The organism is Kitasatospora sp. NPDC058063 (genome assembly GCF_042885395.1).
GTDB classification, from domain to species: domain Bacteria; phylum Actinomycetota; class Actinomycetes; order Streptomycetales; family Streptomycetaceae; genus Kitasatospora; species Kitasatospora lactacystinica.
The window spans coordinates 1-57,671 of record NZ_JBHVSD010000017.1; the positions used below are offsets into that span (position 1 = coordinate 1).

A 57,671-nucleotide genomic window follows, 5' to 3' on the forward strand; every position below is an offset into this window, starting at 1 on the left:
CCGGTGCCGCGGCACCCGCCGCGCCCGCCGACCGGCCGACCGCCGGCGCTCCGGCCCCGGCGGCCCCGGCCACCGCGGCGCCCGCCGCAGGCGGCTCCGCCCACCCGAAGATCCCCGTGGTCCCCGCCACGGGCGGCGGGGCCGCGACCGGCGGCGACGAGGCGTACGCCTACACCCACCCCTGCAAGGCCGACAAGCTGACGGTCAAGGTGTCCGCCCGGGCCGGGTCGCCCGACCAGCGGGTGATCGAGGTGCACAACCAGGGCACCGCCTACTGCAGCCTGAGCTACTACCCGCTCATCGGTCTCGGCAGCTCGAAGGCCCCCCAGCACGGCGCCGACCTCACCCCGCTGGTTCCGGGCGGGCTGGGCGGCCCGCCGGCCTACGCGCTGGCTCCCGGCCGGAGCACCTACGCGGTGGTGGACCTCAACCCCGGCAGCGGCGGGGTGGCCGACGTGGACCAGCTGAACGTCCTGCCCGACGACCAGATGCCCAACGCCGACACCCGGAACTTCCCGCTCGGCGCCGGCGCGAAGGCGGGCAAGCAGCCGAAGCTCGGCCTGTACCGGGAGAGCGTCGCCGACGCGGTGGCCTCCACGGAGACGGCCGGCAGGGGCTGACCTGCCGCTTCGCCCTCCCCTGCCCCGGTCCCCGCCCCGGCCTGCCGGTACCGTGATCCGCGGATCGACGGCATCCCGGACCGGGATGGGGGAAGGGCAGCGGATGAGTGTGGAGACTGAGGAGTTCGCGGCGATGCTGCGCGAACTCAAGGAGCGTTCGGGCCGCAGCTACGGGGCCCTGGCCACCCGGCTGCACGTCAGCACCTCCACCCTGCACCGCTACTGCAACGGCGCCGCCGTACCGACCGAGTACGCGCCGGTGGAGCGGCTGGCCCGGGTCTGCGGGGCCGGCGGCGAGGAACTGGTCGAACTGCACCGCCGCTGGATCCTGGCCGACGCGGCCCGCCGCCGGGAGGCCTCCTCCGCGGGCACCCCGGCCGCCGCCGCACCGGCGCCGACGCCCACGCCGACGCCGCAGCCGCAGCCGCAGCCGGAAGCGGAGCCGCAGCTCCGGCCGGAAGCCGCCCCCGAACCGCAGTCCGCCGCCGCGCCGGAGGAGGAGGAACAGGAGGTGACGACCACCCACCCCGCGCCCCCGCCCGCCGGGCCGCGCCGCCGCATCCGCACCCGGGTGCTGCTGAGCGCGACCGCCGTGGTCGCGCTGGCCGCCGTGGTCTCCGGCCTCCTCCTGCGCGACACCGGTGGCACCGGTAGCACCGCCGGCACCCCGAACGCCGCCGCCTCCCCGCCCGCCGCACCGTCCGTCGCCGCCACCGCGGCGGCCGGTACCGCGCCCACCGGTGCCCCGGCGCCGCCGGCCCCCGCGGGCTCGGACGCCGCAGGCTCGGACGCCGCGGACACCCCGTCCGCCACCGCCTCGGCGCCCCCCGAGGACCTCCCCGCGCCCTTCCACGTCAGTGTCCTCAGCAACAACTGGGGCAGGCTCTGCGACCAGTGGTTCCTCTCCGCCCGCGCCCCCGCCCAGGTGACCCCGCCCCCGTCGTCCACCGGCCGGATCGACAGCTGGGCGGCCTCCCAGCGCCTGGTCCCGGCCGGGCACCTGCGCATCGAGCTGACCGCCCTGGGCTCGAGCTCGGACGCCGTCGTGCTGAACTCCATGTCCGTGCAGGTGGTCAGCACCCGGCCCGCCCCCAAGTGGAACGCCTACACGCCCGGGTCCGGCTGCGGCGGCGGGCTCGAACCGGCGGCCTTCGCGGTCGACCTCGACGCGGCCACGCCGCGCGTCGTCCCCGTCCCGGGCCGGGAGGGCGAACGGAAGACCGGCACGACGGACTTCCCGTACCGGATCTCGGCCACCGACCCGCAGGTGATCGACGTGGACGCCGCCACCCGTTCCCAGGACGTCAGCTGGTTCCTCGAACTGGTGTGGACCGGCAAGGACGGCCGCAAGGGCACGATGCGGGTGGACCTCGGCGACCAGCAGCCGTTCCGCACCGTGGGCATGCACGGCGCGCCGAACTACTTCCACAACGGCACCTCCTGGGCCCCGGACCACAACGAGGGCTGAGTCCGGCCGACGGCCGGGGCCGGGAGCGCCCGACCCCTGGCCTACGTCAACGGTGCGGGCATAACCTCGGGGGATGACCGACCGCGTAGTCCCCGAACCGCTGCGCCGTCGGCGCCGCCCCACCAAGCAGGGCGTGGTGCTGTCCGCCGAGCTGATCGTCGGGACCGCGATCCGGCTGATCGGCAGCCACGGCTCCGAGGCACTCACGGTGCGGCGGCTCGGCGCGGCGCTCGGCGCCGACCCGAGCGCGGTCTACCGCTACTTCCACAGCACCGACGACCTGCTGCTCGCCGTCGCCGACGAGCTGATCGGCCGCGCCCAGCACGGCTGGCGGCCCACCGGCGACTGGCGCGCCGACCTGCGCGCCATCGGCCTGCGCATCCACGCCAGCTACCTGGCCCACCCGCAGGCCGCCATCCTCGCCGCCCACCGCACCACCGGCCGCACCCACGAGATCGCCGCCGTCGAGACGATCCTCGGCGTCCTGCGCACGGCGGGCTTCCCGGACCCGGAGGCCGTCCGGATCTACCACGCCTTCGTCGACCAGAGCCTCGGCTTCGCCGCCCTGGACGCCGCGACGCTCGCCCTCCCGGCCCCCGCCCAGAACGCCGACCTCCAGGTCTGGCAGGCCTCCTACGCCCGGCTCGACGCCGCCGGCCACCCCCACATCGCGGCCACCGCCCACCTGCTCACCACCGACATGCGCCGCAGCGGCTACCCGTACGCCCTGGACCTGCTCCTGGAGGCCGCCGAGGCCCGGCTGCGCGCGGCGGGCGGCTGAGGCGGGCGGGCCGGACGGCGCGGCACCGCCCGGGCCCGGGCACGCCGCCGGCCGCCGGCGGTGAGCCCCCGTACGCCCACCGCCGACGGCCGGTCCGGCCCCTGCCCGGCTCAGTCCGCCGCGTGCACCAGCTCCCCGCCGACGTACGTCCGCAGGACCCGCGCCCGCGCGATCTCCTCCGGCGGCCCGGTGAGGATGTCCCGGTCGAGCACGACCAGGTCCGCGAGCCGCCCGGCCGCCAGCACGCCGGCGTCGTCGTGCCCGTTGAGGTACGCGCTGCCGGCCGTGTACGCGGCGATGGCCGAGCCCAGGTCGAGCCGCTGCTCGGGCAGGAAGACCCGCCCGTCGGTGGCCTCCGGCTCCATCCGGTTGACCGCCACGTGCAGCCCCGCCAGCGGGTCCGGGCTGCTCACCGGCCAGTCGCTGCCCGCCGCCAGGGTGGCGCCGGCCCGCTGGAGGGCGCCGAACGGGTACTGCCAGGCGGCCCGTTCGGGCCCGAGGAAGGGGATGGTCAGCTCGTCCATCTGCGGCTCGTGCGCGGCCCAGAGCGGCTGGATGTTGGCGACGGCGCCGAGCCGGGCGAAGCGCGGGAGGTCGTCCGGGTGGACCACCTGGAGGTGGGCGAGGTGGTGCCGGGCGCCGCGCCGGCCGTTGGCGGTGCGGGCGGCCTCGACGGCGTCCAGCGCCTCGCGCACGGCCCGGTCGCCGAGCGCGTGGAAGTGGACCTGGAAGTCGAGCGCGTCCAGTGCGGTGACGTGGCCGCGCAGCGCCGCCGGATCGACGAAGCTGAGGCCGGAGTTGGCGGTGGCGCAGCCGCAGCCGTCCAGGTAGGGGCTGGTCATCGCGGCGGTGAAGTTCTCCGCGATGCCGTCCTGCATGATCTTCACCGAGCCGGCCCGGAACCGTCCGTGGCTCAACTCCGCGCGTCGCCGCACGAGTTCGGGGATCTGTTCGGCGCCCCGGTCCCGCTCCCACCACAGCGCGCCGGTCACCCGGGCGGTCAGCGCGCCGGAGCGGGCGGCGGCCAGGTAGGCGTCCGACGGGTCCGGCTGGCCGTTGAACGCGCCGAGCAGCGCGTCCTGCCAGCCGGTGATGCCGAGCGAGTGCAGCAGCCGCTGGGCGCGCAGCAGTCCGTCGAGCCGGTCGGCGGCGGTCGAGGGCGGCACCAGCCGGGCGACCAGGGCGGTGGCGCCCTCCTGGAGGGTGCCGCCGGGGGTGCCATCGGCCTCGCGCTCGATCCGTCCGTCGGCCGGGTCGGGGGTGTCGGCGGTGATCCCGGCGAGTTCCAGCGCCCTCGTGTTGGCCCAGGCGCCGTGGTGGTCCCGGTTGGTCAGGTACACGGGCCGGTCGGGGACGACGGAGTCGAGCAGCTGCCGGGTGGGCAGGCCGCCCTCGAAGCTCTCCATCGACCACCCACTGCCGGTGATCCACTCCTGCTCCGGGTTGGCGTCGGCGTAGGCCCGGACGCGCTCCAGGTAGTCGGCGACGCCGACCGTCCCGGTGAGGTCGCAGGAGGCCAGCTCGGCGCCGCCGAACACCGCGTGGATGTGCGCGTCCTGGAAGCCGGGCAGCAGCAGCTTGCCGGTGAGGTCGACGACCTCCGTCCTCGGCCCGATCAGCTCCCGGACCTCGTCGTGCCCGACGGCGGTGATCCGTTCGCCGACGACCGCCAGGCCGCTCGCCCGGGTGCGGGCCGCGTCGCCGGTGTGGACGGGGCCGTGGGTGAAGACCAGATCGGCCTCGGTCATGGGTGGTGCTCCGTTCTCGCGTCCTCGTGATTCGTCCTGCCGTACCGCTGGGTCACTCGGCCACGGCGCCCTCCCGCAGGAAGTACGGCGAGCGCCGCCGCCAGCGGGCCCAGGCCGCCGCCGGCAGCCCGCTGACCACCATCATGATCACCACGGACAGCTCGAACCACCCGTTGTCCGCGGCGAGTTCGAAGTGGTCCGTGGAGTCGTAGAAGCTCCAGGCCAGGTACCCGCCGACGGCCAGCAGCGCCGCCGCGCCCAGCAGCGGCCCGACGACCGCGCGCAGCCCCTCCGGCAGATCGGTGCGCAGCAGCCCGCGGAACCGGACGGCGGCGGCGACGGCGGTCAGCGCGTAGTAGAGCGCGACGACGATGCCGATCGCGTTGACCGCGGCCGAGATCAGGTCATTGACGGTCGGGATGGCGATCGAGGCCAGCGCCAGCACGACCGCGACGCCGGTGATCAGCAGGGTGCCGACGGCGGGCGTGGCGTGCCGGGGGTGCAGCCGGGTCCAGACCGGGCCGAGCACCCGGTCGCGTCCCATCGCGTACATCCCGCGGGCGGTCGGGATCACCGAGGACTGCAGCGAGGCCACGGCGGAGAACATCAGCGCGATCAACGGCAGTGCCGCCAGCGGCTGTTCGGCGAGCTTGGTGCCGAAGTAGGTCAGCCCGTGGGCGCCGTTGTCGGCCAACTCGTCGATCGGCAGCACCCGTTGGAAGGCCGTTCCGGCGAGCAGGAACAGCGCCAGCATCACCACCAGGGCCAGCAGACCGCCCCGGGAGGCGTCCCGCGGGTCGCGCACCTCCTCGCCGACGCTGAACACCGACTCGAAGCCCCAGTAGCAGAACACCGCGAGCACCATGCCCTGGGCGACCGCGTCGAAGGACGGGATGTCGAAGGGGTTGTACCACTGGAGCGAGAACGGCTGGTCGCCGGCGAACAGCCCGTAGCCGCAGAAGCCGAGCAGCACGGCGTACTCGAAGACCAGCAGCGCCTTCTGCAGCCTGGCCGCCAGGTCCAGCCCGCGCACCGCGACCAGTGCGGCGCCCACCAGCACCACCAGGCCGATCAGGGTGCACTGGACGGTCGAGTCGGCGTCGAGCCGCAGCCCGGCGACGCTGCGGACGTGGGCCTGGTCCAGCAGCTGGACGATCGAGGAGCCGGTGACGGTCGTGGTGTACGCCATGAAGACCACGGTCCCCACGGTGTTCACCCACCCGGTCAGGAAGCCCAGCCAGGGGCTGAGGATGCGCCCGACCCACCGGTAGCTGCTGCCCGCGTCCGGCTCGACGGCGTTCAGCCGCCCGTATCCTCCGGCGATGGCGAGCACCGGCAGGAAGGCCAGCAGCATGATCGCCGGAAGGTGCAGGCCGACCACCCCGGCCATCAGGCCCAGGCCGATCCCGATGCTGCTGGTGGCGGCCGTGCTGGAGGCGGCGATCACCGCTCCGTCCACCAGGCCGAGCGACTTGCGCATCGTGACGTGGGAGCCTCGCACGTCCGCTCTCGGGCCGCCGCCCGTGTCCTTCACCGTCGATGCCAACGGATCACCGCCTTGGTCGTGGGGTGCGCGTGTGGGGGAATCCCGGCACCGGTCGCAGAGGGTGACGCGGGCGGGAAGTGCGAGCCATGAAACCGGCGGCCCCGTCACACGTCAATGGCGTTGTCATAAGCCTCCGCGCCGCCGCCCCCCTGTCTGCCCCGTCCCCGCCCGTCCCCGCCCGGACCGGACCGGACCGAGGGGCCCGCCGGTCGTCCGGCGCGCCCCTCGGTGTCCCCTGCTCCTACCGGTGCTTCCTGCCGGGGTCCTAACCCTCCAGACCAAGAGGTCGAGACCGAAGCGCTCGCCGACCCGCAGGACGGCGTCGGTCCAGTCGACCTCCTCGATCCCGGGCTCGTCCACGCCCTGGTCCACGGTGACCGACGGGTAGGCGTCGAGCACGACCAGCGCGCCGACCTCCTCGCCGACGGCCTGCAGCTGCACCGCCATCTCGTGCGCGACGACACCTCCCAGCGACCAGCCCAGCAGGTGGTACGGGCCGCTCGGCTGCACCGCCCGGACCTGCTCGACGTAGTCCGCCGCCATCTCCTTGACCGAACCCGGCAGCGCGCCCGGCTCGCTCAGGCCGCGTGCCTGGAGGCCGTACAGCGGCCATTCCTCGGGCGTGATCCCGGTCAGCGAGGCGTAGCACCAGCTGAGACCACCGGCCGGGTGCACCGCGAAGAACGGCGGCCGCTCGCCACCCGCGCGCAGCGGGAGCAGGACCTTGAGCCCCTCCGCGCCCACCGGCCGGCGCAGCCCCCGGACCAGGGACTCGACCGTGGGGCCCTCGAAGAGGTTCCGGACCCCCACCGTGACCCCGAGCGTCGACCGCAGCCGGTCGACCAGCGTCACCGCCAGCAGCGAATGCCCGCCCAGCTCGAAGAAGTTGTCGTCGATGCCCACCTGGGGCAGGCCCAGGACCTCGGCGAACACCTCGCAGACCAGCCGCTCGTCCGCCGTGCGCGGCGCCCGGTAGGACGACTCCAGCAGCTCCGCCCGGTCCGGCACCGGCAGCGCACGGCGATCCAGCTTGCCGTTGACCGTCAGCGGCAGCGCGTCCAGCACCGTGATCGCGGACGGGACCATGTACTCGGGCAGGACGGCGCCCAGCCCGGCCCGGATCTCGGTGGTGTCGATCCCCGCACCGGCCGCGTCCACGGCCGGGACGACGTAGGCGGCGATGCGCCGGTCACCGGGGACGTCCTCGCGGACGATCACGGTGGCCTGCGCGATCCCGGGCCGGCCGAGCAGGGCGGCCTCGATCTCGCCCAGCTCGATCCGGTAACCGCGCACCTTCACCTGGTCGTCCGTACGACCCAGGTAGTCCAGCGTGCCGTCCTCGCGCCAGCGGGCGAGGCCACCCGGCCAAGGGTCCTCCCCCGGCAATCGCCGAGCGGGCCCGGCGGAGATTCCGCCGGGCCCGCTCTGTCGTTTGCTCGTCAGTTCTCCTCGGCGCCCTCAGAGTTCGTCGAGCGGCTCGTCGAGGACGCCCTGGCGGGCGATGATGTAGCCGAGGTGGCCGCGGCTGCGGCTGCCGAGGAGTTCGCTGGCCTTCTGGATGTGGCTGGAGACCGTCCGGGTGCTCATGCCGAGGCGGGAGGCGATGGCCTCGTCGGTGTAGCCGTTGACCATCAGGCGCAGGACGTTCTGCCGGGTGCGGGCGGTCAGCAGCCGGGGGCGGTGGTGGCCCTGCTGGTAGGTGACGGGTTCGGCGCGCTCCCACATCAGCTCGAAGATCTTGAGCAGGTACTCGACCAGCGGCGGGAGCTGGATGAGCATCGCCGCGGCGGCGCGGTCGGCGCCGGCCGGGATGAAGGCGGTGGAGCGGTCGCAGATGATCACCCGGTCGAAGACCTCGTTCAGGGTGCGCACTTGGGCACCCTGGGCGGTGACCTGCTCGATGTAGGCCAGCGTCGGGCCGTGCGAGCGCACGGTGTGCTGGTAGAGGGTGCGCTGGCGTACGCCGCGGCCGGCCAGGGCGAGGTCGCGCGGGAGCGCGTCGGCCAGTTGCTCGGTGGCACGGCCGCCGCCCGGCTGGGCGGTGAGCAGTTCCTCGGAGCAGCCGGCGACGGCCTTCTCCAGCGCGGGGCTGATCTCGTCGCCCGCCAGCAGCCGGATCGGCAACTTGGCCCGCCGCATGACGTCCTTGTAGGCGTGCTCGGCGGCGTGGAAGGAGGTGTGCAGTTCGGCGAGCCGTTCCTGGTGGGCCAGTACGGCGAGTTCGAGCGGCCGGGTCAACCCGGTGACGGCGATGTCGGGCGGGACGGGGGCCAGCCGCTGGCCGGAGCCGGGCAGCGGGCGCAGCAGACCCATCGCGAGCAGGCACTCGGGGGCCTCGCCGGTGGCCTCACCCTCGACCAGTGCCGTGCGGTAGAACTCGATGCCCCGGTCGCAGAGCTGGGGTGTTCCCCTTTCCATGCTCTTGTCCTGGGTTGGGCACATCTGGGCATCCTTCCGGCTTCGGCATTGCGGTTTCACGAATGCCCGAACCGGCTTCCACCAGGCATCAGAACCGGCAAGATGAGAAGTGACTGCCGTTCGGAAGCCGCCCCCCGGGCTCCGACAGCCGTGAGTGTACGCCCAAAGGGCGCGGAAATCATCAGCTGACGGTAGTCGGGCGTGCACGCAAGCGGGGGAGCCGTCGGGCACGAGCACGACCGCACCCGGCAGCGGTGACCGGGGGATTGCCGGCCCATCGCACCTGACGTCCCGTCGGGGCGTCCGGGGCGGGCGGTCGGTGAATGGAACGGCCTACAGACGGAAGGCACCCCCAGTTGCGAGCTGATTCCGATCCGGCGACACCGCCTGCCGCCCTCTCCGGCCTGGTGGACCAGCGCCTGGTGCGACAGTTGGCGGAGGCCGCCGCCGCACAGGTCGGTTCCGGCGCCGTCCGGCTGCTGGGCGACGGCGGGATTCTCCAGGCCTTCGCCAAGCAGTTGATCGAGGGCGCCCTGGAGCTCGAACTCCAGGAGCATCTGCGCGGGTCCGGCACCGGCGCGGGCACCAACGGCCGCAACGGCGCCCGGGCCAGACGGCTGCTCACCGAGATCGGTCCGGTCGAGGTGCGGGTGCCCCGGGACCGCGAGGGCAGTTTCGCCCCCAAGTCCGTCCTCCCCCGGGCCCGGCGGCTGCCCGGGCTCGACCGGCTGGTGATCTCGCTGACCGCGCGCGGCCTCAGTTCGGGCGAACTGGTGGCGCACCTGGCCGAGGTGTACGGCGTGGAGCTCAGCCGGGAGACCGTCTCGGCCATCACCGACCAGGTGCTCGACGAGCTCGCCGAGCGGCGCGGGCGGCGGCTCGACCCGGTCTACCCGGTGGTCTTCGTGGACTCGGTGCGCAGCGGACGCTCGGGCGGTCCGCTGGTGCACCTGGCGCTCGGGATCTCGGTCGAGGGCCGGCGCGAGGTGCTGGGCCTGTGGCCGGCCGCGGACGGGGAGCAGTGGCCCCAGGTGCTGGCCGGGCTGGCCGGGCGCGGGGTGCGGGAGGTCTGGGTGCTGGTCGGCGGCACCGGCGCGGTGCTGGCCGAGGCGGCGGCCGAGCAGTGGCCCCGCACCGTGGTGCACGGTTCGGTGGCCCATCTGCTGCACGGGGCGCTGCGGCACGCGCCAGGCGAGGACTGGAGTGCGCTCTCCCGGGCGCTGCGCGAGACCTGTACGGCGCCGACCGAGGCGGCCGCGCTGGAGCGGCTGTCGCTGGCCGAGCGGGAGTGGGGGCCGAGCCACCGCGAGGTGTTCCGGGCGTGGCGGGCGGCCTGGCCGCTGCTGGCGCCCGGGTTCCGTTTCGGGCCCGAGGCGCGGCGGCTGCTGACGGGCGGGGGCGCGCTGGAGCGGTTGCACGCCCGGCTGCGCCGGATCGAGCAGTCCGCGGGCCGCGTGCAGGACGAACGGGCCGCGCTCAAGCGCGCGTACCTGGCGACGCTCGCCCTGGAGTCGCCGGCCGGGACGGGCCGGCCGTGGGTCGAGGACTGGCCGGCCGTCCGGGAGGAACTGCGCCGGGGCTCGCTGCGGCGCGCCGGGGTGCCCGCCTCCGCGCTGCGATGTCCCCCGCGCCATCGGAGTTCCCACCACTGATCTGACAGTACCGGGTGTGATTTGGATCATGTCTGTCTGTTTTTGACACGATCTGCCCGGGCTTCCGGTTCCCGCATTGCGTGTTCACGATCACAGTCAGAGCTTCCACGCACGTTTGGGCCTTCGGCAGGATGCGGTTCAGAGCGAAGAGGGCAGACCGCCCTCCTCAGGAAGAGGAATTCGCGATGCCAAGCCTTGCCGTCCGCGTCCACAAGATGCTCGGGACACTCGCCGTTCTGCTGGCCGCCGTGGTGGGCCTCCAGCTCCACGCCCAGCCGCACCTGCCCGCCGTCTCCATCGCCGTCGCCGGCCCCAGCGAGGACTCCGGCTGGGGTGCGTGAGCCGCGGCTCCGTTCGACCGCCCCGCTCCTCACGCTCCCGCACTACCGCGCACAGCTCCGCACCGTTCCGCACAGTTCCGAACAGCTCCAGACAGCTCCGAACAGAGAGGAACCGACGATGGCGAACCCGTTCGAGGATGCCGAGGCCAGCTACCTCGTCCTGGTGAACGACGAGGGCCAGCACTCGCTGTGGCCGGCCTTCAGCCCGGTGCCCGCCGGCTGGCAGCAGGCGTTCGGTGCCGCCGGACGGCAGGACTGCCTCGACTACGTCGAGCAGAACTGGCAGGATCTGCGGCCGAAGAGCCTGATCGCGCACCTGTCCGAGAACTGATCGCGCCCTCCGCGCACCGACCGTCGGACGGCTGAACGACCACACGGCCTCCGCACGGGGATCCACGCCGAGCAGCCGCTCCCCGGCCGCACCGCCCCGGCGACGAGCGCAGAGCACAGAGCACTGAGCACAGCGCGCACCGCCCGCTCACCCGGCGCGGTACCGCGCCCGAGCCGCCGCCCGTCCGGCCGCTCCCCGGGCCGTCGGCCCACCGCCTCGCCGGAACCCGCCGACACCGCCCCGCCACACCACCGCAGCACCCCACCGCCGCGCGGCGCACCCTCACGCCGCCGGCGCTGTCCCGTGTCCGACGTCTACGCGCGTGCACCGAAACGGCCCCGGCACACTCCCACCCTCCGCACCGCCGCGCCGCACGGCCGTCGCACCAAGCACACCGCAGCACCGCGAGACGACCGCAACATCGCTCCGCCGACCCCCGGGCCGACCGCCCCGGGGTCAACCCAGCTCGCCGCTCCCGCCACCGCGGGGGCCAGCCGCACAAGGGAGAGAGTCACATGTCCGGGGTCCAGCAGACGCACAGATCCGAGCAGCGGCCGGAAGCGGCCGAGGTCCTGTGCCGACTGTTCGCGGAGGTGCTCGGCCAGGAGTCGGTCGACCCCGCGGCGGGCTTCTACGACCTGGGCGGCGACCGGCCCGCCGCCGAGCGGCTGCTGGCCCGGGTGCACGCCGAGTTCGGCGTCCGCCTGGCGCTGCCCGTCCTGGCGGAGGCCCCCACCCCCACCGCGCTGGCCGCCCGGCTGGCCGCAGGGGCACCCGCCCGCCCGACCCTCACCGAGCTGGTCGACGCCCAGGTCGCCCGCACCCCGGACGCCCCCGCCCTGTACGCCGAGGGCACCACCCTCACCTACGCCGAACTGGACGCCCGCGCCAACCGGCTGGCCCGGGTGCTGGCCGCCCGCGGCCTGGGCACCGAGGACGTCGTCGCGCTGGCCCTGCCGAAGTCCCCCGAGGCGGTCGCCGCGATCCTCGCCGTCGCCAAGACCGGCGCCGCCTGGCTGCCCGCCGACCCGGCCTACCCGGCCGAGCGGCTGCGCCACATGCTGACCGACTCCCGCGCCGCCCTGGTGCTCACCACCGCCGGGGCCGCCGGGCAGCTGCCCGCGACCGACGCCCCCCGGCTGCTGCTCGACTCCGCCGAGCACCGGGCCGACCTCGACGCCCGGCCCGGCACGCCGTTCACCGCCGCCGAGCGGGTCCGGCCGGTGAGCGCCCTGAACACCGCGTACGTCATCTACACCTCCGGCTCCACCGGCGTGCCCAAGGGCGTGGCCGTCACCCACACCGGGCTGCCCAGCATGATCGGCACCCAGGTCGCCGCCACCGGGGTCGGCCCCGGCAGCCGGGTGCTCCAGGCCTCCTCGCTCAGCTTCGACGTCTCGGTCTCCGACCTGTCCGTGGCGCTCACCACCGGCGCCGCCCTGGTGCTGCCGCGCGAGCAGAGCCAGCTGGTCGGCGAGCCGCTGGCCGCCCTGATCGACCAGTACGGCGTCACCCACGCCGACATCGCCACCGCGATGATCTCCACCCTGCCCGACCTCCCGATGCCCTCGCTGCGCACCCTGATCGGCGGCGGCGAGGCGGTCTCCCGCGAGCTGGCCGCCCGCTGCGGCCGCGGCCGGCTGATGCTCAACAGCTACGGACCGACCGAGGCCACCGTCATCGTCAGCATGAGCGAGCCGCTGACCGGCGACGAGCTGCCCCCGATCGGCCGGCCCTGCCAGGACGTGCGCATCCACGTGCTGGACGAGCAGCTGCGCCGGGTCGAGCCGGGCACCGTGGGCGAGCTGTACCTCGCCGGCCCGCACCTGGCCCGCGGCTACCTGAACCGCCCCGGCCTGACCGCCGAGCGCTTCGTGGCCGACCCGTACGGCGGGCCCGGCGAGCGGATGTACCGCACCGGCGACCTCGGCAGCTACCGCCCGGACGGCCAGCTGGACTTCCTCGGCCGGGCCGACGACCAGGTGAAGATCCGCGGCTTCCGGGTGGAGCTCGGCGAGATCGAGCAGACCCTCTCGGCCCACCCCGAGGTCCGCCAGGCCGTGGTGCTGGTCCGCGAGGACCGCCCGGGCGAGCGCCGCCTGGTCGGCTACACCGTCGGCGCCGCCGACCCGGCCGAGCTGCGCGCGTACTGCGCCGAGCGGCTGCCCGACCACATGGTGCCCACCGTCGTGGTGCTCGACCGGCTGCCGCTCACGCCCAACGGCAAGGTCGACAAGCGCGCCCTGCCCGCGCCGGTGTTCGGCGCCGGCGAGGAGGAGGGCCGCGCCCCCGCCGGGGAGCTGGAGCACACCCTGGTCCGGCTGTTCGGCGAGGTGCTGGGACTGCCCCGGGTGGGCGTCACCGACTCCTTCTTCGAGCTCGGCGGCGACTCCATCGTGGCCATCCAGCTGGTCTCCCGGGCCCGGCACGCGGGCCTCCAGCTCACCCCGCGCGAGGTGTTCCTCGCCCCGACCGTCGAGGCGCTGGCGCGGATCGCCCGTCCGCTGGAGGGCCCGGTCGTCGTCGAGCCCGCCGGCGCCGGCCTCGGCGAGGTGCCGCCGACGCCCATCGTGCACTGGCTGGCCGCCCAGCACGGCGCGGTCGAGAGCTTCTACCAGTCCACCGTGCTCACCCTGCCCGCCGGCACCCCGCAGGAGCACCTGACCGCCGCCGTCCAGGCCCTGCTCGACCACCACGACCTGTTCCGTGCCCGCACCTCCCCGCTCGCCGAGCGCCCCTGGACGCTGCACGTGCCCGAGGCCGGCGCCGTCCCCGCCGACGCCGTGCTGCGCCGGGTCGAGGGCCCGGCCACCGCCGAGGCGCTGCGCGCCGAGACCGGGGCCGCCCGCGAGCGCCTGTCCCCCGAGGACGGGCGGATGGTCCAGGCCGTGCGCTTCGACGCGGGTCCGCAGGCGCCCTCGCAGCTGCTGCTGGTGATCCACCACCTGGTGGTGGACGGCGTCACCTGGCGCATCGTCGAGGAGGACCTGCTCGGCGCGCTCGCCGCGCTCCGCGAGGGCCGCGCCGTCGAGCTCGCGCCGGTGCCCACCTCCTTCCGCCGCTGGGCCCAGCGGCTCACCGCCGAGGCGAACACCGACCGCCGGGCCGCCGAACTCCCGCTCTGGCAGGCCGCGTTGGCCACCCCGGACCCGCTGCTCGGCGACCGCCCGCTGGACCCTGCCACGGACACCTACGCCACCGAGGGCCTGCTGCGGCTCGTGCTGCCCGCCGAGACCACCCGGGCGCTGCTCACCAAGGTCACCGCCGCCTACCACGCCCAGGTCAACGACGTGCTGCTGACCGGGCTGGCGCTGGCCCTCGGCCACTGGCGCGGCCGGGAGACCACCGGGCCCGACGGCGCCGTGCTGGTCACCGTGGAGGGCCACGGCCGCGAGGAGATCGTCGACGGCGTCGACCTGCACCGCACCGCCGGCTGGTTCACCTCCGTCTACCCCGTCCGGCTCGCCCCCGGGGCGCTGGACTGGTCCGAGGTCACCGCGGCCGGCCCCGGGCTCGGCCGGGCCCTCGGCCGGGTGAAGGAGCAGCTGCGCGCCGTGCCGGACAACGGCATCGGCTTCGGCCTGCTGCGCCACCTCAACCCGGACACCGCCGCCGTCCTGGCCGGCTGCGCCGACCCGCAGATCGAGTTCAACTACCTGGGCCGCTTCGCGCCCGAGGGCGTCACCGCCGAGGACGTGCTCGCCGGCACCGAGGCGATGTCCGAGGGCGCCGCGACCGGCCTCGCGCTCGGCCGGGTGCTCGGCCTGGACGCCACCACCGTGGACACCCCGCAGGGCCCGCTGCTGGTCGCCCAGTGGTCCTACGCCACCGGGCTGCTCTCCGAGGAGCGGGTGCGCGCCTTCGCCGAGGCCTGGTTCGCCGCGCTGGGCGCGCTCGCCGAGCACGCCGATCGGCCGGACGCGGGCGGGCACACCCCCTCCGACTTCCCGCTGGTCGCCGTCACCCAGAGCGAGGTCGACGAGCTCGCCGCCCACCACGCCCCCGCCCGCCTGGTCGACGTCTGGCCCACCTCGCCGCTCCAGCAGGGCATGGCCTTCCACTCGGCGTACGACGCCGACGGCGCGGACGTCTACACCTCGGTCGTGACCTTCGAGCTCACCGGCCCGGTGGACGCCGACCGCCTGCGCACCGCCGCCGAGGCGCTGCTGACCCGCCAGCCGAACCTCAAGGCCGCGTTCCACCAGCGGCACGACGGCCCGCCCGTGCAGGTCGTCCCGGACGGCGTCGAGCTGCCCTTCACCGTCGTCGACCTGAGCGCCCACGCCGACCCGGCGGCGGAGGCCGCCCGGATCGCCGCCGCCGAGTACGGCCGCCGCTTCGACCTCGACCGCCCCCCGCTGCTGCGCTACACCCTGATCCGGCTCGCGCCCGGGCGCCATCAGCTGATCGCCTCCGCCCACCACATCCTGCTGGACGGCTGGTCCACCCCGCTGTTCGCCGAGGAGCTGTGGGCCCTGTACTTCGAGCAGCCGCTCGCCCCGGCCGCCCCGTACCGCGAGTACCTGCGCTGGATCACCCGGCGCGACGGCGCGGCCGCCCGCGCCGCCTGGGCGCAGGCCCTGGCGGGCGCCGACGAGCCCACCCTGCTCGCCCCCGACCGCTCCGCCGCCACCCCGCAGCTGCCGCTGCGCCTGCACACCGGGCTCACCCCGGAGACCACCGAGGCCCTCGCCCGCACCGCCCGCCGTTACGGCGTCACCCTCAACACCCTGGTCCAGGCGGCCTGGGGCGTGCTGCTGGCCCGGCTCACCGGGCGCGAGGACGTGCTGTTCGGCACCACCGTCTCCGGCCGGCCGCACGACCTGCCGGGCGTGGAGCGGATGATGGGCCTGCTCATCAACACCGTGCCGGTGCGGGTGCGCCTGGACCAGGCGGAGAGCTGGGGCCAGCTGCTGCTGCGTCTCCAGCACGAGCAGTCCGCCCTGCTGGACCACCAGCACCTCAGCCTCACCGAGATCCAGCAACTCGCGGGCATGGGAAGCCTGTTCGACACCGTCACGGTGTACGGCAACTACCCGGACCCGTCCGCCCTGGACGACGCCGACCCGAGCGGCGCCACCCGCGTCCACCTGGTCGAGGACGTCGACAGTGCCCACTACCCGCTGGCGCTCGCCCTCACCCCCGGCGACGGCCTGCAGCTGCGGCTGGACCACCAGCCGGACGCCTTCACCTCCGACGAGGCCCGCGCCCTGCTGGACCGCTTCCTCGCCCTGCTCGACCGGATCGTCGCCGACCCGGCCGAACTCGTCGGCACCGTCGAGGTGTTGACCGCGGCCGAGCGCGCCGAGCTGATCACCGAGTGGAGCGGCACCAGCACCCCGCTGCCGGAGGGCTCGCTGCCCGAGCTGTTCGAGGCGCGGGTCGCCGCGACCCCGGACGCGATCGCGCTCACCGCCGAGGACGCCGAGCTGACCTACGCCCAGCTCAACGCCCGGGCCAACGGCCTGGCGCTGCGGCTGGTCGAGGCCGGGGTCGTCCGGGAGACGCCGGTCGCGCTGATGATCGACCGCTCGGCCGCCCAGGTGGTGGCGATCCTGGCGGTGCTCAAGGCCGGCGGCCTCTACGTACCGCTGGACGACGCCCAGCCGACGGACCGGCTGCGGACCGTCCTCGCGGACGCCGGGGCCGGGCTGGTGCTGGCCGACGCCGCGCACCGCGAGCACCCCGCGCTGGCCGGGCTGACGGTGCTCGACCCGCACGCCGGGGAGCACCCCGAGAACCTCGGACTGCCGCAGCACGCCGACCAGTTGGTGTACGTGATGCACACCTCCGGCTCGACCGGCGTGCCCAAGGGCATCGCCATCACCCACCGCGCGGTGGTGGACCTCGCGCTCGGCGGGCAGTTCACCGGTGGCGGCCACGAGCGGCTGCCGGTGCACGCCCCCTCCGCCTTCGACGCCTCCACCTACGAGATCTGGACCCCGCTGCTCTCCGGCGGCCAGCTGGTGATCGCCCCGGCCGGCCGGCTCGGCATCGCCGAGCTGGCGGCGGTGATCGGCCACGAGCGGACCACCTCCGCCTGGATCAGCGTCGGCCTGTTCAACGTGCTGGCCGCCGAGGCCCCGGAGACCTTCACCGGGCTGCACGAGGTGTGGACGGGCGGGGACATCGCCTCGCCGGTCGCCATGCGGCGGGTCCTGGACACCTGCCCCGGGCTGCGGCTGGTCAACGTCTACGGGCCGACCGAGACGACCACCTTCGCGACGCACTTCCCGATGACCTCGGCCGCCGAGGTGCCCGCCGTCGTGCCGATCGGCCGGCCGCTGCCCAACAACCGGCTGTACGTGCTGGACGCCGGGCTGCGCCCGGTGCCGGTCGGCGTGCCCGGCGAGCTGTACATCGGCGGCACCGGTATGGCCCGCGGCTACGTCGGGCGCCCCGGCCTGACCTCCGAGCGCTTCACGGCCTGCCCGTTCGGCGAGCCCGGCAGCCGGATGTACCGCACCGGCGACGTGGTGCGCTGGACCCCCGCCGGCGAACTGGAGTTCGTCGGTCGAGCGGACGACCAGGTCAAGCTGCGCGGCTTCCGGATCGAACTCGGCGAGGTGGAGGCCGCGTTCACCGCCCACCCGGCCGTCGGCCAGGTCTGCGTGGCGGTCCGCCAGGACCAGCCGGGCGACAAGCGCCTGGTCGCCTACGTCACCGGCGAGGTGCGGGCCGACGAGCTGCGCGACTTCGTCACCGAGCGGCTGCCCGGCTACATGCTGCCCGCCGCGATCGTCGTCCTCGACGAGCTGCCGGTGAACCCCAACGGCAAGGTGGACCGCAAGGCCCTGCCCGCGCCCGACTACAACGGCGCCGACGGCGGGCGCGAGCCGCGCAACGCCACCGAGCAGGCCCTGTGCGGGCTGTTCGCCGAGGTCCTCGGGCTGGCCCGGATCAGCATCGACGACAACTTCTTCGACCGCGGCGGCCACTCGCTGCTCGCCACCAAGCTGGTCAGCCGCATCCGCGCCGGCCTCGGCGCCGAACTGCCGATCCGCACGCTCTTCGACAACCCGACGGTGGCCCTGCTGGCCGCCGCGCTGCCCGACTCCGCGACGGCCCGTCCGGCCCTGCGGCCGGCCGAGCGCCCCGAGCGCGTGCCGCTCTCCTCGGCCCAGCAACGCCTGTGGTTCATCGAGCAGTTCGAGGGCCCGAGCGCGCTCTACAACACCCCCGTCGCGGTCCGGCTCACCGGCGCCGTCGACCTGCCCGCCCTGGAGCGGGCGGTCCGGGACGTGGTGCGGCGGCACGAGGTCATGCGCACCGTCCTCCCGACCGTCGACGGCCACCCGCACCAGCTCGTCACCGAGGCCGCCGAACTCGCCCTGCGGCACGTCACGGTGGCCGACGAGGCGGAGCTGCGGGCCGCGCTGTCCGCGGCCGGCGAGGAGGTCTTCGACCTCGCCCGCGACCTGCCGGTGCGCGCCACCCTGCTGTCACTGCCGCACGACGAGCACGTCCTGCTGGTGCTGATGCACCACATCGCCAGTGACGGCTGGTCGGTCGGCCCGCTCTTCCGCGACCTCGCCGAGGCGTACGAGGCCCGGCTGGCCGGCACCGAGCCGCAGTGGGAGCCGCTGCCGGTGCAGTACGCCGACTACACCCTCTGGCAGCGCGAACTGCTCGGCACCGACGAGCGGCCCAGCGCCCTGCTGACCGAGCAACTCGCCTACTGGCAGCGGGCCCTGGCCGACGCCCCGGAGGAGCTGGCGCTCCCCTACGACCGTCCGCGCCCGGCCGTGCCGGGGCACCGCGGAGGCCTGGTGGAGGTCGCCGTCGACGCCGAACTGCACGGCGCGCTCGGCGAGTTGGCGGCGTCCCAGCACGCCAGCCTGTTCATGGCGCTGCAGGCCGTGGTCGCCGTCCTCTACACCCGTCTCGGCGCGGGCACCGACCTGCCGATCGGCACCGTGGTGGCCGGGCGCACCGACGAGGCGCTCGACGACCTGGTCGGGTTCTTCGTCAACACCCTGCTGCTGCGCACCGACACCTCCGGCGACCCGAGCTTCCGGGAACTGCTGGACCGGGTCCGCCGCACCGACCTGGACGCCTACGACCACCAGGACATCCCCTTCGAGCGGCTGGTCGAACAGCTCAACCCCACCCGCACCCCCGCCCGCCACCCGCTCTTCCAGACCCTGGTGGCACTGGAGGGCCGGGTCCCGGTGCCGGACGCCTTCGGCGACCTGGGCTGCGCGGAGCACCCCTTCGAGCTGGACGTGGCCAAGTTCGACCTGTCCTTCCGCTTCACCGAGCAGGGCCCGCAGGCGGGCCTGACGGTGGCGGTCGAGTACGCCGTCGACCTCTTCGACCACGCCACCGTGGCCGCCCTCGGCGAGCGGCTGCTGCGCGTCCTGCGCGCCGCCGTGGCCGCCCCGGACGCGCCGATCGGCGGCATCGAGATCCTCGACCCGGCCGAGCGCGAGCAGCTGCTCACCGGCTGGAACGACACCGCCGCGCCCGTCCCGGACGCGACCCTGCCGGAACTGTTCGAGGCCCGGGCCGCCGCCACCCCCGACGCGCCGGCCGTGGTCTCGCAGGACGGCACCCTCAGCTACGCCGAGCTGGACTCCCGGGCCGAGCACCTGGCGGCCCACCTGGCCGACGCCGGGGTCGGCGCCGAGACGCCGGTGGTCCTGCTGATGGACCGCTCCGCCGACCTGCTGACGGCGATCCTCGCGGTGGCCAAGGCGGGCGGCACCTACGTCCCGCTGGACGACCGCCACCCGGCCGAGCGGCTGCGCGGGATCACCGCCGAGACGGCCGCGGCCCTCGTCCTGGTCGACCCGGCCCACCGCGACCACCCGCTGGCCGCCGACGCCCCCTGCCCCGTCCTGCCGCTCACCGCGGGCTGGTTCGACGGTCCGCGCGAGCGGCGCGCCCACCGGGCCGCGCCCCACCCGGAGCAGCTCGCGTACGTGATGTTCACCTCGGGCTCCACCGGGGAGCCCAAGGGCATCGCGATCAGCCACCGGGACGTGGTGCAGCTCGCCACCGACCCGTGCTGGCGGCACGACGAGGGCCTGCGGGTGCTGTTCCACGCGCCGCACGCCTTCGACGCCTCGACCTACGAGATCTGGGTACCGCTGCTCTCCGGCGGCCAGGTGGTCGTCGCGCCGCAGGGCGACCTGGACGCGGCCGCCATCCGGGAGCTGGTCCGGGTCCACGCGCTCACCCACGTGCACGTCACCGCCGGTCTCTTCCGGGTCATCGCGGAGGAGGACCCGGACATCTTCGCCGGCGTGCGCGAGGTGCTGACCGGCGGGGACGTGGTCTCCGCCCCGGCCGTGCGCCGGGTGCTGGAGGCCGTCCCCGGCATCGCGGTGCGGGCCCTGTACGGACCGACCGAGACCACCCTGTGCGCCACCCAGTACCCGATGCCCGACGCCGCCGCGGTGCCGAGCACGGTGCCGATCGGGCGTCCGCTGGCCAACACCCGGCTGTACGTGCTGGACGCCGGCCTGCAACCGGTGCCGGCCGGCGTGGCGGGCGAGCTGTACATCGCCGGGGCCGGCCTGGCCCGCGGCTACGTCGGCCGTCCGGCGCTCAGCGCCGAGCGCTTCGTCGCCTGTCCCTTCGACGGGCCGGGCAGCCGCATGTACCGCACGGGCGACCTCGCCCGGTGGACCGCGGAAGGCGTCCTGGAGTTCCTCGGCCGGGCCGACGACCAGGTCAAGATCCGCGGCTTCCGGATCGAACTCGGCGAGGTGGAGGCCGCGTTCACCGCCCACGAGGGCGTCGGCCAGGCGCTCGCGGTGGTCCGCGAGGACCAGCCGGGCGACAAGCGCCTGGTGGTGTACGCCACCGGCAAGGCCACCGACGGCGAACTGCGCGCCTTCGTCGCGGACCGCCTCGCCGGCTACATGCTCCCGGCCGCCGTGGTCGTCCTGGACAGCCTGCCGGTGACGGCCAACGGCAAGGTCGACCGCCGGGCCCTGCCCGCGCCCGAGTACGCCGGGGCGGCCGAGGGCCGCGCCCCGCGCACCGAGCGCGAGCGGGAGCTCTGCGCCCTGTTCGCCGAGGTGCTGGGCGTGCCGGCGGTCAGCATCGACGACCGGTTCTTCGACCTCGGCGGCCACTCCCTGCTCGCCACCCGGCTGGTCAGCCGCATCCGCGCCACCCTCGGCGCGGAGCTGCCGATCCGCACGCTGTTCGACGCACCCACGGTGGCCGCCCTCGCCGCCGTCCTGCCCGGCGGCGAAGCGGCGCCGGCACCGAAGAAGGCCCGCCCGGCCCTGCGGCCGATGCGCCGCCCCGGAAGCCAGGCCTGACCGGCGGCGGGACGCGGGTCCGCCCACCGGTCCCACCGGTGGCGCGGCCCGCCCCCGCCGCACGACCGCTCCGCCCTACCGGACGGAGCAGCCCCACCAGCCACAACCGCCGTACGTCGCCAGTCGGAGGCAGACCTTGATCCCGTTGTCGTTCGCCCAGCAGCGGCTCTGGTTCATCGAACAGTTCGAGGGACCGAGCGCCCTCTACAACACTCCGTTCGCCCTCCGGCTGACCGGCGGGCTCGACGCCGCCGCCCTCGAAGGGGCGCTCGGCGACGTGGTGGACCGGCACGAGGTGCTGCGCACCGTCTTCCCCACCACCGACGGCCAGCCCCACCAGCACATCCTCGCCGAGGGGCGCCCGCCGCTGCACCGGGTGCCGGTCGCCGACGAGGCCGAGCTGCACGCGCTGATGCACGAGGCCGCCGGGCAGGTCTTCGACCTCGCGGCCGACCTGCCCGTCCGGGCCTGGCTGTACGCCCTGCCCGCGCCGGACGAGCACGTCCTGCTGCTGCTGACGCACCACATCGCCAGCGACGGCTGGTCGGTCGGTCCGCTCTTCCGCGACCTCGCCGAGGCGTACCGGGCCCGGCTGGCCGGCACCGGGCCGCAGTGGGAGCCGCTGCCGGTGCAGTACGCCGACTACACCCTCTGGCAGCGCGAGCTGCTCGGCGAGGAGGACGACCCGGAGAGCGTCGTCTCCCTGCAACTCGCCCACTGGCAGAAGGAGTTGTCCGGCCTGCCGGAGGAGCTGGCACTCCCGTACGACCGTCCGCGCCCGGGCCGGCCGAGCCGCCGCGGCGGCGCCGCCGACTTCGAGCTCGACGCCGAACTGCACGGCGCGCTCACCGAGTTGGCCTCGGGCCGGCACGCCAGCCTGTTCATGGCACTGCAGGCCGCGGTCGCCACCCTCTACACCCGTCTCGGCGCCGGCACCGACCTGCCGCTCGGCACCCCCGTCGCCGGCCGCACCGACGAGGCCCTCGACGACCTGGTCGGCTTCTTCGTCAACACCCTGCTGCTGCGCACCGACACCAGCGGCGACCCGAGCTTCCACGAGCTGCTCGACCGGGTCCGGCGCGCCAACCTCGACGCCTACGACCACCAGGACATCCCCTTCGAGCGCCTGGTCGAACACCTCAACCCCACCCGCACCCCCGCCCGCCACCCGCTCTTCCAGACCGTCGTCACCCTGAACGCGGAGCGGGCCGGCGACCTCGCCTTCGGCGCCGCGACGGGCACCCCGGTCGAGGTCGGCGAGGCGCAGGCCCAGTTCGACCTCAACTTCAACTTCGTCGAGCGGCTCGCCCCCGACGGCACCTGCCTGGGCGTGCGCGCCGCCGTCGACTACGCCGCCGACCTCTTCGACCACGCCACCGCCGTCGCCCTCGCCGAACGGCTGGTGCGCGTGCTGCGCGCCGCCGCGGCCGCCCCGGACGCGCCGATCGGCGGCATCGAGATCCTCGACCCGGCCGAGCGCGAGCAGCTGCTCACCGGCTGGAACGGGCCGGCCGTACCGGTCGACGAGCGGAGCCTGCCCCGGCTGTTCGAGGCCCGGGCCGCCGCCACCCCCGACGCCCTCGCCCTGGTCTGCGGCACCGAACGGCTCGACTACGCCGAGCTGAACGACCGCGCCAACCGGCTCGCCGCCCTGCTGCTGGAGCGCGGCCTGACCACCGAACAGCCGGTCGCGGTCCTGATGGAGCGCTCCGCCGGACTGCTCACCGCCGTCCTCGCCATCGCCAAGGCCGGCGGCACCTACGTCCCGCTGGACGACCGCTACCCGCTGGACCGCCTCCAGCACATCCTCGCCGACACCCGTACCGGCCTGCTGCTCGTCGACCCCGCCCACCAGGGCCACCCGGTGCTCGCCACCGAGGGCTTCGCCACCGTCGAGGTCACCGCGGCGCTGCTCGCCGAGGCCCCCGCGGCGGGCAACCCGGACGTGCCGGTCCTGCCCGGCCAGCTGGTCTACGTGATGTACACCTCGGGCTCGACCGGGGTGCCCAAGGGCGTCGCCGTCACCCACCGCAACGTGGTGGACCTGCTGGGCAACCCGCACTTCCGGGCCGGGCACCACGAGCGCGTACTGCTGCACTCGCCCACCGCCTTCGACGCCTCCACCACCGAGATCTGGGCGCCGCTGGTCACCGGCGGGGCGATCGTCCTCGCCGACCCCGGCGAGCTGGACATCCGCCGCCTCGCCGAGACCATCACCACCCACGAGGTGACCCTGGTCCAGGCCCCGTCCGGCCTGCTGCGGCTGATGGCCGACGAGAACCCGGCCGCCTTCCGCAACGTCCGGCAGGTGTGGACCGGCGGCGACGTCGTCCCGCCGGAGTCCGTGCGCCGGCTCCACCGGGTCTGCCCGGACACCGACGTGGTCGCGGTGTACGCGCCCACCGAGACCACCGCCATCAAGACCACCTTCACCATGAGCCCGGGCGGGCCCGTCCCCGCCGTGGTCCCGATCGGCCGCCCGCTGAACAACACCCGGCCGTACGTGCTGGACACCGCGCTGCGGCCGGTGCCGGCCGGCGTGGCGGGCGAGCTGTACCTCGCCGGGGCCGGCCTGGCCCGCGGCTACGTCGGGCGCCCCGGCCTGACCTCCGAACGCTTCACGGCCTGCCCGTTCGGCGAGCCCGGCAGCCGGATGTACCGCACCGGCGACCTGGTCCGCTGGACCGCCGACGGCGTGCTGGAGTTCCTCGGCCGGGCCGACGACCAGGTCAAGATCCGCGGCTTCCGGATCGAACTCGGCGAGGTGGAGGGCGCGTTCACCGCCCTCCCGGCCGTCGGCCAGGCCTTCGCCGTGGTCCGCGAGGACCAGCCGGGCGACAAGCGCCTGGTGGTGTACGCCACCGGCGAGGGCGATCCCGCCGAGCTGCGCGCCGCCGTCGCCGACAGCCTGCCCAGCTACATGCTCCCGGCCGCCGTGGTCGTCCTCGACGCGCTCCCGGTGACCGCCAACGGCAAGGTCGACCGCCGCGCCCTGCCCGCCCCCGACTGGACCGGGACCGGCGAGGGCCGCGCCCCGCGCACCGACACCGAGCGGGCGCTGTGCGAACTGTTCACCGACGTCCTCGGGCTGGACCGGATCGGGATCGACGACAGCTTCTTCGACCTGGGCGGCCACTCGCTGCTCGCCACCAAGCTGGTCAGCCGGGTCCGCACCGCGCTCGGCGCCGAACTGCCCGTCCGGGCCCTGTTCGACGCCCCCAGCGTGGCCGCGCTGGCCGCCGTCCTGCCCGCCCCGGGCGCCGCCCGTCCGGCCCTGCGGCCGGTCGAGCGGCCCGAGCGCGTCCCGCTCTCCCCCGCGCAGCGACGCCTCTGGTTCATCGACCAGTTCGAGGGCCCGAGCGCGCTCTACAACACCCCGTGCGCGGTCCGGCTGACCGGCCCGGTCGACGCCGACGCGCTCCGCACGGCCCTGGCGGACGTGCTCGACCGCCACGAGGTGCTGCGCACCGTCTACCCGACCACCGGCGGGCAGCCGCACCAGCTGCTCCTGGAGGCCCCCGAACTCCCCCTGCACACCGTGTCGGTGGGCAGCGAGGAGGAGCTCGCGCGGGCGCTGGCCGAGGCCGGGTCGCAGGTCTTCGACCTCGCCCGCGACCTGCCGGTGCGCGCCACCCTGCTCTCGCTGCCCGGCGAGGAGCACGTCCTGCTGGTGCTGATGCACCACATCGCCACCGACGGCTGGTCCGTGGTCCCGCTGCTGCGCGACCTCGCCGAGGCGTACGGGGCCCGCCTCGCCGGCGCCGCCCCCGACTGGCGCCCGCTCGCGGTCCAGTACGCCGACTACACCCTGTGGCAGCACGAGCTGCTCGGCACCGACGAGCGGCCCAGCGCCCTGCTGAGCGAGCAACTCGCCTACTGGCAGCGCACCTTGGCCGACCTCCCGGAGGAGCTGACGCTCCCCTTCGACCGCCACCGCCCCGCCGCCCCCAGCCGCCGGGGCGCCGCGGTGGAACTCCGGACGGACGCCGCACTGCACGCCTCGCTGGCCGCGTTGGCGCAGCGGAGCCGGGCCAGCGTGTTCATGGTGATGCAGGCCGCGCTGGCCACCACCCTGAGCCGGATCGGCGCGGGCACCGACCTGCCGATCGGCACCGTGGTGGCCGGGCGCACCGACGAGGCGCTGGAGGACCTGGTCGGGTTCTTCGTCAACACCCTGGTGCTGCGCACCGACACCTCCGGCGACCCGAGCTTCCGGGAGCTGGTGGAACGCGTCCGGGTCGCCACCCTGGACGCCTTCGAGCACCAGGACGTGCCCTTCGAGCGGCTGGTCGAGCTGCTCAACCCGGTGCGCTCGACCGCCCGCCACCCGCTGTGCCAGGTGATGCTGACCTCCGGCGGCGAGGCCGGGGGGATCAGCCTCGGCGGCCTGCCCGGCCGGGTCGAGCAACTGGACTCCGACCTCGCCAAGTTCGACCTGACCTTCGCGTTCAGCGAGAGCTTCGACGCGGACGGCGCGCCCGCCGGGCTGGGCCTGACGGTGGAGTACGCCGTCGACCTGTTCGACCGGTCCACCGCCGAGGCGACGGCCGCCCGCTTCGAACGCGTCCTGCGCGCGGTGCTGGCCGACCCGGACCAGTCCGTGGGCCGGGTCGACGTGCTGGCGCCCGAGGAGCGCGAGCAGCTGCTCACCGGCTGGAACGACACCCGGGAGGACCTCCCGCCCGGCACCTTCCCGGCGCTCTTCGAGGCGCAGGCCGCCGCCCGCCCGGACGCCGTCGCGCTCTCCTTCGGCACCGAGCAGGTCACGTACGGCGAACTCAACGAGCGCGCCAACCGCTTCGCCCGGCTGCTGATCGAGCACGGCGCGGGCCCCGAGCGGTTCGTCGCGATCGCCCTGGAACGCTCGATCGAGCTGATCGTCGCCCAGCTCGCCGTGCTCAAGGCCGGCGCGGTCTTCCAGCCGCTGGACCCGCGCTACCCGGCCGACCGGATCGCCTACATGCTGGACGACGCCCGGCCCGCGCTGGTCCTCACCAGCAAGGCGCTGGCCGACGGCCTGCTCGCCGACAGCACCGTCCCGCGGCTGCTGATCGAGGACCTGGACGCCTCCGGCCACCCGGCGCACGACCTCACCGGTACCGCGATCACCCCGCACTCGGCCGCGTACGTCATCTACACCTCGGGCTCCACCGGCCGCCCCAAGGGCGTGGTGGTCACCCACACCGGCCTCGCCGCCATGGTGGAGGGCCAGCGCCGGGGCCTGGCCGTCACCCCCGACAGCCGGGTGCTGCTGTTCGCCTCGCCGTCCTTCGACGCGGCCGTCTGGGAGCTGGGCATGGCCCTGCTCACCGGCGCCCGGGCCGTCCTCGGCGACGCCGACCAACTGCTGCCCGGCCCCTCGCTGACCGACCTGATCGCCGAACAGGGCGTCACCCACCTGACCCTGCCGCCGACCGCGCTCGCCGTGCTGGCCCCGGACGCGCTGCCGCAGGGCGGCACCCTGGTGGTCGCCGGCGAGGCCTGCCCGCCCGACCTGGTCGAGCACTGGTCGGCCCGGCTGCGGATGGTCAACGCCTACGGCCCGACCGAGTCGACCGTCTGCGCCAGCATGAGCAGCCCGCTCAGCGGCCGGACCGCCCCGCCGATGGGCCGGCCCGTGCCGGACACCCGGCTCTACGTCCTGGACGCGGCGCTCCAGCCCGTCCCGGCCGGGGTCGAGGGCGAGCTGTACATCGCGGGCGCCGGCCTGGCCCGCGGCTACCTCAACCGGCCGGGCCAGAGCGCCGAGCGCTTCGTCGCCGACCCGTACGGCACCCCCGGCAGCCGGATGTACCGCTCGGGCGACCTGGTCCGCCGCCAGGCCGACGGCACCCTGGAGTACCTGGGCCGCACCGACCACCAGGTCAAGATCCGCGGCTTCCGGATCGAGCCCGGCGAGATCGAGGCCGTGCTCGCCCGGCACCCCTCCCTCGCCCAGGCGTTCGTGCTGGTCCGGGAGGACCGCCCGGGCGACCGCCGGCTGGTCGGCTACGCCGTCGCCCGCCCCGGGCAGACGGTCGACCAGGCCGCCCTGCGGGCCCACGTCGGCGCGACCCTGCCGGACTACATGGTGCCCTCGGCGATCGTCGCCCTGGACGCCCTGCCGCTGACCGCCAACGGCAAGGTCGACCGCAAGGCCCTGCCGGCCCCCGACACCGCCTGGCTCGGCTCCGGGCGGGCGCCCGCGACGCCCCGGGAGGAACTGCTCTGCGGCCTGTTCGCCGATCTGCTCGGACTGGAGAAGGTCGGCGTGGACGACAACTTCTTCGAGCTGGGCGGGCACTCGCTGCTGGCCAGCCGGCTGGTCGCGGACCTGCGCGAACTGGTCGGCGAGGGCGACGAGATCGGCGTCCGCACGCTGTTCGAGGCGCCGACCGTCGCCAGGCTGGCCGAGCGGCTCGCCCAGGGCCCGGCCGCCGAGAGCTTCCCCGTCCTGCTGCCGATCCGCACCCGCGGCTCGCGCCCGCCGCTGTTCTGCGTCCACCCGGCCGCCGGCATCAGCTGGGTCTACACCGGCCTGCTGCGCCACCTCGACGCCGAGCAGCCGATCTACGGACTCCAGGCCCCCGGCCTGGCCGACCCGACCGCGCACCCGGCCTCGGTCGAGGAGCTGGCCCGCACCTACCTGGCGCAGATCCGCTCCGTGCGCCCCGAGGGCCCGTACGCCCTGCTCGGCTGGTCCTTCGGCGGGGCCGTCGCCCACGCGATCGCCGCGCTGCTGCGCGAACAGGGCGAGGAGGTCCGGCTGCTGGCCCTGCTGGACGCCTACCCGGGCACCGGCGAGCCGGGGCCCGAGCAGTGGCGGGACGACCCGGCGCAGCTCGCGGTGATCCTCGACTCGCTCGGCCACCCGGCCGGGGAGATCACCGCCTGGCCCGCGGACGAGGACGGCTACGCCGCACTCGTCCGGGGCGGCGAGGGCCCGCTCGCCGGCCTCAGCGGCGCCGGGGTGGCCCGGGTGGTCTCGGTCTTCCAGTCCAACGCCGAGCTGTCCCACGAACTCCCGCTGCCCGGCTACGACGGCGACGCGGTGTTCTTCACCGCCGCCAAGGACCGGCCGGCCGACGCCCCCGACCCGGAGAGCTGGCGCCCGCACCTGGGCGGTCGGCTCGACGTCCACGAGGTGCCGAGCACCCACGGCGCGATGACGGGCTCCGAGGCGCTCGCCGTCATCGGCCCGGTGCTCGCCGCCCACCTGACTCCCTGACCCGCCCGCACCACCGACTCGACACCCCTACCGACCGCAGGCGACCGACCTGCGCAACCACGCGGGCCGCACCCGGCCCGCCCACCGAGAAACGGACACCACCATGACCACTGCGGCCATCCCCGACACCTGGCGTGGCATCACCCCGTCGCCGATCACCTCGACCGACGCCTACAACGGCTTCATCGCCGCCAACGTGATCTTCGCGCTGGACCGGATCGGCCTGCTGGAGACGATCGGGCGCGGCGAGCCGCTCTCGGCCGCCGAGGCCACCGCCCGGGCCGGCGACACCGCCCGCACCGAGGCCGTGCTGCGCGCCGCCGCCGACTACGGCTACCTCAAGGCCGACGGCGACGCCTACCTGCCCACCGAGGCGGGCCTGGAGATCGCCGCCGCGCGCGGCTACTTCACCTGGGCCGTCGGCGGCTACCACGACGTGTTCGGCCGCGCCGGCCACCTGAGCGCCGGCACCCACCGCTACGACCAGGACGTCTTCCGCGACGAGGCGATGGTCGCCCTCGGCTCCGCCCAGTGCGACCAGTCGCTGTTCGCCGCGCAGCTGACCGACGTGCTCAGCGGCATCGACTTCCGCACCATCGCCGACCTGGGCTCCGGCACCTCCGCCCGGGTGCGCCGCGTGGTCTCGCAGCGCGAGGGCACCCGGGGCCTGGGCATCGACATCAGCCGCCCGGCCACCGACATCGCCCGCCGCGACATCATCGAGGCCGGCATGCAGGACCGGGTCACCGCCGTCCGCGCGGACGTCCTGGGCCTGCTCGGCACCCAGATCGACAACGACGCCGAGGCCGCCGAGGTGGCCGAGGTCGACACCGTGATCAGCTTCTTCCTGCTGCACGACCTGCTGGCCGACCCGGCCACCCGCTCCTCGATCTTCACCCGGATGCGGGAGGCCTTCCCGAAGGCCCGCACCTTCGTCCTCGGCGACACCATGCTGCGCGACCCGGGCACCTCCGACGGCGCCCAGCCGGTCTTCTCGGTCGGCTTCGAGCTGGCGCACGCGATGATGGGCGTCCCGCTGCACACCAAGGCCACCTACGAGACCCTCTTCACCGACGCCGGCCTGCGGATCGACCGCGTCGAGGCGCTGGCCACCCCGCACTCCTGGCTCTACGTCCTCCAGGCCGACTGATGGCCGCCCCGTCGACCGCCAGACACCTGCTGGCACAGAACGAGCACCCGTACCCGCCGCTGCCGTCGGTGCTGGCCGCGCTGGCCGAGGCCAGCGCCGACCTGCACCGCTACCCGGACTTCCGGCCGGAGCGGATCGCCGGGATCGTCGCCGACTGGCAGGGCGTCCCGGCCGGCCAGGTCGTGGTCGGCCACGGCTCGGCGGGCGTGGCGCTGGACCTCTTCCACACGGTGGTCGAGCCCGGCGACAACGTGGTGCACTCGGATCCCTGCTTCGACGCGTACCCGCTGTTCTGCGAGATCGCCCGGGCCGAGGCCCGGCCGGTCCCGCTCGGCCCCGACGCCCGGCACGACCTGGCGGCGATGGCCGAGCGGATGGACGAGCGCACCCGGATCGTCGTGCTGTGCAACCCGCACAACCCGACCGGCACGGTCTACTCCTGGGCCGAGCTGACGGAGTTCTTCCGCCGGGTGCCGTCCACCGCGCTGATCCTGCTCGACGAGGCCTACGTCGATTTCGCCCGGGACTGGCAGGCCCCGGACGTGCCGGCCCGGATCGCCGAGTGGCCGAACCTGGTGGTGCTGCGCACCCTGTCCAAGTCCCACGGCATCGCCGCGCTGCGGATCGGCTACGCGCTGGCGGAGGAGTCGGTGGCCCGGCGGGTGCGGGACCACCAGGTGCCGTACGCGGTGAACCGGCTCCAGGAGGCGGGCCTGCTCGCGGCCGTCGCCGCCGAGGACGAGATGGCGCGCCGGATCGCCGAGATCGCCGCGGAGCGGGAGCGCACCGAGGCCGAACTGCTGCGGCTCGGCTGGACGGTGGCGCCCAGCGTCACCAACTTCCTGTGGGTCGACGCCCCCGGCGACCAGCTCCCGCTGCGCGCGGAGCTGGAGCGCCTGGGCGTCGCCGTCCGGTACTACCCCGGCCGGGGCATCCGGGTCGCCATCGGCGAGAAGGACGCCAACGACGCGGTGATCGAGGGTTTCGCCGCCATCGCACCGCTCGCCCCGGCCCACCCCGCCGCACCCTGACCGCCCGGCGCCCTGAGCACCCCGCGTGCGTCAGGGCGCACCCCCGGCCCCCGGGGCGCCGGCGGGCGCCCCGGCACCGGCGCACCACCGCACGGCCCTGTTCCACCGCGCCACCGCACAGCCCCGCACCACCCCGTTCCACCGCACAGCCGCACCACCCCGTTCCACCGCACACCCCCGCACACCCCGAAGCGCCGTCGGCGCAGCGAAGGAACCGCCATGCACCCGCTGTTGGCCCGCCCGGAGTTCCGGCGCTACCTCGCCGGGCAGACCCTGTCCGTTCTCGGTGACAGCGCCCTCTCCATCGCCCTCGGCATCTGGGCCAAGGTGCTGACCGGCAGCAACTCCGCCGCCGGTCTGGTGCTGTTCTGCTTCTCCGCGCCCCTGCTGCTGCTGCCGCTCGGCGGCCTGCTCGCCGACCGGGTCCGGCGCAAGCCGCTGCTGGTCGGGGTCAACCTGGCGGTGGCGGTGTCGCTGCTGCCGCTGCTGCTGGTCGACGGCCGGGACACGGTCTGGATCATCTACTGCACCGCCACGGTCTGCGGTCTGGCCGGGGCCGTCCTGGCCCCGGCGCAGAGCGCGCTGCTGCGCAGCATCCTGACGGAGCGTCAGGACTTCGGCGCGGCGGCCGGACTGACCCAGAGCGCCCGGGCCGGCACCACCCTGGTGGCACCGCTGCTCGGCTCCGGGCTCTACGGCTGGTTCGGCGGGCACGTGGTGGCCGTGGCCGACCTCGCCGTGCTGCTGCTGGCGGCGCTGAGCTTCCTCACCCTGCGGGTGGCGGAGGTCAAGCCGGAGCCCTCGGGCCTGCGTTGGCGCACCGAGGTGCTGGCGGGCTTCGTCCACCTGCGCGGTTCGGTCGGGCTGCGACCGCTGGTGGTGGCCACCGCCGGCGCCGGCTTCGTGCTGAGCCTGCTCCAGCCGGTGCTGTTCGCGCTGACCCAGCACGGGCTGCACCGCTCGCCGCAGTTCCTCGGCGTCCTGGAGACCACCGAGGCGGTCGGCGCGCTGGTCGGCTCGGTGGTCGGCGGTCTGCTGATCGGCCGGCTCGGACCGCGCCGGACGGTCATGGCGGGATCGGCGGTGTTCGGCCTCGGCATCGTCCTGCTGCTGGCCCCGTCGCTGTACGTGGTGTCGGCCGGCCTGGTGATCGCGGGCGCGGGCATCCCGGCCGCCCTGGTCGGGCTCGCCACCGCCGCCCAGGCGTCCACCCCGCCGCAGCTGATGGGACGTGCCCAGGCGGCCGTCAACCTCTCGCTCACCGCGCCGCAGGCGCTGGCCGTGGGCGTCGGCTCCGGTCTGGTGGCCGCCCTGGACTTCCGGGTGGTGCTGGGCGTGATGGTGGTCGGCGCGCTGCTCGCGGCCGCCCATCTGATCGGCAAGCCGGAGGCCCCGACGGAGCCGCCGGAGCCCGAGGGCGCGTCCGAGGGCGACGGCCCGGCCGAGCCGGAGGACGCCAAGGACCTCCAGCCCACCTGACCGGCCCCGGCCGGCCCACCGGCCCGCCCGCCCGGACTCCGCACCACGTGAACGTCGCACCACCCGAACTCCCGCACCAGCCGAACGTCCGCACCGCCCGAACTCCCGCACCACCGCCGCGCGCACCCGCACCGCCGAGCACGTCCGCCCGCCCGATCGCCCCTCAGCACCCTCCCGTTCCTCCTCACGAGAGAGCTCCTCAGATGACCGACCGTTCCTCGCCCGCCGTCACCCCGATCCCCGTCGAGCTGGACCACGTCGAGTTCTACGTGGCCGACCTGGGCGCCGAGACCGCCAAGCTGACCACGGAGTACGGTTTCGAGCTGCTCGTCCCGCCGACCGAGCGCGGCGACAGCGCCGAGCGCTGCCTGTCCGCGCTGGTCGGCCAGTCCGGCATCCGGCTGCTGATCACCCAGCCACTGGCCGCCGGCCACCCCGCCACCGACTACCTGGAGCGCCACGGCGACGGCGTGGGCGCCCTCGGCCTGCGGGTGCCGGACGCCACCGACGCGTTCCGCACGCTGACCGCCCGCGGCGCCGCCGCCCTGCGCGAGCCGCAGGCCGCGGACGGCTGCGTCACCGCGGTGGTCGACGCCTTCGGCGACGTGGTGCACACCCTGGTCGAGCGCGGCCCCGAGGTCCCCGCCGGCCGCATCCCCGGCCTGCCGGACCCGGCCGAGCCGACCGGCGAGGGCGAGGTCGGCCTGCACTCCGTCGACCACTTCGCGGTCCTCATCCCGTTCGGCGAGCTGCGCAAGACCGAGCACCGCTACCGCGAGGTCTTCGGCTTCCGGACGATCTTCGAGGAGCGGGTCGAGGTCGGCACGCTCGGCATGGACTCGGCCGTCGTGCAGAGCGCCGACCGCAGTGTCACCCTCACCCTGATCGAGCCGCTCACCGCGGACGCGGGCGGCCAGATCGCCTCCTTCCTGACCGGCCACGGCGGCGCCGGCGTCCAGCACGTCGCCTTCGCCGCCGAGGACGCGGTGCACTCCGTCGCCACCATGGCCGAGCGCGGCGTGCCGTTCCTGCGCACCCCGCAGACCTACTACGACGCGCTGCCCGACCGCCTGACGCCGCTGCGGCACTCCTTCGAGCAGCTGCGCGAGCTGAACCTGCTGGTCGACCAGGACCACGACGGCCAGCTGTTCCAGATCTTCACCCGCTCCCAGCACCCGCGGAACACCTACTTCTTCGAGGTGATCGAGCGCATTCGGGCCCGCAACTTCGGCAGCAACAACATCCGCGCCCTCTACGAGGCCGTGGAGCTGCAGCGCAACGCCGGCGAAGTGGCCGGATGAGCGCGTCCGTCCGAAGCGTTCCACCGGCCGGCCCGGCCGCCGGGCGCCCGGTGCTGTCCGTCGCCGAGTACGCCGACCGGGCCCGGGCCGCGCTCGCGCCCGAGGTCTGGGAGTGGCTGGAGGGCGGCGCGGAACGCGAACTGACCCTCGCCGCCAACCGGGCCGCCTTCGACCGGGTGGGCCTGGTGCCCCGGGTGCTGACCGACGTCAGCACCCGGGACACCGCCGCCACCCTGGTGCGCAGCCGGGCGGCCCTGCCGGTGGCGGTGGCGCCCGTCGCCTACCACCGGCTGTTCCACCCGCAGGGCGAGCTGGCCTCGGCCCGCGCCTGCGCGGCCGCGGGCGTGCCGTTCACCGTCGGCACGCTCAGCAGCGTCGGCTTCGAGGAGCTGGCGGGGACCGGCGCCACACTCTGGTTCCAGCTGTACTGGCTGCGCGACCGCGGCCGGCTGCTCGACCTGGTCAGGGCCGCCGAGGAGGCCGGCAGCGAGGCCCTGGTGGTCACCGCCGACGTCCCGTACATGGGCCGCCGGCTGCGCGACGCCAGGAACGCCTTCGCGCTGCCCGCCGACGTCCGCGCGGCGCTGCTGGAGGGCGGCGCGGCCGGTCGGGCGCACGAGTCCACCGCCGCCGTCTCGGCGGTGGCCGCGCACACCGCCGAACTGCTCTCCCCCGGCGTCACCTGGGCCGACCTCGAATGGCTGCGCGGGGAGACCGAACTGCCGCTGGTGGTCAAGGGCGTGCTCGACCCGGCCGACGCGCGGCGGGCCGCCGGGATCGGCGCCGCGGCCGTGGTGGTCTCCAACCACGGCGGCCGCCAGCTCGACCGGGCCGTGCCCGCGGTGACGGTCCTGCCGGCCGTCGCCGAGGCGCTGGCCGGCGAGGACTGCCAGGTGCTGATGGACAGCGGGGTGCGCGGCGGCTCGGACGTGCTCACCGCGCTGGCCCTCGGCGCCTCCGGGGTCCTGCTCGGGCGCCCGCTGATCTGGGGCCTGGCGGCCGGCGGCGAGGCGGGCTGCACCGAGGTCCTCGACCTGCTCGCCGCCGAGCTGCGGCACGCGCTCGGCCTCGCGGGCTGCGCCGACCTGCGGGCCGCCGCCGAACTGAGCACCACCACCCTGCCCGGCACCACCTGGAGCACCCCGTGACCACCATCGCCGCACCGCACGACCTGCTGCTGGCGGGCCTGCACACCTCCCTCGCCGACCCGGCGATGACCTCGATGAACCTGCTCAACGAGATCTCCATCCGCTACCCGGAGGCGGTCTCCTTCGCGGCCGGGCGCCCGGCCGAGCAGTTCTTCGAGCTGGACGCCGTCCACCGCCACCTGGACCGCTACCTCGACCACCTGCGCACCGAGCGCGGGCTGAGCGAGGAGGCGGCCCGCCGCCAGGTGCTCCAGTACGGGCGGACCAAGGGGATCATCCACGACCTGATCGCCACCCACCTCGCGACGGACGAGGGCATCGAGGTGCCCGCCGAGTCCATCGTGGTGACGGTGGGCTGCCAGGAGGCGATGTTCCTGGTGCTGCGGGCGCTGCGCCGCGGCCCCGAGGACGTGGTGCTGGCCGTCTCCCCCACCTACGTGGGCCTGACCGGCGCGGCGCTGCTCGCCGATCTGCCGGTGCGGGCGGTGGCCGACGGCCCGGACGGCGTGGACCTCGCCGACCTGCGCCGCCGGCTGGCCGCCGCCCGCGCCGAGGGCCTGCGCCCGCGGGCGCTGTACCTGGTGCCGGACGTGGCCAACCCGAGCGGGGCCAGCCTGCCGCTGGAGCTGCGCCGGGAGCTGCTGGCGCTGGCCGCCGAGGAGGACTTCCTGCTGCTGGAGGACAACCCGTACTGCGTCTTCGCCGGTGACGAGCGGCTGCCCTCGCTCAAGGCGCTGGACACCGAGCGGCGGGTGGTCCACCTCGGCTCCTTCGCCAAGACGGCCCTGCCCGGCGCCCGGGTCGGCTACGTGGTGGCGGACCAGCTGGTGGCGGACGGGCGGGGAGGCACCGAGCTGTTCGCCGACCTGCTCGGCATGATCAAGAGCATGACCACGGTGAACACCTCGCCGATCGCCCAGGCCGTGATCGGCGGCGCGCTGCTGGAGCACGGCCACAGCCTGCGGGCCGCCAACACCGAGGTGGCCGCGCTCTACCGGCGCAACCTCTCGCTGGTGCTGGAGGGCCTGGCCGAGCGCTTCCCGCCCGACAGCGGGGTGACCTGGAACGAGCCGCGCGGCGGGTTCTTCCTGGTGCTCACGGTGCCGTGCGTGGTGGACGACGCGCTGCTGGAACGCTCGGCCTCGGAGTACGGGGTGATCTGGACCCCGATGTCGCACTTCTATCCGGGCGCGGGCGGGGAGCACCAGCTGCGGCTCTCCGTCAGCCAGGTCGACCCGGCCACCCTGGACCGGGGACTGGACGGGCTGGCCGCGCTGCTCGCCGCGCAGTCCTGACCCACCCGGAGGGGCGCCCCGCCCGGGGCGCCCCTCCCGGCGCGTCCCTCCGGCGCGTCCGGACCCGGGCCCGAGGGCGCGCGTCACGACCGTCCCGATGTCTGATCCGTCGTCAACTTCCGGACGAATGAGCCCCACCGAGGCCATCCCAATGGCCCGACCCTGCTGCACGACCTCGGAGTTTCGGCTGTCGACCGGTCAGTTCCGGCCGGAACCCGACGGGTTGACCACATCGTTATTGAAAGACCTCTCGACGCCTGGGTATGGTCACGAACTGTCGTGATCAAGTCAGCCATGAGGGGACGATCATGGACGAACCGAGGCAGCGCCCGGACACCGTGCGATCCGCACAGGGCGGCGGCCGGGGGTGGTCGCTCGCCCCGGTCGCGATGCTGCGCCACGCGGGCTACCCGCTCTCGCTGCTGGACCGCGTCGTCGACCGACCGACCGCCCGGGCCGCCGACACCGTCCTCGCCCTGCGGGACGAAGCCGTCGAACTGGGGCGGGAGTTGAAGGCCGCCCTGCGCGCGGAACAGGCCGGCACCCGGGGCGACCTCGCCTCCGGCGTCGGCATGCTCCGCCCCTTCCCGCCCGCCGACCTCGCCCGGCTCGAAGCCGAACTCGGCCCCGCCGCCCTGGACTCGGCCAAGCGCTACCAGGACGCGGTGCAGGCCCTGGACCGCCACTGGAAGGCCTTCGAACAGGAGCACGGCGCCGCCCTCGCCCGGGCCCGCCGGACCGTGGTGGACCTGTTCCGCGAGCCCTCCCTCCAGCAGGTCCTGCTGCTGTCCAACGACGCCCGCTTCGAGGAGTTCACCGCCTGGATCGCCGCCGGCGGCACCGGGTCGGACGGACACGTCAAGCGGATGACCGACCTGCTCGCCATGTACCTCCAGCGGGTCACCACCAAGAACGAGACCCACTCGCACTTCGGCCCCCTCGCCGTCGCCCGGGCGGCCCCCGAGGGCACCGCCGCCACCGGCATCACCTGGTCCACCGGCCCGCTGCGCCGGATCGCCCTGCTCAGCCACTGGGCGGGCGAGGCGATGGCCGAGGTCTTCAGCGCCCGGCCGGAGGCCTTCGAGACGGTGCGCCCCCGCCGGCGCCCGCTCGCCTTCGCCGAGGGCCCCCTGGTCCGGCTGTACGCGTTCGAGTCCACCACCGGCATGCCGGACGGCTGGCGCTTCGTCGCCGTGAAGTCCGAGACCTTCGACACCCACCGCTCCTGGCTCTGGGAGCACTGCGACGGGGAGCGCACGGTGGCGCGGCTGCGCGCCGCCTGGGCCGAACGCCCGGACCGCCCGGCCGACCTCGACTTCGACCACGTGCTCGCCGAACTCGTCGACCAGGACTGGCTGATCGGACGCTGGGAGATCCCGATCGGGTCCACCGACGTGCTGCGCTCGCTCGCCGGTCACCTCGCCGACGACTCCCCCGACCTCGCCGTGGTGCGCCGCTTCGAGGACGGGCTGCGCCGCTTCGCCGAGGGCCCGACGGCGCGGCGCGCGGCCCTGCTCGGCGAGCTCAAGGAGGCCTTCGAGGAGGTCACCGGATCGGCGGCCAACCGCTCCGAGGGCCGGCACTACGCCGACCGGAGCATCCTCTACGAGGAGGCGTACAGCCCGGTCGAGGACGTCGTCCTCGGCCCGGACGTCACGGGGCTGATCGGCCGCGAGCTGTCCGCGGTCTACGACCTGACCCTGCTCGTCCCCCGGCTGCGGATCCGCCGCGAACTGGAGGTCCTGCGGCACTGGACGGCACGGCGCTTCGGCCTCGGCACGCCCGTACCGCTGCCGGACTTCTACGCCGCCTTCTTCGCCGACAAGCCGCGCCTCGCCGCGCGGTGCGAGGAGGTGGACCGGGAGATCGAGGCGCTCGACCGCGAGGTCGTCGCCCTGCTGCTGGACGGCGCCGAGGACGGCCGGCCCGAGAGCGTCGTCGACCGGGCCCGGCTGGAGGAGCTCCTCGCCCGCCACCCGGACACCCCGCCCGCGCTGTGCAACCCGGACGTGATGCTCGCCGCGCCGGACGCCGCCGCGATCGCCCGCGGCGACTTCCTCGCCGTGGTCGGCGACTGCCACGCCGTGCGCGAGGCGCTCACCCACTCCAGCTTCGCCCCGATGCTCCAGGCCGAGGCACCGGAACTGCTGGAGGAGATCCACACCCGGTACCGGGAGCTGCTCGACGAGGACGAGGTGCTGGTCGACCTCTCCCGCTCGCACCCCGACAAGACCGGCGCCCAACTCACCTACCCCTGCCCGGACCTGGAGGTGTACGGGCTCTCCCCGAAGGCCCGCGGCGACGTCCTGCGGCCCGACCGGCTGTACCTGGTGGCCACCGCCGACCGGATGGAGCTGCGCGCCCACGGCCTGGCGGGCCGGCTGAAGCTGCTCGCCCCGCTGGCCGGCGGCCCCAGCATCCGCCAGGACCCGCTCTCCCCGTTCGCCTTCCCCCGGCACTTCGGCGGGGTCGGCATCCGCGACCGGGACCGCGACCACGTGCCCCGCATCCGCTGCGGCCGGATCGTGCTGCACCGGGAGCGCTGGCGCATCCCCGCCGAGGCGCTGCGCGGCTGGAGCCCCGGCGTCCACCGGTCCAAGGGCGACGCCCCCGAGTTCGCCGCCGCCCGCAGGCTCCGCCGCGACCTCGGCCTGCCGCGCCACGGCTTCCTGAAGATCCCCGGCGAGCCGAAACCGGTCTACGTCGACTGGGAGTCCCCCCTCATCGTCCGGCAGGTCCTCCGGCTCGCCCGGAGGACCGCCGTCCCCCTGGAGTTCAGCGAAATGCTCCCCGCCCCGGAGCACCTCTGGCTCGACATCGACGGAGAACGTCACACCAGCGAGCTGCGTTGTGCGGTCTTCTCGCGCCGGTCCCACTGAGTGCTCCACGTCGAGGACCCCACGCCCTCACCGACCGAAGGCACCGCTCATGACCAAGAGCTGCATCGTCCAGTTGCCCTTCCCCTCCAGCCACGACCCCGACCCGAACCTGTCGCGCTACTACGACGACTACGACCGGCGCTTCCGGGCCCTGCTGCCCGAGTACTTCATCCCGACCGACGGCCTGTGGGAGATGCCGCTGTGGGTCGCCCACCTGACCGCCCTGCTGAACACCGCGGGGCTCGACTCCGTCTTCCGCGACCTGTCCAGGACCCCGGCCGAGCCGGAGGACTGCGCCGAACCGCTGCTGGACGCGACCGCCCCCGGTGACCTGGTCCTGATGTCCCCGCTCGCCCAGAACCTCCGCCTCGCCCTGGAGGTGGCCAAGCGGCTGGAGCACGCCGGCCGGCGCGTCGTCCTCGGCGGGAACATGGCCCCGCTCGCCCCGGACGGCGCCGTGCACGCCGTGCACCGCGGCCAGCTCGACGCCGGCTTCGTGCGCCGCCTCGTCGAACTCGCCTCCGGCTCCGGCGGCAGCCTGGAGAAGCCCCTGCTGCCCGGCCTGGTCTCCGACCGGATCACCTGGGCGCCGGACTACCGCCACCTCGGCGGCTACCACGGCCGGGTCCCGCTGCTGCGGCTCAACGCCAGCCACGGCTGCCTGTACCAGTGCTCGTTCTGCGGCGACGCCTGGAGCAAGCAGCTCACCCTGGTCGCCAAGGACGCGCTCGCCCAGGAGGTGGACGAGCTGACCACCCGGTTCCCCGACACCCGGCTCTTCTACATCGGCGACAAGACCTTCGGCCAGTCCCGCGAGGCCGTCGGCAACCTGCTGGACGTCTTCCGCGACCGCCCCGGCTACCGCTTCATCGTGCAGACCCACGTGATGCAGGTGAAGGAGTGGATCGTCGAGGCCATGCTCGAACTCGGCGTCGTCGCCGTGGAGCTCGGCTTCGAGTCGGCCGACTCGCAGATGCTGAAGCGGCTCAACAAGCTCTCCCGCGGCCTGGACGACTACACTTCGAAGATCCGTCAACTCAGCGACGCCGGGCTGAAGATCGTCCTCAACATGATGGGCGGCCTCGACGAGGAGACGGAGGCCGCGCACGGCCAGACCGTCGCCTGGATGCGGGAGAACGAATCGGCGCTGTGGCTCTTCAACCTGTACAACTTCGTGCCGTACCCGCTCACCCCGGACTTCCCCAGGCTGCGCGAGCGCATCTTCAACTGGGACTTCGCCGACTGGCGGGAGGACGCCCCGGTCGTCTACCGGCCCCGGCACCTGTCCCCCGAGGCCAGCTGGGACCTGTTCCAGGAGAAGATCGCCGCCGCGCACGACGTCATCCGAACCCCGCTGCCCGCCGCCGCGCCCACCCCGCCCGCCGCGCCCACCGCACCCACGGCGCCCGGCGTGCCCGCCGCGTCCGCCGTGCAGGAGGACTGACATGACCGAGCTCCCCGACTTCGAAGCGCTCCGGAACAGCGTCAAGCCCGAGGACTTCGAGCAGGACCCGCTGCCGGGCTGGGCCGGCGTCGGCACCCTGTTCGGCGCCCCCACCACCACCGCCGACCAGGTGGACGTCGGCGAGACGGGCTGGGTGGCGTCCGGTGTGCCCTACGACGCCACCGCCAGCTCCCGCCCGGGCGCCGCGGAAGGGCCGCGGGCGATCCGCCAGGCCAGCCTGGTCTTCTCCAGCTACCTCACCAGCCTCGGCCAGTGGCGGATGCTGGACACCCGCACCGGGCAGACCTTCCGCTACCACGCGCCCAGCGTCGCGGACGCCGGAGACCTGCACATCTACCCGACCGACACGGTGAAGACCTTCCAGGCCGTCGCCGCCGAGAGCCGCCGCCTGAGCTGCAACGCCCCGCGCCTGATCTTCCTCAACGGCGACCACTCCTGCACCTTCCCCACCTTCGCCGGCTTCCGCGCCGGACGGCTCGACCGCGGCGCCGGCCGGGTGGGGTTCATCAACATCGACCACCACTTCGACTTCGGCAACTGGAGCACCCTGCACGGTCCGCTGTACCACGGCTCCAACTCCCGCCGGATCAGCGAGATCCCGGGGATGCGCCCGGAGGACATCGCCTTCGTCGGCGTCGGGGACGTCACCAAGTACGACCAGTTCCGCGGCCTGCTCGACAGCGGCTTTCACGTCGTACCCGGCTCCTCCATCACCCGGGACGGCGCCGCCGCGGCCCTGCGCCCGGTGATCGAGGACCTCGGCTCGCGCTGCGACACCGTCTACGTCTCCCTCGACATCGACGTGCTCGACAGTGCCGCGGCGACCGGCACCGGGCACGTCACCATGGGCGGCATCGGCATCGGCGACCTCCTCGACGTCTACGAGGAGCTGCGGGCGCTGCCCGTCGGCGCCGTCGACATCGCCGAGATCGCGCCCCGCTACGACCCGTCCGGCGGCACCGCGCAGATCGCCGCCCGACTGCTCTTCGAGTTCCTGTTCCGCACCGACGTGGCCCCGGCCGAACTCGCGCCCTGGGCCCCCGGCACCCCCTCCGCACCCCAGGAGCACCGGTGAGATTCACCTCCCACGAAGCGCGGTTCGACTGCACCCCGCTGCTCTCCGACGCCCCCGCCGAGCGCGAGCGGGCGCTGGACGCCCTGGCCGCCGAGGCCGTCGAGGTCATCCACCGGACCGGCTGGGCGGTCTTCCGGATCGGCCGGCTGCGGCTCGGGGTCGAGGACAGCCGGCGGCTGTCCACCTCCATCGTCGAACGCGTCCGCACCACGCTGATCGCCCGCGGCGCCCCCGCCCGGATGCGGCTGGAGGTCGACCGGGCACAGCAGACCCACGTGCCCGAGGGCTTCACCACCCGGACCCTGCTGCCCCACCACGACGGCCAGCACTGCTCGTACCTGACGCCCAGTCTCCAGGACGACCCCGGCTGGGACCCGGCCCGGCGCACCTACGGCGACTCCGGGTACACCACCACCCCCGCGCACAAGATGTACCAGGGCATCTTCCTGCCCGAGGTCGGTGAGGGGCTGAGCGTCACCACGTACTACGACTGGCTCGGCGTGATCGACGACGTGCTGGAGCGGCGCGGCATCGACCGGGGGCCGGACGCCGCGGCCACCGCGGCGCGCTGGCTCGGCGGCAACCTGGCCCGCGGCCTGGAGCGCCAGCCGGAGCACGGCTGCGCCTACCCCTCGGTGGGCGCCATGCTCGGACTGGAGGAGCCGCTCTGGCACGGCCTGTCCTTCCACCACGGCGAGGCCGTGCTGACCAAGGAGGAGCGCCGGCGCTTCCCCGCCGCCGTGCCGCTGGCCCACGGCTGTCCGTGCGGCGAGTGCCGGGGCGAGGCGGCCCGGCTCTTCTGCCACCAGGTGCTCATGGCCACCGGCCTGACCTGGGCGCGGTTCCGCCGCCGCTGGGAGGTGCTCGCCCCGGGCGAGCACTGCGACCTGCTGCTCGGCCACAACCTGACCATGCTGCACGGCGGCCTGGCCGGCGGCGCGGGGCGGATCATCGAGCCGCTCTGCCTGGTCGTGGACGACCCGTCCGGCCCCGAGTACGAGCGCTGGCTGGCCGCCTCCTGGCGGCGCACTCTGCCCGGAGCCCGCTGATGCGGGGGGCCTGCTGATGCCGATCCAGCCGATGCGGGGGGCCTGCTGATGCGGGGCGCGCCCGCCACCCTGGCCACCCCGGTCGACCTGCACCTGCACACCCGGCACTCGGACGGCGACGAGGCGCCGGCCGAACTGGCCCGGCGGTGCGTCGAGGCCGGCCTGCGGGTGGCCGCCGTGACGGACCACAACACCCTCGCGGGCGTCGCCGCCTTCGAGCGGGCCGCGGGCGGGCGCCTCACCGTGGTACCGGCCTGCGAGATCACCACCAGCTGGCGCGGCGAGGAGACCCACTGCCTGGCCTACTTCGTCGACCCCGGCGACGAACCGTTCCGGCAGCGGATCGGGCGCGTCCACGACGCCGAACTGGCCTGGTGGCGCACCTGGACCGACCGGGCGCAGGCCCTCGGGGTGCCGCTCGCCCGGGCCGACGTCGAGCGGCGCCTCGGCGGCGACCGGGTCGCCTACGTCAACGACTACCTGGCCCTGCTGCTGGAGGCCGCCGAGGGCGACCCCCGGTTCGCCCCGTACCGCGAGGGCGACGACCGCTTCGCCCGCCTCGTCGCCGACTGGTGCCGGCCCGGCCGGCCGCTGCACGTCGAACACCCGGTCAACCCCGACCTGGTGGAGGTGCTGTCCTGGATCGAGCAGGCGGGCGGGGTCGCCGTCCTCGCCCACCCCGGCCCGCTCACCGCCGGCCTGGACACCCCGCAGTGCGCGGCGCTGCTGGAGCCGCTGCGCGCGGCCGGCCTGGCCGGGCTGGAGGTGTGGACCAGCTGGCACACCCCGGCCGACAGCGCCCGGCTCGCCGCGGCGGCCGGGCGGCTCGGCCTGGTCGCCACCGCCGGGTCCGACTACCACGGGGTGCGGGTCAAGCCCTGGGCGCCGAGCCCCGGCCTGCTGCCCGCGCTCCCCACCGACCCGCTCGCCGTCCTGGACGCCCTGCACGACCGGCGCCCGCCCGTCCACTCGATTCCCAGGTGAGGCTGTGACCACCGTCAACGACCCCCGGACCACCACCGCCGAGCCCGGTGCGCGCGTCGCCTGGCAGCTCGCGCCGGTCGTCGTGCTCCGCCAGGCCGGCTTCCCGATGGAGCTGCTCGCGCCCCTGGCGGACCCGGCCGCCGCCGAGGAGGCCCGCGAACTCGTCGCCCACGGGCAGCGGTTGAAGGCGCTGGCCGAGGAGTTCAAGGCCGCCCTGCGCCGGCACCCGGTGCCCGGCGCCGCCCGGCTCTCCTCCCCGGCCGGCTTCCTGCTGCCCGTCCCCGAGCCCGCGCTCGCCGCCGCGGCCGCCGCCGTACCCGCCGAGGCGGCCGCCACCCTGCGCGGCTACCAGGACGCCGCCCGGCACTTCGCCGAGGAGCAGACCCGCTTCGCCGCCCGGCACCAGGACCGCCTCGACCGGGCCGGGGCCGCCGTGGTCGAGGCCTTCGGCGACGAACGCCTGCGGCAGGTCCTGCTGCTCTCCAACGACTCCGCCTACCCCACCTTCGCCGCCTGGCTCGACGGCCACGACGGCACGACCGGCCGGCGCACCCGCAAGATGACCGACCTGCTCACCATGTACCTCCAACGGGTCACCACCAAGAACGAGACCCACTCGCACTTCGGCCCCTTCACCCCCGGCCGCCTCGGCACCGCCCCCGGCATCACCTGGACCGGCGAGCGGGAGCTGGAACGGCACGCGCTGTTCAGCCACTGGGCCGCCGAGAAGCTCGCCCAGAGCGCCGCCGCCGTCCCCGGCCTGCTCGACCACGCCCGGCCCCGGCGCCGCCCGCTGTCCTTCCTGCGCGACGGCCGGATCGACCTGTACGCCTTCACCACCCGCGACGGCCTGGACACCGACTGGGACTTCCAGCACCTCGGCGGGCGGCCGGTGGAACCGTACGAGGCCTGGCTGTGGCAGCACTGCGACGGCGAACGCACCCTGCGCGAACTGCGGCAGGCCTGGCAGGACGAGCTGCCCGGCCCCGTCCCCTTCGACACGGCACTCGCCGAACTCGCCGACCGCGAATGGGTGGTCGTCGAGTTCGAGATCCCGATCGGCGACCACCGGCCGCTGGCCGCCCTGCGCGAGCAACTGCTCGCCGCCCCCGCCGGACCGGCCGCCCCGCTGCTCGCCGCGATCGACGGCTTCGAGGCGGACCTGACCCGCTTCGCCAGGCTGCCGCTGCCCGAGCGCGCGGCCGCGCTCGCCGCCGGCAAGGCCCGGTTCGAGCAGCTGACCGGCGGCCCCGCCAACCGCAACAGCGGCCTGCACTACGCCGACCGCAGCATCCTGTTCGAGGAGGCCCGCGGCCGTCCCGCCGACCTGACCGTCGGCCCGGACCTCGCCCGCTTCATCACCGACGAGCTGTCCATCGTGTACGAGACCGTGCTGGCCGGCCCGCGCCTGCGGATGCGGCGCGAACTGGTCATCCTCACCCGGTGGGTGGCCGAGCGCTTCGGCCCCGGGGTGGAGATCCCGCTGGACGTGCTCTACGCCGAATTCTTCCGCGACCGGGACGCCATCGCCCGCGAGTGCCTCGCCGTCGAGGCCGAACTCGCCGAACTGGACCGGGCGATCGGCGCCGCCCTGCTCGGCGGGGCCGCGACCGACCCGGACCGCTCCGAGGTCGTGGTGGACCGGGACCGGATGGCGGCCGTCCTCGCCGGCCGGCCCAGCAGCCCGCCGGCCGTCTGCGACCCGGACGTCCTGTTCGCCGCCGCCAGCCGGGAGGACCTGGCCGAGGGCCGGTTCACCGCCGTCATCGGCGACTGCCACGCGGTGCGGGAGGTCATCACCCACACCAGCTTCGGCCCGCTGATCCAGGAGCACACCCCCGAACTGCTCTCCGAGGTGTACCGCGGCTACCAGTCCCTGCTCGCGGACGACGAGGTCCTCGCCAACCTGTCCCGCGGCCACCCCGACAAGTCCTCCACCCAACTCGTCTACCCCTGCCACGACCTGGAGGTCTACGGCCGCTCCGCGCAGACCCGCGACCGGGTCCTGCAGCCCTCCCAGCTGTACCTGGTGCTGCGCGGCGACCGGCTGGAACTGCGCGCCCGCGGCGTCGAGGGCCGGCTGCGGCTGATGGCGCCCCCGGCCGGCGGCCCGAGCATCCGGCAGGACCCGCTCTCCCCGTTCGCCTTCCCCCGCCACTTCGGCGGCGCCGGACTGAACGCCCCCCACCTCGCGCACATCCCGCGCATCCGCTGCGGCCGCGTCGTCCTGCAGCGCGAGACCTGGCGCATCCCCGCCGAGCGGCTGCGCGACACCACCGCCCTCGGCCGGCCGACCGGCCGGGACGACGCCGCCCGGTTCGTCGCCGCCTGCCGGCTGCGCGCCGAACACCGGCTGCCCCGGCACGTCTTCGTCAAGGTCCCCGGCGAACCGAAGCCGGTCTACGTCGACTGGGAGTCCCCCCTGCTGGTACGGCAGTTGGGCCGGCTGGCCGCCAGGGCCGAAGGCACCCTGGAGATCTCCGAGATGCTGCCCGCCCCCGACCAGCGCTGGCTGGAGGTGGACGGCCAGCGGTACACCAGCGAACTGCGCTGCGCCGTCTTCTCGGCGGGGGACGGCGCCGGCGCCTGGGACAGCGCGCCCGCCGGGCCGGAATCCCTCCCGGAGCCGCGCGGGTGAGCACCGACACCGCCGTCCGTCCCTCCTCCGGCTACCACCGGGTCATCGGCGCCGCGGCCTCCTCCGCGATCGGCGACGGCATGCGCTTCGCCGCGCTGCCGCTGCTGTCCACCGCGGTGCTGCACGACGCCTTCCAGGTGTCCGCCGTCACCGCCGCGACCACGCTGCCCTGGCTGCTGTTCGCCCTGCCCGCCGGGGCCTACGCCGACCGCTTCGAACGCCGCCTGCTGATGGTCCTCGCCGACCTGCTGCGCGCGGCGGTGCTGGTCCTCGCCGTCGTGCTGCTCGCCGCCGACCGGCTGACCTTCTGGCCCCTGCTCACCGCCGCCTTCCTGCTGGGCGTCGGCGAGGTGCTGTTCGACTGCGCGTCCTTCGCCCTGCTGCCGAGCGTCGTCCCCGAGGAACGCCTGGAGTCGGCGAACGGCCGGCTCTTCGCCGTCCAGACGATCGGCCGCGACCTGCTCGGGCAGGTCGTCGGCGGCGTGCTGTTCACCGTGGGCCGGACCGTTCCGCTGCTGATCGACGCGGTCTCCTTCCTGGTCTCCGCGGTGCTGCTGCGCGGCATCCGCGGACCCGCCCCGGACCCCGCATCCGACCCCGAACCCGGATCCGAACCCGGATCGCCCGCGGAGAAGCCCCGCCCCCGCCTGCTGGCGGACATCCGCGAGGGCGTCGCCTTCGTCCTGCGCGATCCGCTGCTGCGCGCCCTGACCGTCTCCGCCGGCGTCATCAACGCCGTCTACCTGGGCCAGATCGCCGTCTTCGTCATCCTGGTGCACGACGTGCTGGGGCTTCCGGACTCCGCGTACGGGGCGCTGCTGGCCGCCGGGGCGGTCGGCGGAGTGATCGGCAGCACGGTCGCGAGCCGGCTCTCCACGGTGATCGGCCGGGTCCCCGCGCTGGTCGGCGGCCTGGCCACGATGGGCCTCGCCGGCCTGGCGGTGGGGGCGACCGACCGGGTGTGGGTGGTGTCCGCCGCCTACTGCGCCACCGGCTTCGCCCTGATGGTCTGGAACGTCGTCGCCGTCTCGCTGCGCCAGACGATCATCCCGGACCGGATGCTCGGCCGGGCCACCGGCGTCTACCGGCTGTTCGCCTGGGGCACGATGCCCCTCGGCGCGCTGGTCTTCGGCCGGGTGAGCGCCTCCGCCGGGCCGCGCGCCGCCTTCGCCCTCGGCGGCGTGGTCACCCTGCTGACCTGCCTGCCGATCGCCTACGCCCTGCTGAAGGACAGCAGGGCGACCGACCGTCGCAAGACTCCCGAGGATGCGCAATGAGTGAGCGTTTCGCCGTACTGGACCGACTGGCCGAGCAGTGGGGCCTGAGCGGCCTCGAACTCGTCGGCAAGGGACTGGAGTTCACCGTCTTCCGGGCCCGGGGCCGGGACGGCGCACCGGTCGCCGTACGGCTCGCGCACCGGCGGTTCGACTCCAACGCCAACGACCCGTACGTGGACACCCGCGCCCTGCTCGTCCAGGAGCACGCCATCGCCCGGCACCTCGCCGAACACGGCCTGCCCGTCGCCCGGGCCCGGGAACTGGTCCTCGCCGACGACCCGAACTCCCCCGACGTGCTGCTCTCCGACTATGTCGACGACGACGGCTCCCCGCTCGACTCCCACGCCCTCGGGCAACTCCTCGCCCAGCTGCACCAGGTGACGCCACCGAGGCTGCACCCCGTAGCCGCCGAGGGCGGCAGCACGCTCGACGTCCTCACCACCCGGATAGGCCGCCGCTGGGCCGAACTCGCCCGCCGCACCGACGACCTGCCCGAGCCCCCGGCCGCCGACCTCCTGGCCCGCCACCTCTCCTCCCTCACCGGGACCAGCCTGCTCCACCTCGACGTCCGCAGCTCCAACATCCGCCGCAGCCACGGCCGCACCACCGCCCTCCTGGACTGGTCCAACGCCCTGCTCGGCACCCCCGCCCTGGAGTTCGGCCGCCTCGCCGAGTACGCCCGCTACCCGGAGAACGAGCTCGACCTGGCCGCCCTGCGCGCCGGCTACGCCACCGTCGCCCCCGTCCCCGACGAGGACGACCCCTGCCTCCTCGCCTGCCGCCTGGACGCCGCCCTGATGCTCGCCCTGGTCTTCCTCTCCGAAGCCCCCGACCCCACCCGCGGCCCCACCGCCGCCACCCACGCCCGCGACCTGGCGCTGCGCCTCGCCTGACGCCAAGGCACGACGAGGCCCCGCTGACCGATGTCGGCGGGGCCTCGCGGAGTTACCGAATCGGCAATATTGCCGGAATCACGGCTTGGCGATCACACGACTTTCGACCCGATGGCACGGAGCACATCGGCAAGCCAGACCAGGCCATATCCGACGACCTTGTCCTCATCGTCGATCATCTCCTCGACATGACTCCACGATTCGGAGACCATGCCGATGGTGAGCTCCGGAGGACCGGAGTAGACATCGGCCATCGACGCTACCGGGACCGACCAGAAGGCGTCTTGCTGGATGGCGATCTCTCCGGCCGGCACGCCGGCGGCGACATGGCGCACGAGTACGTCAAGCGCCTCGCGCAGCCTCTCCAGGGAGATGCGCACATCAGGTTCGTTCACTAGCATCCTCCCGGGCGAAGCTTGGCAATGTTGTCCTTGAAGGTCTGGATCTCCTTCTCGAGGTGCTTGACCCTTCCCTCAATTATCGAGCGTCGCACCTCATCATTGGGCGCATTCTTCAGGAATCCCTTGTTGTCGTATGCGTCCGGATTTGCGATATATTCTTTCAGCTTCTGCTCGTGTTCGGCAATCCGCTGTTCGTAAGTCCGGATCGCCTTGAGGTCTTCGGGCGACAGGTTCGAGTCGTCATTGTGCACCAGGACCGGCGTGGTCCCGGCGAGTGCATAGTACGTGTGGAGTTCTTCGACGGTGAGGTTGTAGGCGGGCTGGAGGGTGTTCCAGTGCCGGACGTCCTCGATGCGCCGGGGCTGGCCGGCCGGGTCGCGCAGTTCGTCGCCGCTCTTGAGGTCGACGGCGTCGACCCACTTCTTCTGGTTCTCGGACCAGAAGGCGTGGTGGTCGGTGCTGGTCAGGGCCTGACCGCCACCGAGTGAGAGATCGGTGAAGTCGCGGTCGTCCGGGCCGTAGATGGTGGCCGTGACCCGGCGGGGTCCGGTCTGTCCCGTCGTGGGATCGGTGGCGAGGACCTCGTCTCCGATCCTGACCGTCTCGATCGCGCGGGTGGAGCCGTCACCCATCAGGACACGGGTACCGGCCGGGAAGCTGTTCAGCGGGCAGGACTTGGGGAGACGCCCGACGAGCTTCTTGATGAACTCGACGGCCTTCTCGCCCCAGGACCCGAACTTCTTGGCCCACTGGGCGAGCTTGGCAACGGCGGCACCGTCACCGATGAAGGGGATCGCTCCGATGCACGAGGTGACCGCGTCGGTGGTGCGGCCCTCGACGGCGTAGTAGGCGCAGTTGACGAGGTCCGCGATGTCGGCGAGGCCGGGGGCGATGACGCCGCCCGCACCGCCGATGACGTCGAGGGTGAGGTGGATGCTCTCGGAGACGAGGCGGTAGATCGCGTTGGAGCTCTCGTTGTCCTCCTTCGCCTTCTTGATCTCCTCCTCGATCCCCGCGATCGAGTCCTGCTTCTGCTTCTCGAGCTGCGCCTGCTTCTCGGCAACCCTGCGATCGGCCTCGAGCCTGTCGGCCTCGGCCTTCTGCTCGGCGTCGAACTTCGCCTGGTAGTTGGCGCGAGCGTCGTCGGCCGACGCCTGGGCGGCCGTCGCGTCCCTGCCGGCCGCCTCCGCCGAGGCCCGGGCCGCGCTCGCGGACTCATGGGCTTCAGCTGCGGCCATCCGTGCCTGCCCGGCCGAGCGTTCAGCCCTGCTGGCGGAGTGGACGGCGCTGGCGGCGTCGCGGTTGGCCGAGACCTTGGCCGTGTTGGCGGTCTTCGCGGAGGCGGCCGCCCGGGCGGCGGAGGCCTGGGCGGCGTCGGCAGCGGCCTTGGCCCTGGCGACGTGCTCGGCGGCGGTGCCGGCCGAGGCCTGGGCCGCGGCCTCGTAGCCCTTGGCCTCGTTGGCGGCGTTGCGGGCGATGGCGGCGGCGGCCTGGGCCGTGGCCGCGTTCTGCTGGGCGGTGGCGGACGCGGCGGTCGCCTGAGCGATCAGGCCCTGGACGTCGGCGACGTGCAGGGCGGTGAGCTGGTCCTTCTGCTGGGCGGTGTACTGACCCTCGGCCACGAAGGCCCGCAGGCCCTGCACGGGGCCTTCGAGGGCGATCTTCGCCGCGGCCTTGAGCTCGGGCTCGGTGGTCGGGGCGTCCTCCAGCCGGACCGCGGTCAGCCGGTCGTCGGCGGCCTGGGCGTCCGACAGCCCCTTGCCGAGGAAGTCCCGCAGCGCGGCAGGGGTGTTGGTCCGCAGCGCCGCGTCGGCGGCGGCCTTGACGCCGGGGCCGGCCTTGTCGCTGATGCGGGTGATCGTCAGCCGGTTCTCCGGCGCGACGGCCTCGTACTGACCACTGGCCAGGAAGGCGCCGATCTGGGCAGCGTTGCCCTGCAGCGCGGTGTAGGCCGCGGTGCGGACCGCCTCGCTGTCGGAGTTCTTGTGGATCGCGGCGACGCTGTCACGGGCGTCGCGTTCCTCGGCTTCCCGGCGACCGGTCTTCACGTAGGTGAGGACAGCCGTGTCGGTGCCGGTGACGGCGGCCTCGGCGGCCGCTGCCCCCCACTCACCAGAGATCTTGCGGGAGATCAGGGCGAGCTTGCGGCCGTCGGTGGCGACCTGCGCCGGGGTGGCGCCGGGCTGGTTCGCCAGCGCGGCGAGGCGGTCGGCCTCGGCCTTGGCTTGCTGGACCTGCTGGGCGGCCTGGTCGGTCTGCGCCTGCTTCTCCGCCTCGTCGGCCTTGGCCTTGCGGGCCTTCTCCACCGCGATCGCGGTGCGGTTGGTCAGGTCCTCGGCCTCGGTGCGACGGGCCAGGTCCTGAAGGGCGTTGGCCTTGTCGACCGCACTCTGCGCGTCCGCGGCGAACCCGGAGGCGGCGTTCGCATGGTCCGTCGACTCCTGCGCGGCGTTGGCACTCTGTCCGGCGTGGTCGGCGGCGTCCCGGGCGGCCTGCGCCGCCGCGGCGGCGTGTTCCCCCGCGGACTTCAGGAACGCCGCGGCCGCCTGCGACTGCGTCGCGGCCTCCCCGGCCAGTTGCTGCGCGGCGGCGGCGGCACGGCCGGCCTCGGCGGCCGAGCGACGCGTCGCCGCCGCGGCCTGCTTGGCCTTCGCCGACTGCCCGCCGGCACTGGCCGCGTAGGCACCGGCCTGCTCGGCCGAACCCGCCGCGGAATCCGCGTTGCCCTTCGCGCTCAGCGCGGCACCCGCCGCGGCCTGGCTGTCACTGAGGGCCTTGTCCGCGTGGACGAGCGTGTCCTTCGCGGCCTCCACCAGCTTCGCGGCCGCGTCGGCGGCGTCCGCCGCCACCCGCGCCTCGTGCGCCTTCGTCTCGTCACCGGCCGCCGCAGCCGCGGAGGTCCGCGCGGCGGCGGCAGCGCGCTGGGCACCGGCCGCCGCGGCCGCCGCGTTCGACGCCGCGTAGGCGGCGGCCCGCGCACCCGCGTTGGCCGCACGGGCGGCCGACAGCGCGGTGTTCGCTGCCTTACCCGCGCGCTCGGCCGCGCTGGCGGCCTTGTTCGCCGCCTCCGTGGCCTTGGCCGAGTCGTTGCCGGCCTGCTGCGTCTCGAACGCGGCCCGGGCGGCGGCCTCCATGGCCTTCTGCGCCTCGTAGACCGCCGTGTTCTTGGCCTCGATGGCCGCAGCGGTCTCCTGAGCCGCCTGCGCGCCCGCGTCCTTCGCCTGCTGCACCAGCTGCGCGATGCTCGCGCGCTCCATGTCACGGTTCTGCGCGACGTACTGGCCGGTCGTCAGGAAGTCCCGCACGTCCTGGATCGACCCGCTCAGCGCCGCACGGGCCGCCGCCTGGGTGTTCGGACCACCGGAACTCAGGATCTGGACCAGCTTGACCCGGTCGTCGCCGTCCTTGGCCGTGAACTGGGTTTCCGTCAGAAACCGCTGCAGCTCATCGCTGCTGTTGCTGCGCAGCGCGGCATCGCCCGCCGCCTGAACACCACGGCCCGCACCCATAGCGGGGTCGGTGATCCGGGTGATCCACAGCCGTCGGTCCGCGTCCATGGCCGACTGCCAGCCGCTCTCCAGGAACGCGCGCAGCTCTGCGGGGGTGCCCTCGATCGCCTTGCCCGCGGCCTCGCGGACCTTCGACCCGCCCACGCCCTCGATCTGTGTGGCGGCGAGCAGGTCGTCCGCGTGCTGGGAACCGACGAGCTCGTTGTAGACGAACTGCGTCACGTCCTGGTCCGAACCCGCCAACACGGTCTCGGCGAGCTCGTGCGTGCGGGGACCACCGTCGAGCCAAGCCTGCAGCACCCGCTCGCGTGCGCTCAGCTGAACCTGCCCCGGGGCCGGCTCGACAGCGGAGGCGCTCGGAGTGGCCGCCCCCACCAGACCCGCCGTCAGGGCGAGCGGCAGCAGGCTCAGGGAGAGCCTGCCCCACAGCGGCGGCCCTCCCCTCCCTCGCCGTCGTGAACGGGATATCGATTGACGCACGGGAAGAACCTCCACTGTTCGACATCGGCCGAATCCGGCCGTAGCGGAGCCAACCTAAGTGACGACACATCAGAGCGTCTACGAATTCCGATAGTTGCCGGGCGAAGCAACGGCAATGAAACGCCCGGCGGCGAGCATAGCCAAGCAAATACAACCGCACCGCCAGCAAGCACCCAATGACCTTGAAAGCGTGACATCTTGCCTGGCCACCAGCCGAAAGCGGTTGTCCGGACACCGGCCGATCTGGTTCGATGGGCCGGATTCCGCCAGGTGCCCTGGGTGTCTGTCGTGCCGTCATTTCGGGTCATTCACCGACGGAATGACGTCAGGTCACGTTCAGCCGGTTCGCCCACCATTCAGGCCGGTCACCCGATTCCGCGGATCTGCCCATCAGGGCAACGCGAGATGAACGAAGAGGATTAGTCATGGCAAAGCGCATGTCCCGCTGGCTCGTTGGCGGCGCCGTCGCCGCGGCCGCCACGCTCGGAGCCACCGCTCTCGCGTCCGCCGACGGCACCCCGGCGGACAACTCGGCCGCGTCGGTGGCCGTCGAGGACTTCATCCACCCCGGCCCGGCCCCGTACCCGAACGTGAAGCTGCTGCGCGGCGACGGCCACATCGTGCTGTCCGACTGCACCGTCGACGACCAGATCAGCGTGCTCAGCTGGGACCTGCCCAACGACAAGGGCAACCAGATCTGCTTCCGCGCCACCGGCACCACCGGCTACCTCGCCGTCGAGGTGCCCAACGTATTCCGGATCCGCACCGACGACTACTCGGTCAACGCCAAGCTCACCAGCGAGGGCGTCTCCCAGAGCGTCGACATCGCCAAGGGCACCGCCGTCCCCGTCGGGATCGGCTCCGGCAACGGCACCGGCAAGCCCACCACCCTGCTCGAACTGCGCGTCACCGGCTGACCCGCGCCGCCCCCGCTCCCCGCCCACCTTCCCGATGGAGCCCCAGGTGACAGACAACCCCTCCCGCACCCGGAGGACCGCCCGCCGGTGGCTGGCCACCGCCGCGGTGACCGCCACGGTCCTCGGCGGCGCCTCCGCGATCGCCGCCGCCGACACCACCCCCGCCGACAACTCCGCCGCACCGCCGGCCGTCGAGGACTTCTCCTACCCCGGCGCCGCCGCGATCACCAAGGTGAAGCTGCTGCGCGGCGACGGCCACATCATGCTCGCCGCCGACTGCTCGAAGTCCCAGATCCAGATCGGGACCCTGGCCCCGGGCAACCCGGACAACCAGATCTGCTTCACCGTCACCGGCACGACGGGATCCCTCTCCCTCCAGCTGCCGGACGTCTTCTTCGTCCAGACCAGCGGCGGCCGCGCGGTCCGCGCCGGCCTCACCGTCGGCACCACCACCCAGACCGTCGACGTCCCGACGAACGGCTTCCAGGGAGTCGGCGTAGGCACCGGCGGCGATTCGGCCGCCCTCGTCGAGCTGACCGTCACCGGCTGACCACCACCACCCGCATCACCACCTCTCACGTTCGGGAGCCCACTCATGCCTCGTACCTCCTCGTCCCGCAACCTGCGGGCGGGCGCGCTGACCGCCGTCCTCGCCGCCGGAGCCCTGACGTCCCTCGCCACGCCCCCGGCCGGCGCCGTGGTCGGCAACGCGGCCGCCGACGGGTTCTACGCCTTCACCGCGCGCCTGGCGATCGGCGACACCCTGCGCGCCTGCACCGGTGCGCTGGTCGACCGCAACTGGGTGCTGACCGCAGCCTCCTGCTTCTCCGACGACCCGGCGCAGCCGCAGGCGCTGGCAGCCGGCGCGCCGAAGTGGAAGACCGTCGCGACCGTCGGCCGCACCGATCTGACCACCACGGGCGGCAGGACCGCCGAGGTGTCCGAGCTGGTGCCGTACGCCGGCCGTGACCTCGTCATGGCCCGGCTGGCCACGCCCGTGGACGGCATCGCCCCGCTGGCGGTCGCCACCGCCGCGCCGACCGCCGGGCAGACGCTGCGCGTGCCCGCGTACGGCCGGACCAAGGACGAGTGGGCTCCGCTCAAGCTCCACACCGGCGCCTTCTCGCTCGACACGGTGAGCGCGACCGGCATCGGCACCACCGGTACGGGCGGCGCGGCGATCTGCAAGGGCGACACCGGCGCCCCCGTGATCCGCGAGACGGGCGGCAAGGCCGAACTGGTCGCCGTCGCCTCCCGGTCCTGGCAGGGCGGCTGCCTGGGCGTGCCCGCCACCGAGACCCGCACCGGCGCCTACAACTCCCGGGTCGACAACGTCGCCGGCTGGGTGCAGCAGACCCGGGCGAAGGCCGTGGGCTGGAAGACCCAGGCCCTGGTGCGCAGCGACGCCAACCTCTACTTCGCCAGCCGTCTCTACGACGGCACCTGGACCCCGTACGAGGACGTCCAGGCCACGGCCGGCAACATCGGCGGGGTGCGCGCCGTCGCCTCGGCCGGCATCAATGCCGACACCCACATCATCGCCCTGGGCGGCGACGGGCACCTCCACTACGCCATCCGCAACCTCGACGGCGGCTGGAAGCAGACCTTCGCCGACCTCAACGTCGCCCTCACGGACCTCAGCGGCATCACCCAGGTCTCCATCGCCTCCATCAGCGACAACCTGCACGTGGTCGTGGTCGCCAACGGCACCCTCTACCACTCCATCCGCAACGGCGCCGGCCAGTGGACCTCGTTCAACGTGGTCACCGACGTCACCGGCCCGCTCAACGGCATCACCGCCATCTCCGCCGCCGGAGCGTCCGGGGACGCCGGACCCGAACTGCACATCGCGGCCGTGGCCGGCGGAAAGGTCTACCACACGCTGCGCACCGGCTCCGGCAACTGGGGCACCTGGGGGGCGGTCTCCGAGGCAGCGGGCAGCACCGGCCCGGTGAGCGGCGTCGCCGTCTCCCGCCAGGGCAACAACCTCAACCTCGCCCTCATCGCGAGCGACGGCCAGTACCACACCATGCGCTACCTCAACCACACCTGGCAGCCCGTGACGTCCCTCGGCGGCGTCATCGGCAACGTCACGGGCACCAGCATCAGCGCCGCGCCCGTCGACACCGACGCCGTGTTCGCCATCGCCACCACGGACAACAAGGTCCTGCTCACCGCCCGCCACAACGACGGCACCTGGGCCGCCCCCGAGAACCTCGACCTCACCACCATCCCGGGCAACCACACCGGCACCACGATCACCGGCACGCTCTGACCGACGCGCTCCGGCCGGCGCGCCCTTCGCGCGCCGGTCCGTCGTGCGTCCTGGTGCGGGGTGGTGGTCCACTCCCGCGCCAGGGCGCGCGCGTCAGGAACTCCCGAGGGCGGCCCGCCCCCGGCCTTCCCCGATCGCACCGTCCGTCCCCGACCCGTCGCGTCCCGGCCCCGTCCCCGACCCCTCCCCGACCGCACCGTCCGCCCCCGGAGGCGGCCCCGCCCCTCCCAGCACGTGCCTCGACCACGGGAAAACGCCCTGCCGCAGCCCGTCGCCGCCCTGCCCTGTCATGCACAGGGGTCTGCAAGCGGCTTACAGGGCGTGCGTTATCGTCAGCCGTGAGCATTTTCCCCCGGCAACGACCAGGTTCCTCGGGCCGCCGCAAATCCGCCAAGGGCGGCCGTCTCGCCGTCCTGGACGGCCTGCGCATCCTGGCCGCGCTGATGGTGGTCTTCCACCACTACATCGGCTACGGCGGCGGTACCAAGCCCGAGATCAGCGCCTGGGGCAAGCCGGCCGAGCAGGTGTTCCACCGCGCCTCCGCGCCCGCCGCGTACCTCTGGACGGGCATCTGCCTGTTCTTCGTGATCAGCGGCTTCGTGATCTGCATGAGCAGCTGGGGCCGTCCGGTGGGCGACTTCGTCCGCTCCCGGGTCATCCGGCTCTACCCCGCGTACTGGTTCGCCGTCCTGCTCACCACCGCGGTCGTGACGATGTGGCCGCTCGTGCGCCAGCCGCTCCCCTCCGAGCAGGTCCTCGCCAACCTCACCATGTTCCACGTGGGTCTGGGGATCCCGAATGTCGACGCCGTCTACTGGACGCTCTGGGCCGAGCTGCGTTTCTACCTGCTGTTCGCCATCGTGGTCTGGCAGGGCGTGACCTACCGGCGGATCGTGGCCTTCTGCTCGATCTGGACGGTCGCCGGCATCGTCGCGGCGAGCACCAAGTGGCCGGTCCTGGAGTTCTTCGCGATGTCGGACGTCTCCTCGTTCTTCGTCGCCGGCCTCGCGCTCTACCTGGTCCACCGGTACGGTCCCAACCTCATGCTCTTCGGCATCGTCGGGATCAGCTGGATCCTCTCGGTGCTCTACACCATCCAGCACCAGCACGACGTGAACACCGTCCTGGGCCGGCCCGAGCTGCCGACCTGGCCCGCCGTCCTGCTGACCACCCTCTCCTACCTCGTGATCACCGCGGTGGCCATGGGCTGGGGCTCCCGGATCCAGTGGCGCTGGCTCACCTTCGCCGGCGCCCTCACCTACCCCCTCTACCTCCTCCACGAGGCCATGGGCTGGACCGCCCTGCGCGCCCTCTACGACCACGGCACCAAGCCCTGGACGGCGGTCGCCATCGTCATCACCGGCATGCTCGTCGCCTCCTGGCTGGTCCACCGGCTCATCGAGAAGCCCCTGACGCCCCGCCTCAAGACGGGCATGACCAGGAGCATCGACCAGCTCCGCGCCGCCGAACCCCTCCCCCCGCAGCCCGCCCCACAGCCGGCCCCGGCCCCCGGCGTCCTGGAGACCGTCACCACCCCCTGGGCCACCGCCTTCACCCCCAGGGACACCCACCCGCCGCGGCAGCACACCCCCGACTCCTACTGACCCACCCCACCCCCGCGGCCCGACAGGGACCGGCGCCACCCGGCACCGGTCCCTGTCCGCATTTCCGCCGGCACCCAGGAGACCGACACCTCCCCGGTCACCGCCACCACCACCGCAGGCGTCACCGTCACGGCCTCGGACTCCTTCAACGCGGCGACACCGCCCTCGACCCTGCTGGTCGGCCTCGGCACACTGGCCCTGGTCTCCGCCCGTGCCACCCGCCGCTTCCCGAGGCCCCGCTCCGGCAGGCAGTAGACCGCACACCGACCGACGGAACCAGCCACGGGCAGCCCGGTGCCGGCCAAGGGGCCCTTGACCCCCAGCGGCAAGTCCGGAGACGGCGAGCAGGGCGCGGGGCTCGCAGATGGTGTCGGCCGACCGGCAGATGCTTTGGCCCGTGGGCATGGCGGGTGGTCCTGTCCCCGCCCTGGG

At 74.3% G+C, this 57,671-nt stretch carries 32 protein-coding genes; 26 read left to right on the forward strand and 6 right to left on the reverse strand.

Annotated elements, in window-relative coordinates:
* The 3 genes from ACFVUY_RS26895 to ACFVUY_RS26905 all read left to right on the forward strand — a co-directional run.
* Positions 1-620, forward strand: a 620-nt coding sequence (locus tag ACFVUY_RS26895) for a DUF4232 domain-containing protein (RefSeq protein WP_387734037.1), incomplete at its 5' end; no start/stop codon positions are given.
* A 103-nt stretch (positions 621-723) separates the two neighbouring features.
* A complete protein-coding gene (locus ACFVUY_RS26900) occupies positions 724-2,088 on the forward strand; it encodes a helix-turn-helix domain-containing protein (protein ID WP_387734040.1) in 1,365 nt (454 codons plus the stop codon).
* Between the two features lie 73 nt (positions 2,089-2,161).
* Positions 2,162-2,869 (forward strand): TetR/AcrR family transcriptional regulator, encoded by a 708-nt coding sequence (locus tag ACFVUY_RS26905; RefSeq protein ID WP_387689917.1) that lies wholly within the window; start codon positions 2,162-2,164, stop codon positions 2,867-2,869.
* A gap of 110 nt (positions 2,870-2,979) precedes the next feature.
* On the opposite strand, the gene ACFVUY_RS26910 is transcribed toward ACFVUY_RS26905, so the two are convergent.
* The 4 genes from ACFVUY_RS26910 to ACFVUY_RS26925 form a co-directional block, all read right to left on the reverse strand.
* Positions 2,980-4,617 carry an amidohydrolase gene (locus ACFVUY_RS26910; protein ID WP_387689918.1) on the reverse strand — a complete coding sequence of 546 codons (1,638 nt, stop codon included), beginning with the start codon at positions 4,615-4,617 and terminating at the stop codon, positions 2,980-2,982.
* Between the two features lie 52 nt (positions 4,618-4,669).
* Positions 4,670-6,097 carry an APC family permease gene (locus ACFVUY_RS26915; protein WP_387689920.1) on the reverse strand — a complete coding sequence of 476 codons (1,428 nt, stop codon included), beginning with the start codon at positions 6,095-6,097 and terminating at the stop codon, positions 4,670-4,672.
* Positions 6,098-6,286: 189 nt separating this feature from the next.
* Positions 6,287-7,549 (reverse strand): thioesterase domain-containing protein, encoded by a 1,263-nt coding sequence (locus ACFVUY_RS26920; protein WP_387734042.1) that lies wholly within the window; start codon positions 7,547-7,549, stop codon positions 6,287-6,289.
* A gap of 72 nt (positions 7,550-7,621) precedes the next feature.
* The gene (locus ACFVUY_RS26925; RefSeq protein WP_359909584.1) at positions 7,622-8,605 is read right to left on the reverse strand and encodes a helix-turn-helix transcriptional regulator; all 984 of its coding nucleotides are present in this window, start codon (positions 8,603-8,605) and stop codon (positions 7,622-7,624) included.
* Positions 8,606-8,937: 332 nt separating this feature from the next.
* On the opposite strand from ACFVUY_RS26925, the gene ACFVUY_RS26930 reads away from it, so the two are divergent.
* The 19 genes from ACFVUY_RS26930 (at position 8,938) to ACFVUY_RS27020 (ending at position 48,053) form a co-directional block, all read left to right on the forward strand.
* Positions 8,938-10,233, forward strand: coding sequence for an IS256 family transposase (locus ACFVUY_RS26930; protein WP_387734045.1), 1,296 nt, complete (start codon positions 8,938-8,940; stop codon positions 10,231-10,233).
* 185 nt (positions 10,234-10,418) lie between these two features.
* A complete protein-coding gene (locus ACFVUY_RS26935; protein WP_387734047.1) occupies positions 10,419-10,574 on the forward strand; it encodes a hypothetical protein in 156 nt (51 codons plus the stop codon).
* A 118-nt stretch (positions 10,575-10,692) separates the two neighbouring features.
* The gene (locus ACFVUY_RS26940) at positions 10,693-10,905 is read left to right on the forward strand and encodes an MbtH family protein (RefSeq protein ID WP_359909576.1); all 213 of its coding nucleotides are present in this window, start codon (positions 10,693-10,695) and stop codon (positions 10,903-10,905) included.
* A gap of 515 nt (positions 10,906-11,420) precedes the next feature.
* Entirely contained in the window at positions 11,421-21,182 is a 9,762-nt protein-coding gene (locus ACFVUY_RS26945; RefSeq protein ID WP_387734050.1) for an amino acid adenylation domain-containing protein, read from the forward strand.
* Positions 21,183-21,318: 136 nt separating this feature from the next.
* Entirely contained in the window at positions 21,319-28,389 is a 7,071-nt protein-coding gene (locus tag ACFVUY_RS26950; protein WP_387734052.1) for an amino acid adenylation domain-containing protein, read from the forward strand.
* Positions 28,390-28,492: 103 nt separating this feature from the next.
* Positions 28,493-29,539, forward strand: coding sequence for a class I SAM-dependent methyltransferase (locus tag ACFVUY_RS26955; protein ID WP_359909568.1), 1,047 nt, complete (start codon positions 28,493-28,495; stop codon positions 29,537-29,539).
* On the forward strand, positions 29,539-30,570 hold the full coding sequence (locus ACFVUY_RS26960; RefSeq protein WP_387734055.1) for a pyridoxal phosphate-dependent aminotransferase: 1,032 nt from the start codon (positions 29,539-29,541) through the stop codon (positions 30,568-30,570). The genes ACFVUY_RS26955 and ACFVUY_RS26960 overlap by 1 nt, the downstream gene beginning before the upstream one ends.
* Positions 30,571-30,789: 219 nt before the next feature.
* A complete protein-coding gene (locus tag ACFVUY_RS26965; RefSeq protein WP_387693628.1) occupies positions 30,790-32,049 on the forward strand; it encodes an MFS transporter in 1,260 nt (419 codons plus the stop codon).
* Between the two features lie 203 nt (positions 32,050-32,252).
* Positions 32,253-33,350, forward strand: coding sequence for a 4-hydroxyphenylpyruvate dioxygenase (gene hppD / locus ACFVUY_RS26970; protein ID WP_387734058.1), 1,098 nt, complete (start codon positions 32,253-32,255; stop codon positions 33,348-33,350).
* Entirely contained in the window at positions 33,347-34,498 is a 1,152-nt protein-coding gene (locus ACFVUY_RS26975; RefSeq protein ID WP_387734061.1) for an alpha-hydroxy acid oxidase, read from the forward strand. The genes hppD and ACFVUY_RS26975 overlap by 4 nt, the downstream gene beginning before the upstream one ends.
* Positions 34,499-34,563: 65 nt before the next feature.
* Positions 34,564-35,793, forward strand: coding sequence for an aminotransferase class I/II-fold pyridoxal phosphate-dependent enzyme (locus ACFVUY_RS26980; protein WP_387734311.1), 1,230 nt, complete (start codon positions 34,564-34,566; stop codon positions 35,791-35,793).
* A 308-nt stretch (positions 35,794-36,101) separates the two neighbouring features.
* The gene (locus ACFVUY_RS26985; RefSeq protein ID WP_387734062.1) at positions 36,102-38,672 is read left to right on the forward strand and encodes a lantibiotic dehydratase; all 2,571 of its coding nucleotides are present in this window, start codon (positions 36,102-36,104) and stop codon (positions 38,670-38,672) included.
* A gap of 49 nt (positions 38,673-38,721) precedes the next feature.
* Positions 38,722-40,116 (forward strand): B12-binding domain-containing radical SAM protein, encoded by a 1,395-nt coding sequence (locus ACFVUY_RS26990; RefSeq protein WP_387693625.1) that lies wholly within the window; start codon positions 38,722-38,724, stop codon positions 40,114-40,116.
* A 1-nt stretch (position 40,117) separates the two neighbouring features.
* On the forward strand, positions 40,118-41,212 hold the full coding sequence (locus ACFVUY_RS26995) for an arginase family protein (protein WP_387693623.1): 1,095 nt from the start codon (positions 40,118-40,120) through the stop codon (positions 41,210-41,212).
* Complete coding sequence (locus ACFVUY_RS27000) at positions 41,209-42,261, forward strand: hypothetical protein (RefSeq protein ID WP_387734065.1); 1,053 nt, start codon at positions 41,209-41,211, stop codon at positions 42,259-42,261. The genes ACFVUY_RS26995 and ACFVUY_RS27000 overlap by 4 nt, the downstream gene beginning before the upstream one ends.
* A gap of 48 nt (positions 42,262-42,309) precedes the next feature.
* Positions 42,310-43,245, forward strand: a complete 936-nt coding sequence (locus ACFVUY_RS27005; RefSeq protein WP_387734067.1) for a PHP domain-containing protein — start codon at positions 42,310-42,312, stop codon at positions 43,243-43,245.
* 4 nt (positions 43,246-43,249) lie between these two features.
* Positions 43,250-45,883 (forward strand): lantibiotic dehydratase, encoded by a 2,634-nt coding sequence (locus ACFVUY_RS27010; RefSeq protein WP_387734070.1) that lies wholly within the window; start codon positions 43,250-43,252, stop codon positions 45,881-45,883.
* A complete protein-coding gene (locus ACFVUY_RS27015; RefSeq protein ID WP_387734073.1) occupies positions 45,880-47,160 on the forward strand; it encodes an MFS transporter in 1,281 nt (426 codons plus the stop codon). The genes ACFVUY_RS27010 and ACFVUY_RS27015 overlap by 4 nt, the downstream gene beginning before the upstream one ends.
* Complete coding sequence (locus ACFVUY_RS27020) at positions 47,157-48,053, forward strand: phosphotransferase family protein (protein WP_387734075.1); 897 nt, start codon at positions 47,157-47,159, stop codon at positions 48,051-48,053. Before ACFVUY_RS27015 ends, ACFVUY_RS27020 begins: the two co-directional genes overlap by 4 nt.
* Positions 48,054-48,145: 92 nt before the next feature.
* Here ACFVUY_RS27020 and ACFVUY_RS27025 read toward each other — a convergent pair whose 3' ends face one another.
* Both ACFVUY_RS27025 and ACFVUY_RS27030 read right to left on the reverse strand, forming a co-directional pair.
* A complete protein-coding gene (locus tag ACFVUY_RS27025; protein ID WP_387734077.1) occupies positions 48,146-48,448 on the reverse strand; it encodes a hypothetical protein in 303 nt (100 codons plus the stop codon).
* A complete protein-coding gene (locus ACFVUY_RS27030; protein ID WP_387734080.1) occupies positions 48,448-52,443 on the reverse strand; it encodes a polymorphic toxin-type HINT domain-containing protein in 3,996 nt (1,331 codons plus the stop codon). The genes ACFVUY_RS27025 and ACFVUY_RS27030 overlap by 1 nt, the downstream gene beginning before the upstream one ends.
* Positions 52,444-52,868: 425 nt before the next feature.
* On the opposite strand from ACFVUY_RS27030, the gene ACFVUY_RS27035 reads away from it, so the two are divergent.
* The 4 genes from ACFVUY_RS27035 to ACFVUY_RS27050 all read left to right on the forward strand — a co-directional run bounded on the left by ACFVUY_RS27035 (position 52,869) and on the right by ACFVUY_RS27050 (position 57,239).
* The gene (locus ACFVUY_RS27035; RefSeq protein ID WP_387734082.1) at positions 52,869-53,360 is read left to right on the forward strand and encodes a hypothetical protein; all 492 of its coding nucleotides are present in this window, start codon (positions 52,869-52,871) and stop codon (positions 53,358-53,360) included.
* Between the two features lie 46 nt (positions 53,361-53,406).
* Positions 53,407-53,910: a hypothetical protein gene (locus ACFVUY_RS27040; protein ID WP_387734084.1), complete on the forward strand. Its 504-nt coding sequence runs from the start codon at positions 53,407-53,409 to the stop codon at positions 53,908-53,910.
* 45 nt (positions 53,911-53,955) lie between these two features.
* Positions 53,956-55,635: a trypsin-like serine protease gene (locus tag ACFVUY_RS27045; RefSeq protein WP_387734087.1), complete on the forward strand. Its 1,680-nt coding sequence runs from the start codon at positions 53,956-53,958 to the stop codon at positions 55,633-55,635.
* A 338-nt stretch (positions 55,636-55,973) separates the two neighbouring features.
* Entirely contained in the window at positions 55,974-57,239 is a 1,266-nt protein-coding gene (locus ACFVUY_RS27050) for an acyltransferase family protein (protein ID WP_387734090.1), read from the forward strand.
* Positions 57,240-57,671 lie beyond the last annotated feature (432 nt).

What these genes read in the sequence shown, in the direction of transcription:
- ACFVUY_RS26900 (WP_387734040.1), top strand. Translation starts at nt 724, where the DNA reads ATGAGTGTGGAGACTGAGGAGTTCGCGGCGATGCTGCGCGAACTCAAG.
- ACFVUY_RS26905 (WP_387689917.1), top strand. Translation starts at nt 2,162, where the DNA reads ATGACCGACCGCGTAGTCCCCGAACCGCTGCGCCGTCGGCGCCGCCCC.
- ACFVUY_RS26910 (WP_387689918.1), bottom strand. Translation starts at nt 4,617, where the DNA reads ATGACCGAGGCCGATCTGGTCTTCACCCACGGCCCCGTCCACACCGGC.
- ACFVUY_RS26915 (WP_387689920.1), bottom strand. Translation starts at nt 6,097, where the DNA reads ATGCGCAAGTCGCTCGGCCTGGTGGACGGAGCGGTGATCGCCGCCTCC.
- ACFVUY_RS26925 (WP_359909584.1), bottom strand. Translation starts at nt 8,605, where the DNA reads ATGTGCCCAACCCAGGACAAGAGCATGGAAAGGGGAACACCCCAGCTC.
- ACFVUY_RS26935 (WP_387734047.1), top strand. Translation starts at nt 10,419, where the DNA reads ATGCCAAGCCTTGCCGTCCGCGTCCACAAGATGCTCGGGACACTCGCC.
- ACFVUY_RS26940 (WP_359909576.1), top strand. Translation starts at nt 10,693, where the DNA reads ATGGCGAACCCGTTCGAGGATGCCGAGGCCAGCTACCTCGTCCTGGTG.
- ACFVUY_RS26945 (WP_387734050.1), top strand. Translation starts at nt 11,421, where the DNA reads ATGTCCGGGGTCCAGCAGACGCACAGATCCGAGCAGCGGCCGGAAGCG.
- ACFVUY_RS26955 (WP_359909568.1), top strand. Translation starts at nt 28,493, where the DNA reads ATGACCACTGCGGCCATCCCCGACACCTGGCGTGGCATCACCCCGTCG.
- ACFVUY_RS26960 (WP_387734055.1), top strand. Translation starts at nt 29,539, where the DNA reads ATGGCCGCCCCGTCGACCGCCAGACACCTGCTGGCACAGAACGAGCAC.
- ACFVUY_RS26965 (WP_387693628.1), top strand. Translation starts at nt 30,790, where the DNA reads ATGCACCCGCTGTTGGCCCGCCCGGAGTTCCGGCGCTACCTCGCCGGG.
- hppD (WP_387734058.1), top strand. Translation starts at nt 32,253, where the DNA reads ATGACCGACCGTTCCTCGCCCGCCGTCACCCCGATCCCCGTCGAGCTG.
- ACFVUY_RS26975 (WP_387734061.1), top strand. Translation starts at nt 33,347, where the DNA reads ATGAGCGCGTCCGTCCGAAGCGTTCCACCGGCCGGCCCGGCCGCCGGG.
- ACFVUY_RS26980 (WP_387734311.1), top strand. Translation starts at nt 34,564, where the DNA reads ATGACCTCGATGAACCTGCTCAACGAGATCTCCATCCGCTACCCGGAG.
- ACFVUY_RS26985 (WP_387734062.1), top strand. Translation starts at nt 36,102, where the DNA reads ATGGACGAACCGAGGCAGCGCCCGGACACCGTGCGATCCGCACAGGGC.
- ACFVUY_RS26990 (WP_387693625.1), top strand. Translation starts at nt 38,722, where the DNA reads ATGACCAAGAGCTGCATCGTCCAGTTGCCCTTCCCCTCCAGCCACGAC.
- ACFVUY_RS26995 (WP_387693623.1), top strand. Translation starts at nt 40,118, where the DNA reads ATGACCGAGCTCCCCGACTTCGAAGCGCTCCGGAACAGCGTCAAGCCC.
- ACFVUY_RS27005 (WP_387734067.1), top strand. Translation starts at nt 42,310, where the DNA reads ATGCGGGGCGCGCCCGCCACCCTGGCCACCCCGGTCGACCTGCACCTG.
- ACFVUY_RS27020 (WP_387734075.1), top strand. Translation starts at nt 47,157, where the DNA reads ATGAGTGAGCGTTTCGCCGTACTGGACCGACTGGCCGAGCAGTGGGGC.
- ACFVUY_RS27035 (WP_387734082.1), top strand. Translation starts at nt 52,869, where the DNA reads ATGGCAAAGCGCATGTCCCGCTGGCTCGTTGGCGGCGCCGTCGCCGCG.
- ACFVUY_RS27045 (WP_387734087.1), top strand. Translation starts at nt 53,956, where the DNA reads ATGCCTCGTACCTCCTCGTCCCGCAACCTGCGGGCGGGCGCGCTGACC.